This window comes from Lysobacter enzymogenes, assembly GCF_900106525.1.
Classification (GTDB): Bacteria; Pseudomonadota; Gammaproteobacteria; order Xanthomonadales; family Xanthomonadaceae; genus Lysobacter; species Lysobacter enzymogenes.
The window spans coordinates 535,563-593,233 of the sequence record NZ_FNOG01000002.1 but is presented as its reverse complement, the minus strand read 5'-3'; the positions used below and the strand labels follow the sequence as shown (position 1 = coordinate 593,233).

The 57,671-nt window shown below is 70.1% G+C and carries 35 protein-coding genes and 1 riboswitch (1 of these 36 only partly in view); of the genes, 18 read left to right on the top strand and 17 right to left on the bottom strand.

Going from position 1 to position 57,671, the window contains the following annotated elements:
* The 3 genes in view from BLU84_RS06785 to BLU84_RS06775 are tightly spaced (each overlapping or abutting the next) and all read left to right on the top strand, a layout consistent with a single transcriptional unit that may run on beyond the window.
* Positions 1-476, top strand: partial view of a type I polyketide synthase gene (locus BLU84_RS06785; protein ID WP_074864300.1) — the 3' portion only. 4,984 nt of this gene lie to the left of the window's left edge; only the last 476 of its 5,460 coding nucleotides appear in the window; its start codon lies beyond the left edge, outside the window; its stop codon occupies positions 474-476.
* The gene (locus BLU84_RS06780; RefSeq protein WP_074864297.1) at positions 473-14,452 is read left to right on the top strand and encodes a non-ribosomal peptide synthetase; all 13,980 of its coding nucleotides are present in this window, start codon (positions 473-475) and stop codon (positions 14,450-14,452) included. Before BLU84_RS06785 ends, BLU84_RS06780 begins: the two co-directional genes overlap by 4 nt.
* On the top strand, positions 14,449-15,180 hold the full coding sequence (locus BLU84_RS06775; protein WP_074864295.1) for a thioesterase II family protein: 732 nt from the start codon (positions 14,449-14,451) through the stop codon (positions 15,178-15,180). Before BLU84_RS06780 ends, BLU84_RS06775 begins: the two co-directional genes overlap by 4 nt.
* A 24-nt stretch (positions 15,181-15,204) precedes the next feature.
* Here the strand turns inward: BLU84_RS06775 and BLU84_RS06770 are convergent, their stop codons facing one another.
* From BLU84_RS06770 to BLU84_RS06755, 3 genes are all read right to left on the bottom strand, one after another.
* Positions 15,205-15,588 (bottom strand): hypothetical protein, encoded by a 384-nt coding sequence (locus BLU84_RS06770; RefSeq protein ID WP_074864294.1) that lies wholly within the window; start codon positions 15,586-15,588, stop codon positions 15,205-15,207.
* 171 nt (positions 15,589-15,759) lie between these two features.
* Positions 15,760-16,236: a hotdog fold domain-containing protein gene (locus tag BLU84_RS06765; RefSeq protein ID WP_074864292.1), complete on the bottom strand. Its 477-nt coding sequence runs from the start codon at positions 16,234-16,236 to the stop codon at positions 15,760-15,762.
* A gap of 261 nt (positions 16,237-16,497) precedes the next feature.
* Entirely contained in the window at positions 16,498-18,984 is a 2,487-nt protein-coding gene (locus tag BLU84_RS06755; RefSeq protein WP_074864290.1) for an acyl-CoA dehydrogenase, read from the bottom strand.
* Between the two features lie 385 nt (positions 18,985-19,369).
* On the opposite strand from BLU84_RS06755, the gene BLU84_RS06750 reads away from it, so the two are divergent.
* From BLU84_RS06750 to BLU84_RS06730, 5 genes are all read left to right on the top strand, one after another.
* Positions 19,370-20,026, top strand: a complete 657-nt coding sequence (locus tag BLU84_RS06750) for a TetR/AcrR family transcriptional regulator (protein WP_074864288.1) — start codon at positions 19,370-19,372, stop codon at positions 20,024-20,026.
* A gap of 36 nt (positions 20,027-20,062) precedes the next feature.
* A complete protein-coding gene (locus BLU84_RS06745; protein WP_233431087.1) occupies positions 20,063-21,868 on the top strand; it encodes a phosphoenolpyruvate carboxykinase (GTP) in 1,806 nt (601 codons plus the stop codon).
* Positions 21,869-22,244: 376 nt separating this feature from the next.
* Positions 22,245-22,832 carry an RNA polymerase sigma factor gene (locus BLU84_RS06740; protein WP_074864286.1) on the top strand — a complete coding sequence of 196 codons (588 nt, stop codon included), beginning with the start codon at positions 22,245-22,247 and terminating at the stop codon, positions 22,830-22,832.
* The gene (locus BLU84_RS06735) at positions 22,829-23,482 is read left to right on the top strand and encodes a hypothetical protein (protein ID WP_074864284.1); all 654 of its coding nucleotides are present in this window, start codon (positions 22,829-22,831) and stop codon (positions 23,480-23,482) included. Before BLU84_RS06740 ends, BLU84_RS06735 begins: the two co-directional genes overlap by 4 nt.
* Positions 23,483-23,500: 18 nt before the next feature.
* Positions 23,501-24,460, top strand: a complete 960-nt coding sequence (locus BLU84_RS06730; protein WP_083382374.1) for a DUF4097 family beta strand repeat-containing protein — start codon at positions 23,501-23,503, stop codon at positions 24,458-24,460.
* 810 nt (positions 24,461-25,270) lie between these two features.
* Here the strand turns inward: BLU84_RS06730 and BLU84_RS06725 are convergent.
* Together BLU84_RS06725 and BLU84_RS06720 are read right to left on the bottom strand one after the other, a co-directional pair.
* The gene (locus BLU84_RS06725) at positions 25,271-26,032 is read right to left on the bottom strand and encodes a LytR/AlgR family response regulator transcription factor (protein WP_074864283.1); all 762 of its coding nucleotides are present in this window, start codon (positions 26,030-26,032) and stop codon (positions 25,271-25,273) included.
* The gene (locus BLU84_RS06720) at positions 26,029-27,114 is read right to left on the bottom strand and encodes a sensor histidine kinase (RefSeq protein WP_139174726.1); all 1,086 of its coding nucleotides are present in this window, start codon (positions 27,112-27,114) and stop codon (positions 26,029-26,031) included. Before BLU84_RS06720 ends, BLU84_RS06725 begins: the two co-directional genes overlap by 4 nt.
* 140 nt (positions 27,115-27,254) lie before the next feature.
* On the opposite strand from BLU84_RS06720, the gene BLU84_RS06715 reads away from it, so the two are divergent.
* Positions 27,255-28,526, top strand: coding sequence for an aspartyl/asparaginyl beta-hydroxylase domain-containing protein (locus BLU84_RS06715; RefSeq protein WP_233431086.1), 1,272 nt, complete (start codon positions 27,255-27,257; stop codon positions 28,524-28,526).
* Positions 28,527-28,888: 362 nt separating this feature from the next.
* On the opposite strand, the gene BLU84_RS06710 is transcribed toward BLU84_RS06715, so the two are convergent.
* From BLU84_RS06710 to hslO, 4 genes are all read right to left on the bottom strand, one after another.
* On the bottom strand, positions 28,889-31,786 hold the full coding sequence (locus BLU84_RS06710; protein ID WP_074864276.1) for a TonB-dependent receptor domain-containing protein: 2,898 nt from the start codon (positions 31,784-31,786) through the stop codon (positions 28,889-28,891).
* A 255-nt stretch (positions 31,787-32,041) separates the two neighbouring features.
* Positions 32,042-35,017, bottom strand: coding sequence for a TonB-dependent receptor domain-containing protein (locus BLU84_RS06705; protein ID WP_074864274.1), 2,976 nt, complete (start codon positions 35,015-35,017; stop codon positions 32,042-32,044).
* A 660-nt stretch (positions 35,018-35,677) separates the two neighbouring features.
* Positions 35,678-36,520, bottom strand: coding sequence for an XOO1806 family protein (locus tag BLU84_RS06700; RefSeq protein WP_074864272.1), 843 nt, complete (start codon positions 36,518-36,520; stop codon positions 35,678-35,680).
* A 161-nt stretch (positions 36,521-36,681) separates the two neighbouring features.
* Positions 36,682-37,608, bottom strand: a complete 927-nt coding sequence (gene hslO / locus BLU84_RS06695; RefSeq protein ID WP_074864270.1) for an Hsp33 family molecular chaperone HslO — start codon at positions 37,606-37,608, stop codon at positions 36,682-36,684.
* 191 nt (positions 37,609-37,799) lie between these two features.
* On the opposite strand from hslO, the gene mtgA reads away from it, so the two are divergent.
* The 4 genes from mtgA (at position 37,800) to BLU84_RS06675 (ending at position 40,776) form a co-directional block, all read left to right on the top strand.
* Positions 37,800-38,543, top strand: coding sequence for a monofunctional biosynthetic peptidoglycan transglycosylase (gene mtgA / locus BLU84_RS06690; protein WP_074864268.1), 744 nt, complete (start codon positions 37,800-37,802; stop codon positions 38,541-38,543).
* Positions 38,544-38,592: 49 nt separating this feature from the next.
* Positions 38,593-39,636, top strand: a complete 1,044-nt coding sequence (locus BLU84_RS06685; RefSeq protein ID WP_074864265.1) for a glycosyltransferase family 2 protein — start codon at positions 38,593-38,595, stop codon at positions 39,634-39,636.
* Positions 39,596-40,024 (top strand): CBS domain-containing protein, encoded by a 429-nt coding sequence (locus BLU84_RS06680; protein WP_074864263.1) that lies wholly within the window; start codon positions 39,596-39,598, stop codon positions 40,022-40,024. The genes BLU84_RS06685 and BLU84_RS06680 overlap by 41 nt, the downstream gene beginning before the upstream one ends.
* Before the next feature lie 161 nt (positions 40,025-40,185).
* On the top strand, positions 40,186-40,776 hold the full coding sequence (locus tag BLU84_RS06675) for a hypothetical protein (protein WP_074864262.1): 591 nt from the start codon (positions 40,186-40,188) through the stop codon (positions 40,774-40,776).
* Positions 40,777-40,833: 57 nt separating this feature from the next.
* Here BLU84_RS06675 and BLU84_RS06670 read toward each other — a convergent pair whose 3' ends face one another.
* The 7 genes from BLU84_RS06670 to BLU84_RS06640 all read right to left on the bottom strand — a co-directional run bounded on the left by BLU84_RS06670 (position 40,834) and on the right by BLU84_RS06640 (position 48,625).
* Positions 40,834-42,810 carry an AsmA family protein gene (locus tag BLU84_RS06670; RefSeq protein ID WP_074864260.1) on the bottom strand — a complete coding sequence of 659 codons (1,977 nt, stop codon included), beginning with the start codon at positions 42,808-42,810 and terminating at the stop codon, positions 40,834-40,836.
* A 127-nt stretch (positions 42,811-42,937) separates the two neighbouring features.
* Positions 42,938-43,615 (bottom strand): PAQR family membrane homeostasis protein TrhA, encoded by a 678-nt coding sequence (gene trhA, locus BLU84_RS06665; protein ID WP_074864258.1) that lies wholly within the window; start codon positions 43,613-43,615, stop codon positions 42,938-42,940.
* 164 nt (positions 43,616-43,779) lie between these two features.
* A complete protein-coding gene (locus BLU84_RS06660; protein ID WP_074864256.1) occupies positions 43,780-44,055 on the bottom strand; it encodes a hypothetical protein in 276 nt (91 codons plus the stop codon).
* Between the two features lie 133 nt (positions 44,056-44,188).
* Complete coding sequence (locus BLU84_RS06655; protein ID WP_074864255.1) at positions 44,189-44,677, bottom strand: hypothetical protein; 489 nt, start codon at positions 44,675-44,677, stop codon at positions 44,189-44,191.
* Positions 44,678-44,682: 5 nt separating this feature from the next.
* Positions 44,683-46,287 (bottom strand): peptide chain release factor 3, encoded by a 1,605-nt coding sequence (locus BLU84_RS06650; protein WP_074864252.1) that lies wholly within the window; start codon positions 46,285-46,287, stop codon positions 44,683-44,685.
* A 190-nt stretch (positions 46,288-46,477) separates the two neighbouring features.
* Positions 46,478-47,437 carry a peptidoglycan DD-metalloendopeptidase family protein gene (locus BLU84_RS06645; RefSeq protein ID WP_074864249.1) on the bottom strand — a complete coding sequence of 320 codons (960 nt, stop codon included), beginning with the start codon at positions 47,435-47,437 and terminating at the stop codon, positions 46,478-46,480.
* Between the two features lie 87 nt (positions 47,438-47,524).
* Positions 47,525-48,625 carry an NHL repeat-containing protein gene (locus BLU84_RS06640; protein ID WP_074864247.1) on the bottom strand — a complete coding sequence of 367 codons (1,101 nt, stop codon included), beginning with the start codon at positions 48,623-48,625 and terminating at the stop codon, positions 47,525-47,527.
* Between the two features lie 140 nt (positions 48,626-48,765).
* Positions 48,766-48,901, top strand: a riboswitch (SAM riboswitch).
* A gap of 69 nt (positions 48,902-48,970) precedes the next feature.
* On the opposite strand from BLU84_RS06640, the gene metX reads away from it, so the two are divergent.
* The 5 genes from metX (at position 48,971) to BLU84_RS06615 (ending at position 54,387) form a co-directional block, all read left to right on the top strand.
* Positions 48,971-50,029 (top strand): homoserine O-succinyltransferase MetX, encoded by a 1,059-nt coding sequence (metX, locus tag BLU84_RS06635; RefSeq protein ID WP_083382372.1) that lies wholly within the window; start codon positions 48,971-48,973, stop codon positions 50,027-50,029.
* A gap of 26 nt (positions 50,030-50,055) precedes the next feature.
* The gene (locus BLU84_RS06630) at positions 50,056-51,267 is read left to right on the top strand and encodes an O-succinylhomoserine (thiol)-lyase (protein ID WP_074864245.1); all 1,212 of its coding nucleotides are present in this window, start codon (positions 50,056-50,058) and stop codon (positions 51,265-51,267) included.
* Positions 51,264-52,406: a homoserine dehydrogenase family protein gene (locus BLU84_RS06625; RefSeq protein WP_083382371.1), complete on the top strand. Its 1,143-nt coding sequence runs from the start codon at positions 51,264-51,266 to the stop codon at positions 52,404-52,406. The genes BLU84_RS06630 and BLU84_RS06625 overlap by 4 nt, the downstream gene beginning before the upstream one ends.
* Positions 52,407-52,624: 218 nt before the next feature.
* Complete coding sequence (locus BLU84_RS06620; RefSeq protein WP_074864242.1) at positions 52,625-53,833, top strand: DUF3089 domain-containing protein; 1,209 nt, start codon at positions 52,625-52,627, stop codon at positions 53,831-53,833.
* Between the two features lie 47 nt (positions 53,834-53,880).
* Positions 53,881-54,387: a hypothetical protein gene (locus BLU84_RS06615; RefSeq protein ID WP_074864239.1), complete on the top strand. Its 507-nt coding sequence runs from the start codon at positions 53,881-53,883 to the stop codon at positions 54,385-54,387.
* Between the two features lie 298 nt (positions 54,388-54,685).
* Here the strand turns inward: BLU84_RS06615 and BLU84_RS28005 are convergent, their stop codons facing one another.
* On the bottom strand, positions 54,686-56,698 hold the full coding sequence (locus BLU84_RS28005) for a glycosyl hydrolase family 18 protein (RefSeq protein WP_074864736.1): 2,013 nt from the start codon (positions 56,696-56,698) through the stop codon (positions 54,686-54,688).
* Positions 56,699-57,671 lie beyond the last annotated feature (973 nt).

Genomic DNA, 57,671 nt, shown 5'->3' with positions numbered 1-57,671 from the left:
GCATCGCCGCGCCGCACATCCAGGCGCTGGTCGAGGCCGAGCGCCAGGAAGATGCGCAGGCCGGCGCCGGATCCGGCGAAGACAAGGTCGATATCCACCTGCGTCTGGCCCAGTGCGAGGACGAGCCCGCGCTGGCGCGGACCCTGGCCGAGTACGTGCGCGAACTGGCGTGCCGGATTCTGCGCGCCGATCCGTCGGCGTTGGGTCTGGACGAAAGCCTGTCCCAGCTCGGCCTGGACTCGATGATGGCGATCGAGATGAAGAACCGGATCGAGCATTCGCTGCGGGTCGGCTTGTCGGTGCTGGAACTGCTCAAGGGCGCCAGCCCGAATCAGCTCGGCGCGTTGCTGGCCGCGCAGATCCAGGCCGACCGGCTGGCCGCGCAGGACGCGGCGGTGGCCGAAGTGCTGGCGCAGATGAGCGAGCTCAGCGACGACCAACTGGAAAGTCTGCTCGCGGGCGGAGACGAGGCATGAGCGATCTGGAATCGAAACTGCGCGCGCTCACGCCCGCGCAGCGCGAGCTGCTGCAACGCACCCTGGCGCGCAAGCGCGGCGCGGCCGAACCGGCCGCCGACGCGCAGGCGCCGCTGACCGACACCGAGGACCAGTGGTTCGCGCTGTCGAGCGAGCAGCTGGCGCGCTGGGCCCAGTACCGCTTGCGTCCGCACGAACAGGGTTCGCACAACAACGTGTTCGCCGCGCGCGTGCACGGCGCGATCGACCCGCAACGCCTGTCCGCCGCGTTGGCGGCGCTGCTGCGCCGCCATCCGATGCTGCGCGCGCGCATCGGCGAGCACGAGGGCGAGCCGGCGCAACGCATCCAGGCGCAGGTCGGCGATGCGCTGCGCATCGTCGATGCGAGCGGGCTGTCGGAAACGCAACTGCGCGAGCGGGTCACCGAAGACGCGCTGCGCGCCTTCGACCTCGACCGCCCGCCGCTGCTGCGCGCCTGCGTTTACCAAGCCGGCGCGGACGCGGCGGTGCTGATGATCGCGTTCGACCACATCGCCGGCGACGGCTGGTCGTACTGGCGGCTGTTGCAGGAGCTCGGCGAGTTGCTAGACGCCGCCGCCCCCGACGCGGCGCAGGCGCCGCCGGCCGGCGGTTATTCGCAGCGCGTGCGCCAGCAGCGCGAGTGGCTGCAAGGCGCCGATGCGCAGCGCCAGCACGAGTACTGGTCCGCGCAACTGGCCGGCGACCTGCAGGCGCTGCCGTTGCCGGCCGATGCGCCGCGCCCGGCACGCGGCGGCGGACGCCGCCACCTGGCGCGGCGGCAGTTGCCGCAACCGCTGGCGCAGCGGCTGACCGAACTGGCGCGCGCGCACGACAGCACCCTGTTCAGCGTGCTGCTGGCCGGCTACAAGATCGTCCTGCACCGCTACACCGCGCAGGACGACATCGTGGTCGGATCGCCGGTGCCCGGGCGCGGCGACCCGCGCTGGAGCGAGGTGACCGGCGATTTCGTCAACGTGCTGGCGCTGCGCGACAGCGTGCACGGCGACGAGCGCGTGGCCGCGCTGCTCGCGCGCGTGCGCGACACCGTCTACGCCGGCATGAACCATCAGGATTATCCGTTCGGCGCCTTGCTCGAACGCCTGCCGCTGCGCCGCGGCGGCGACGACAATCCGGTGTTCCAGACCCTGTTCGTGCTGCAGAAGGCGCGCCACGGCGCGGCCCTGGCCGGACTGTGGCGCGAACCGGACGAGGCTGAGCCGGTCGCTTGGGGCGGGCTGTCGCTGCGGCCGTACCCGCTGCCGCTGAGCAGCGGCGGGCACGGCGGCGTCGGGCTGATGTTCGAGGCGCTGGAATGGGACGACGGCATCGGCCTGGTGCTGTCCTGCGACGCCGACCGCTACCGCGCCGACACCGCCGAACGCATCGCCGATGCGTGCGTGGCGGTGCTGGAAGGCATGGCCGCCGATCCGGACGCGCGCGTGGATGGGCTGCCGATCCTCGGCGCGCACGAGCGCCAGCGCCTGCTGGAGACCTTCAACGACACCGCCGCGCCGTTCCCCGACGCGCACTGCCTGCACCAACAGTTCCAGGCCCGCGTCGCTGCTGCGCCGGAAGCGATCGCCGTGGTCGGCGAGGGCGAGCGCTGGAGCTACGCCGAACTCGACGCGCGCGCCAATCGCCTGGCTCATCGTCTGATCCAGGCCGGCGTCGGCCCGGAACAGCGGGTCGCGGTGTGCATGCAGCGCTCGCCGGCGATGGTGGTCGCGCTGTTGGCCACGTTGAAGGCCGGCGGCGCTTACGTGCCGCTGGATCCGGGCTACCCGCCGCAACGCTTGGAGGAATTGCTGGCCGACTGCGCGCCGCAGGCGCTGCTGGCCGACGCGACCGGACGCGCGGCGCTCGGCGCGGCGGCGCAGGCCGCGCTCGATCCGAACGATGTCGGCGACGGCCCGGACCATGCGCCGCAGGTCGAAGGCCTGGGCGCGCGCAACCTCGCCTATGTGATCTACACCTCCGGTTCGACCGGCCGGCCCAAGGGCGTGATGGTCGAGCACCGCTCGGTCGTCAACCGTCTTGCCTGGATGCAATCGGCCTATGGCTTGCAGCCCGGCGAGCCGGTGCTGCTGAAGACGCCGTTTTCGTTCGACGTGTCGGTGTGGGAATTCTTCTGGCCGCTGCTGTACGGCGCCACCGTGGTGGTCGCCGCGCCCGAGGCGCACAAGGATCCGGCCGCGCTGGCCGCGACCATCGTCGAACACGGCGTGACCACCGTGCACTTCGTGCCGTCGATGCTCGGCGCGTTCCTGCGTTCGCCGCATGCGGCCGGCTGCACGTCGCTGCGCCGCGCGGTGTGCAGCGGCGAGGCGCTGCCGGCGCCGCTGGTGCGGCGCTGGCGCGAGCTGCTGCCGTGGGCGGCGCTGCACAATCTCTATGGCCCGACCGAGGCCACGGTCGACGTCACTGCGTGGACCTGTCCCGACGATTTCGACGCCGACACGGTGCCGATCGGCAAGCCGATCGACAATATCCGCGCCTACGTGCTCGACGGCCGCGGCGAACCGGCGGCGTTGGGCGCGATCGGCGAGCTGTACCTGGGCGGCGTCGGCGTCGCGCGCGGCTATCTCAACCGGCCGGAACTGAGCGCCGAACGCTTCGTCCACGATCCCTTCCACGGCGACGCGGACGCGCGCATGTACCGCACCGGCGATCTGGCGCGCTGGTCGCCGGACGGCGAGCTGCTGTACCTCGGGCGCAACGACCATCAGGTCAAGATCCGCGGCTTCCGCATCGAACTGGGCGAAATCGAAGCGCGCCTGTGCGCCTGCGTGGCGGTGCGCGAGGCGGTGGTGCTGGCGCAGGGCGAAGGCGAGGCCGCGCGGTTGGTGGCCTACGTGCTGGCCGAGCACGACCCAGGGCTGGCGGCGGAACTGCGCGAGCGCCTGCTGTCGAGCCTGCCCGAGCACATGGTGCCGTCGGCGTTCGTGCGCATGGACGCGTGGCCGCTGACGCCGAACGGCAAGCTCGACCGCCGCGCGCTGCCGGCGCCCGACGCCGCGGCGCTGGCGCAGCGGGCCGAGTACGCGCCGCCGCAGGGCGAGGCCGAGATCGCGATCGCCGCGGTCTGGCGCGAACTGCTGGAACTGGAGCGGATCGGCCGCGACGACAATTTCTTCGCCTTGGGCGGGCATTCGCTCAAGGCCATCGGCATGGCCGAGCGCCTGCGCCGGCAGGGCTGGGCGGTCGAGGCCGGCGCGGTGTTCGCCGCGCCGACGGTGCGCGCGCTGGCGGCCCAGGCCAGCGCTGCGAGTGCGACGGTGCAGGCCGCCGAAACGGCGCCGCCGAACCTGATCGAGGCGGGCAGCGCAGCGATCGACCCGTCGATGCTGCCGCTGGCCGAGCTGACCCAGGCCGAGATCGACCGCATCGTCGCCGCGACCCCGGGCGGCGCGGCCAATATCGAAGACATCTACGCGCTGTCGCCGTTGCAGCAGGGCCTGCTGTTCCATCACTTGCTCGGCCACGACGCCGGCGACACCTACGTGCAGCGCTGGCTGCTGGAATTCGCCTCGCGCGCGGACCTGCAGCGGTTCCTCGACGCGGCGCAAGTGGCGGTGGACCGGCATGCGGCGCTGCGCACTGCGCTGCACTGGCAGGAGCTGGCGCAGCCGGTGCAGGTGGTGCTGCGGCGCGCATCGGTGCCGGTGGAAGAACTCGCGGTGCAGGGCGACGCGCTGGAAACGCTGCGGCGCCACAGCGACCCGCGCCGGCAGCGTCTGGATCTGCGCCAGGCACCGCTGCTGCGCGCCTGCGTCGCGCAGGCGAGCGACGGCACGTGCTACCTGGCCTTGCTCGGCCACCACGCCATCGTCGACGGCGCGACCTTGCAGCTGCTGCTGGACGAGTTGAGCGAAATCTCCGCCGGCCGCGCCGCCGCGCTGCCGCCGCCGTGGCCGTACCGCAACTTCATCGCCGCCGCGCGCCGCCAGCCGGCGCAGGCGCACGAGGCGTATTTCCGCGCGCGTCTGCACGATGTGGACGAGCCGACCGCGCCGTACGGCGCGCTCGACGTGCACGGCGGCGCCGACCTGCTGGAGGCGCAGACCGCGCTGCCGGCGTCGCTGTCGGCGCAGTTGCGCGAGGGCTGCCGGCGCGCCGGCGCCACCCCGGCCGCGCTGTTCCACCTGGCCTGGGCGTTGGTGGTCGCGCGCGCCAGCGGGCGCGAGACGGTGGTGTTCGGCACCGTGTTGTCGGGCCGGCAACGCGCCGGCGAAGGCGCGCAGCGCGCGCTCGGCCTGTTCGCCAACACCTTGCCGCTGCGGGTCGACCTGGCCGGCACCGCCGCGCTGCAGGGCCTGGAGCGGATCCAGGCGCACCTGGCCGAACTGCTCGACCGCGAACAGGCGCCGCTGGCGCTGGCGCAGCGCTGCAGCGCGGTGGACGCCTCGCTGCCGCTGTTCACCAGCGTGTTCAACTACCAGCGCCGGCGCGATATCGACGGCGACGGTGCGATGCGCCTGTGGGACGGCGCGCGCGTGCTCGGCGGCGAACAGCGCAGCAACTATCCCTTGTCGCTGAACCTCGACGACGACGGCCGCGGTTTCCGCGTCGGCGTGCAGTGCTGCGCGCCGATGGACCCGCAGCGGATCGTCGCGGCGATGCTGACGGCGGTGGAAGGCCTGGTGCAGGCGCTGGCGCAGCGTCCGCAGCGCCTGCTGGCGCAGATCGACACCTTGCCGGCCGGCGAGCGCGCGCTGTTGCTGCACGACTTCGGCGTCGGCCATGCCGCCGATGCCGACGAACCTGCGCCCGAGCCAGTGCACGCCCGGATCGAAGCCTGGGCCCGCGCCACCCCGCACGCGCCGGCGGTGCTGCACGCCGACGGCGAGCTGAGCTACGCCGAACTCAATGCGCGCGCCAACCGGCTCGCGCACCGGCTGATCGCGCTGGGCGCCGGGCCGGAACAGCGTATCGCGCTGTGCCTGGAGCGTTCGCCGCAAATGGTGGTGGCGGTGTTGGCGGTGCTGAAGTCCGGCGCCGCGTACGTGCCGCTGGACCCGGACTACCCGGCGCAGCGGCTGGCCGACAGCCTGGCCGACACCGCGCCGCTGGCGATCCTGGCCGATGCGGCCGGGCGCGCCGCGCTGGCGGGCGCGCAGGCGCGCGCGCCGCTGCTCGATCCGGCCGCGGACGACGCGGACGAGGGCACGGCGCAGGACAGCGCCGATCCGTGCGTGCCCGGGTTGGGCCCGGATTCGCTGGCCTATGTCATCTACACCTCCGGCTCCACCGGCAGGCCCAAGGGCGTGATGATCGAACACGGCCAGCTGGCCGCGTCCACGCGCGTGCGCAACGCCTGTTACGGCGATACCCCGCAACTGCGCTTCCTGCTGCTGTCGCCGCTGGCCTTCGACAGTTCCGTCGCCGGCCTGTTCGGCACCCTGTGCGCCGGCGGCGCGCTGTGCCTGCCGGCGCGCGATGCGGCGCTGTCGCCGCCCGCGCTGGCTCGCGCCATCGCCGCGCACCGGATCACCCGCCTGCTGTGCGTGCCGTCGCTGGCGCGGCTGCTGCTGCCGGAACTGCGCGACGACGCGCACGCCAGCCTGGCCGAGCTCATCGTCGCCGGCGAAGCCTGCCCGCCGGCGCTGGCGGCCGAAACCGCCGCGCTGCGCGGCGACGGCGCGGCGCCGATCGCGCTGTACAACGAATACGGACCGACCGAAGCCACGGTCTGGGCCAGCGTGCACCGTTGCGTCGAGGAGACCGGCGCGACCGTGCCGATCGGCCGGCCGATCGGCGGCGCGCGCATCTATCTGCTCGATCCGCACGGCGAACCGGTGCCGGTCGGCGTGCCCGGCGAGTTGTTCGTCGGCGGCCGCGGCGTCGCGCGCGGTTATTTGAACCGCCCTGAGCTGAGCGCCGAGCGCTTCGTGCGCGACCCCTTCGTCGCCGCCGCCGGCGCGCGCATGTACCGCACCGGCGATCTGGCGCGCTGGCGCGCCGATGGGGCGCTGGAATACCTCGGGCGCAACGACGCCCAGGTCAAGATCCGCGGCTTCCGCATCGAGCCGGGCGAAATCGAAGCGGCGCTGCTGCGCTGCGACGGCGTCGCCGAGGCTGCGGTGATCGCGCGCGAGGACGCACCGGGCGACAAGCGCCTGGTCGCCTACGCGGTGGCGCGGCCCGGCGTCGCGCTGGACGCGGCCGCGTTGCGCGAGCAACTGGCGCTCGGTCTGGCCGAGCACATGCTGCCGTCGGCCTACGTGCAACTGCCGGCGCTGCCGCTGAGCCCCAACGGAAAACTGGACCGGCGCGCATTGCCGGCGCCCGACGCCGGCGCGCTGGCGGTGCGCGGCTACGAGCCGCCACAGGGCGCGACCGAGCAAGCCATCGCCGAGGTGTGGCAGGAGTCGCTGGGCGTCGAGCGGGTCGGACGCCACGACAATTTCTTCGCCCTCGGCGGCCATTCGCTCAAGGCCATCGGCATGGTCGAGCGGCTGCGCCAGCGCGGCCTGAACCTGGACGCCGGCGCGGTGTTCGCCGCGCCGACGCCGCAGGCGCTGGCCGCGCGTTTGTCTGCGAGCGCTAGAGCCGCGGCTGAGCCGGAAACGCCGCCGAACCTGATCGCGGCCGACGCCACGGCGATCGAGCCGTCGATGCTGCCGCTGGTGGAGCTGAGCCAGGACCAGATCGACCGCATCGTCGCCGCCACGCCCGGCGGCGCGGCCAATATCGAAGACATCTACGGCCTGTCGCCGCTGCAGGAGGGCATGCTGTTCCACCACCTGCTCGCCGACGCCGGCGGCGACGCCTACGTGCAGCGCTGGGTGCTGGCGTTCGATTCGCGCGCGCGGCTGGACGAGTTCCTGGCCGCGGCGCGGCAGGTGTCGGCGCGCCACGGCGCGCTGCGCACCGCGCTGCACTGGCAGGGCCTGCCGCAACCGGTGCAGGTGGTGCAACGCCGCGCCGACATCCCGCTCGAAGAGCTGCCCGCGCAGGCCGACGCGCTGGACGCGCTGCTGCGCCACAGCGACCCGCGCCGGCAGCGCCTGGACCTGGGCCAGGCGCCGCTGCTGCGCGCCTGCATGATCGAATCCGACGACGGCGCCTGCCATCTGGCCCTGCTCGGCCATCACCTGATCATCGATCACGTCAGCCTGGAACTGCTGCTGGAGGAAATGCAGGCGATCGTCGCCGGCCGCGCCGAGGCCTTGCCGGCGCCGTGGCCCTACCGCGATTTCATCGCCGCCGTGCAACGCGCGCCGGCGGCGGACTTCGACGATTACTTCCGCGCCCGCCTGGGCGATATCGACGAACCGACCGCGCCGTTCGGCGCGCTGGAAGTGCGCGGCAGCGGCCAGGACATCCACGAGGCCGAGGTGGCGCTGCCGGCGGAGCTGTCGGCGCAGGTGCGCGACCTCGCCCAGCGCCACGGCGCCACGCCGGCGGCGTTGCTGCATCTGGCCTGGGCCTTGGTGGCCGCGCGCGCCAGCGGGCGCGAGAGCGTGGTGTTCGGCACCGTGCTGTCCGGCCGTCAGCGCGGCGGCGAAGGCGCGGCGCGCGCGCTGGGGCTGTTCGTCAACACCTTGCCGTTGCGGGTGGACCTGGGCGCAACGCCGGTGGTCGAGGCGCTGGCTGCGATGCAGGCCAACCTCGCCGATCTGGTCGCGCACGAATACGCCTCGCTGGCCCAGGCGCAGCGCTGCAGCGGCGTGGACGCGGCGCGGCCGCTGTTCACCAGCGTGTTCAACTACCGCCACAACCGCACCACCCGCGCCGGCGCGCAGACGCCGCTGTGGGACGGCGCGCGGGTGATCGACAGCCAGGAACGCAGCAACTATCCGCTGCTGCTCAACCTCAACGACGACGGCGAGGGCTTCTCGCTCGGCGTGCAGTGCTGCGAGCCGATGGACCCGCAACGCATCGGCGCCAACATGCGCATGGCGGTGGCGGGGCTGGTCGAGGCGTTGGCGCAGGAGCCGCAGCGCGCCCTGGCCCAAATCGAAGTGCTGCCGGCCGAAGAGCGCGCGCTGCTGCTGCAACAGCGCAACGCCACCGAGGCGGCGTATCCGCACGAGAGCTGCCTGCACGAGCTGTTCCGCGCCCAGGCCGACGCCACCCCCGACGCCATCGCGGTGATCGGCGATGGCCGGCGCTGGAGCTACGCCGAACTCGACGCGCGCGCCAACCGCCTGGCCCATCGCCTGGTGCAGGCCGGCGTCGGGCCGGACCGGCACGTGGCGGTGTGCATGCAGCGCTCGCCGGCGATGGTGGTCGCGCTGCTGGCCACGCTCAAGGCCGGCGGCGCCTACGTGCCGCTGGACCCGAGCTATCCGGCGCAGCGGCTGGCCGAGCTGATCGAAGACGCCGCGCCGATGCTGCTGCTGGCCGACGCGGTCGGCCGCGCTGCGCTGGACGGACACACGCTGGAGACGATCGATCCCAACGAGGATGTCGACGGCCCTGGCCACGATCCGCACGTCGAGGGCATGCATTCGCGCCGGCTGGCGTATGTGATGTACACCTCCGGCTCCACCGGCCGGCCCAAGGGCGTGATGATCGAGCACCGCTCGGTGGTCAACCGCCTGGCCTGGATGCAGACCGCGTTCGGGCTGCAGCCCGAAGAGCGCGTGTTGCAGAAAACGCCGTTCACCTTCGACCTGTCGGTGTGGGAGTTCTTCTGGACCCTGCTGTGGGGCGGCACCCTGGTGGTGGCCGCGCCCGACGCGCACAAGGACCCGGCCGCGCTGGCCGCGACCATCGTCGAGCACGAGGTGACCACCGCGCATTTCGTGCCCTCGATGCTGGGCGTGTTCCTGCAGGCGCCGGAAGCCTCGCACTGCGTTTCGCTGCGGCGCACGATCTGCGGCGGCGAAGCGCTGCCGGCGGCGATGGTGCGCAAGTGGTATTCGCGCCTGCCGTGGGCGCGGCTGCACAATCTCTACGGCCCCACCGAGGCGACGCTGGACGTGACCGCCTGGGCCTGTCCGCCCGATTTCGACGGCGATGCGGTGCCGATCGGCCGGCCGATCGACAACAATCAGGTCTACGTGCTCGACGGCCGCGGCCAGCCGGTGCCCACCGGCGCGATCGGCGAGCTGTACCTGGGCGGCGTCGGCATCGCGCGCGGCTATCTCAACCGCGCCGAACTGACCGCCGAGCGCTTCGTCCACGATCCCTTCCACGGCGATGCGGATGCGCGCATGTACCGCACCGGCGACCTGACCCGGTGGTCGCCGGACGGCGAACTGCTGTACCTGGGCCGCAACGACCACCAGATCAAGATCCGCGGTTTCCGGGTCGAGCTGGGCGAGATCGAGGCGCACTTGTGCGAATGCGAGGAGGTGCGCGAAGCGGTGGTGGTGGCGCACGGCAGCGGCGAGTCGACCCAGTTGCTGGCCTATGTGCTGGCGGCGCCGGACCCGCAACTGGCGGCGTCGCTGCGCGCGCAATTGCTCGCGCGCCTGCCCGAGCACATGGTGCCGGCCGCGTTCGTGCGCCTGGACGAATGGCCGGTGATGCCCAATGGCAAGCTGGACCGGCGCGCCTTGCCGGCGCCCGACGCCGGCGCGCTGGCGGTGCGCGGCTACGAGCCGCCGCAGGGCGAGACCGAGCAAGCCATCGCCGAAGTGTGGCAGCAATCGCTGGGCGTCGAGCGGGTCGGACGCCACGACAATTTCTTCGCGCTTGGCGGGCATTCGCTCAAGGCCATCGGCATGGTCGAGCGGCTGCGCCAGCGCGGCCTGAACCTGGACGCCGGCGCGGTGTTCGCCGCGCCGACGCCGCAGGCGCTGGCCTCGCGCCTGGCCGCTAATGCGAGCGCGGCCGCAGCCGAAGTGGACGCGCCGCCGAACCTGATCGCGGCCGATGCCACGGCGATCGAGCCGTCGATGCTGCCGCTGGCGGAACTGAGCCAGGACGAGATCGACCGCATCGTCGCCGCCACCCCCGACGGCGCGGCCAACATCGAGGACATCTACGGCCTGTCGCCGCTGCAGGAGGGCATGCTGTTCCATCACTTGCTCGTCGGCGAGGAAGGCGGCGCCTACGTGCAGCGCTGGATGCTCGGGTTCGACTCGCGCGCGAGCCTGCAGCGGTTCCTGGCGGCGATGACGGTCGCGGTGGCGCGCCACGGCGTGCTGCGCACCGCGCTGCATTGGCAGGGGCTGTCGCAGCCGGTGCAGGTGGTGCAACGGCAGGCGGCGCTGCGGATCGACGAACTGCTGGTGCAGGACGAGGCGCTGGCCGAGCTGCGGCGCCATACCGATCCGCGCCGGCAACGCCTAGAGCTGGACCGCGCGCCGTTGCTGCGCGCCTACATCGCCGAAGCCGGCGACGGCGCCTGCTATCTGGCCTTGCTCGGGCACCACGCCATGGTCGATCACCTGACCCTGGAGCTGTTGCTGGAAGAACTGCGCGAAATCGCCACCGGCGGCGCCGAGGACTTGCCGGCGCCCAAGCCTTATCGCGATTTCATCGCCGCGGTGCGACGCGCGCCGGCGGCGGATTTCGACGACTACTTCCGCGCCCGCCTGGGCGATATCGACGAACCGACCGCGCCGTTCGGCGCGATCCAGGTCCACGGCAGCGGCCGCGACCTGCGCGAAGCGACGCTGGCGCTGCCGGCGCAGCTGTCGGCGCGGGTGCGCGCGGCGGCGCAGCAGCGCGGCGCTACGCCGGCGGCGTTGCTGCATCTGGCCTGGGCCTTGGTGGTGGCGCGCAGCAGCGGGCGCGAGAGCGTGGTGTTCGGCACCGTGCTGTCCGGCCGCCAGCGCGGCGACGGCGCCGCACGCGCGCTCGGCATCTTCGTCAACACCTTGCCGTTGCGCGTGGATCTGGCCGACGCCGACGCCAGCGCCGCGCTCGCTGCGATCCAGTCCGACCTAGCCGAGCTGATGCAGCGCGAGCATGCGTCGCTGGCACAGGCCCAGCGCTGCAGCGGGGTCGACCCGGCTGCACCGCTGTTCACCAGCGTCTTCAACTACCGCCACAGCCGCGAGGCGCTCGACGGCGCCGCCGCCGAGCTGTGGGACGGTGTGCGCGTGCTCGGCGGCGAAGGCCGCAGCAACTATCCGTTGGCGCTGAACCTCAACGACGACGGCGAGGGTTTCTCGCTAGGCGTGCAATGCGCCGCGCCGATGGATCCGCAGCGTATCGGCGCCAACCTGCGCGCCGCGGTCGAGGGATTGCTCGACGCGCTGGCCAGTCCGGAGCGCGGCGCGCTGGCCGCCATCGATGTGCTGCCGACCGAAGAGCGCACGTTGCTGCTGCAGCGGTTCGCGCTAGCTGACGGCGCGAGCGCGACGATCGATGCCGACGAGGGAATCGACGCCAACGCGCTCGCATCCGCCGATGCGGTCACAGCCGAAACGATCCACGCGCGCTTCCGCGCGCAGGCGCAAGCCACGCCTGCCGCCATCGCGATCAGCTGCGGCGAACGCCAGCTCAGCTATGCCGAGGTCGAAGCCGATTCCAACCGCTTGGCCCAGCACCTGATCGCGCTCGGCCTGGACGCCGAATCGCGCATCGCCGTGTGCCTGCCGCGCGGCCCCGAGTTCGTGGTCGGCCTGCTCGCCGTGCTCAAGGCCGGTTGCGCCTACGTGCCGCTGGACCCGGCCTATCCGCTCGAACGCCAGCGTTACCTGCTGGCCGACAGCGGTGCGCGCGCGGTGCTGACCGAAAATGCGCAATGGCAGCGGTTGCTGCCTGCTTGCGACGCAGCGTCGCCGCCGGTTGCCGTGTTGCTCGACGACGCAGCCACCGTCGCCGTCATCGCAGCGCAATCGCCGCGCGCCGAGGACGTGGCCGCGCCGGCGACGGCCGCGCGCTCGCTGGCGCATGTGATCTACACCTCCGGCTCCACCGGCCAACCCAAGGGCGCGATGCTCGAACATGCCGGCGTGGTCGAACTGATGACCGGCAACGGCCGCATCGGATTCCAGCCCGACGACTGCTTCGCGCACTGCTCCAGCCAGGCCTTCGACATGACCACCTGGGAGGTCTGGGGCGCGCTGTTGAACGGCGCCCGCCTGCACGTGGTGCCGCGCGAGGCCTTGCTCGATGCGGGCCGGCTCAACGCCGAACTGCTGGCCTGCGGCGCGACCCAGATGATGCTGCCGACCGGGTTGTTCAACGAGCATGCCGAAGCCTTGCAGCCGGCGTTCGCGCACCTGCGCGATCTGTTGGTTGGCGGCGACGTGCTCGACCCGGCGCGCATCGCCGCGACCCTGCGCGGCCCGGCGCCGCCGCAGCGGCTGTGGAACGTGTACGGGCCGACCGAAACCACGGTGATCGCGACCGCGCACCGCATCCTCGCCGGCGATTGCGGCGGCGCCGTTCCGCTCGGCCGCCCGATCGCCGGGGCGCGCCTGTACCTGCTCGATGCGCGCGGCCGGCCGGTGCCGGTGGGCGCAGTCGGCGAACTGCACATCGGCGGCCGCGGCGTCGGCCGCGGCTATCTCGGCCGCGATGCGCTCACCGCCGAGCGCTTCCTGCCCGATCCGTTCGCGGAGTCGCCCGATGCGCGCATGTACAAGACCGGCGACCAGGCGCGCTGGCGCGCCGACGGCACGCTCGAGTTCCTCGGCCGCAACGATTTCCAGGTCAAGATCCGCGGCTATCGGGTCGAGCCGGGCGAAATCGAAGCGGCGCTGGCGCAGTGCGAGGGTGTGCGCGAAGCGGTGGTGATCGCGCGCGGCGAGTCCGCCGCCGACAAGCATCTGGTCGCCTACGTCGTGGCGCGGCCGGGCAGTACGCTGGAGCCGGCGCAGTTGCGCGAACAACTCGCGCAGACCTTGGCCGACTACATGCTGCCCGCGGCCTATGTGCTGCTGGATGGGCTGCCGCTGACGCCGAACGGCAAGCTCGACCGGCGCGCCTTGCCGGCGCCGGACGCCGCCGCGCTGGCGGCGCGCGGCTACGCGCCGCCGCAGGGGCCCATCGAGCGCGCCATCGCCGCGGAGTGGCAAGAACTCCTGGGCGTCGAACGCATCGGCCGCTACGACGATTTCTTCGCCCTGGGCGGCCATTCGCTCAATGCGATGCGTTCGCTCGCGCGCCTGCAACAGGCCCTGGGGCGCGAGGTGCCGCTGGCCGCGCTGTTGGCCCGGCCGAGCGTGGCCGAACTGGCCGCGGCGTTGGAGCGCGACCTGCATGGGCTGCTGGCGGTGCCGCTGCGCCGCGCCGCCGCCGGCGTGCCGACGTTCTGCCTGCACCTGATCGACGGCAGCGTGACGCCGTACCTCGCCCTGGCCCAGACCCTGGGCGAAGCCGGGCCGGTGTACGGCTTGCAGGCGCCGGACCCGGACGAGCTCGCGGCGCGTTTCGACGATCTCGAAGGTCTGGCCGAGGCCTACGCCGACGAGATCGAACGGATCCATGGCGAAGGCGGCTGCCGCCTGGTCGGCTGGTCGGCCGGCGGCGTGTTCGCGACCGCGGTGGCGCAGAGCCTGGAGCGGCGCGGGCGCCGGGTCGATTCGCTGACCCTGCTGGACTGCCGTCCGATCGAACCGCAGTCGGCGCAGGACGAATGGACCTACGCGATGGCCCTGGCCATCGGTTCGATGCGCGGCCGCTTCCTCGATGCGGACGAGCACGCAGCCTTGGACGCGCAACTGCGCGCGGCCGAACTGCAACCCGAGCCGTTCCTGGCGCCGCAAGCGCAGGCGCAGGCGCTGAGCTTCCTGCAAGCGTGGACCGGAACGCCGATTCCGCCGCAGCAGCTCGCGCACCTGCGCAGCCGCATGCGCACGATGCTGGCCTGCTTCGGCTTGCTGCGCGGCTATCGGCCGCCGTCGCTGCGGGTTCGCCCGCAGCGGCTGTGGGTCGGCGAACCCGGCGCGCAGGCCTGGCCGTTGCATCCGCACAGCGAGCGCGACGGCGAGATCCACGGCCGCGCCGAGGGCGACCACGAAAGCATGATGCAGCCGCCTAACGCCGCCGGCCTGGGCCGCGCCATCGTGGACGAGTGGCGTCGGCAGGCGGCTGCGCAGGCATGAGCGCAGGGTCGTGGATCGTCGGCCGGCCACCGCCGGCCGGCCGCCTGAGCCTGTATTGCTTCCCCTACGCCGGCGGCAATCCGGTCGCGTTCCTGCCCTGGCAGGAACGCCTGCCGGCGTGGATCCGGGTGCGCGCCGTACAACTGCCCGGGCGAGCGCAACGTTTGGCCGAAGCGCCGATGCACGAGTGGCCGCCGCTGATCCAGGCGTTGGCCGATGCGGTCGCCGCCGAACGCGCGCCGGCGTTCGCGTTCTTCGGCCACAGCCTCGGCGCGTTGATGGCGTTCGAAACCGCGCGCGCCTGCGCCGACCGCGGCCTGCCGCTGCCCGAGCGGCTGATCGTGTCCGGCTGCGCCGCGCCGAGCCTGCGCGAACCGGAAATCGGCCTGCACCAACTGCCCGAGCCGGCGCTGATCGCGCGCTTGCGCCAGTACCAAGGCACGCCCGATGCGGTGCTGGCCAACGCCGAACTCATGCGTGTGCTGTTGCCGACGATCCGCGCCGACCTGCGCTTGAGCGAGGACTACGTGCGCGCGCCGAGCCCGTCATGGCGCCTGCCGATCGACGCGTTGTACGGCCGCGGCGACGAACTGGTCGGCGAACACATGAGCGGCTGGAGCGAGGAAACCCAGGGCGACACGTCGATGCACGGATTCGACGGCGGGCATTTTTTCCTCGAAACCCGGCGCGACGAAGTCATCGCGACGGTCGCCCGTCTGTTGGCTTAGCGACGCGCGCCCGCGGCGGCGGCCTCAGGCCGACGTCGCCAGCGGTATGGCGAACAGCACTGCTCCCAGCACGAACAACGCCGTCAACACATGCACCATCGGCCGGTTGATGCGCAGGAACACGAACTGCTCGATGGTGCGGCCGACCCAGAACAGCGACATGCCCAGCAGCACCGCGCGACCCAGCGCGGTGCTGTGCAGTTCTTCGGCGAAGAGAAAGCACAGCGCAGCGACGCCGGCGGCGACGTAGATCAGGCGCAGGTTGAGGATCTGGATGATCGCGCGATCGGCCACGGTCGCGGTGCGCAGGGTCTCGCGCCAGCGGAAGATCCGCCAGAAGGCCATGTGGAAGACGGCGAAGCCGAGGCTGTGCAGGCCGGCGAGGTAGATCCACTGGGTGGCGGTCATGGCGGGGCCGATGCGGGGTAGAGGGCGATTGTGGCAGCGGGGATGGCGCCGTTGGTGCGGATGTTTCGTTTGCGACTGTAGGAGCGGCGCGAGCCGCGACCGCGACATCGCGCTTACGCCGCAAGCCGGATGTCGCGGTCGCGGCTTGCGCCGCTCCTACAGGGGCTTCGGTCAGTCGCGCTTGGGCTTGGGCGAAACGCGCATGGCGATGCGGGCGCGGAACACGGGTTCGCCGGCGGGGTTGCTGATTTCGACGTTCACCGGCAGGTCGTAGGGCGCGTCGGATTCGACGAGGGGCGCGGCGGGCGTGGCCACCGCGCGCAGGGTGCCGACGGCTTTTTTGAGGTATTCGACCTGCATGCCGATGGGGATCCAGCGCATCGACTTGGGAATGCTGACGTCGGTCATCACGCCGCCGGTGAGTTCAGCGAGGTTGCACATGGCGATGGCGTGGACGGTGCCGAGGTGATTGGTGACGGCGCGGCGGTGCTTGATCGTCGCGCTGCAGCGGCCGGGTTCGAGCGATTCGAAGCGCGGCTTGATGCTGCCGAAGTAGGGCGCTTTCATGCACACCGCGCGCGAGAACAGCCAGTGGCCGGCGGGGTAGCGGGTGAGTTTTTTGTACAGGGCGAGGACGTTGGCGCTCATGGTGGTGGCGGGTCTTCGTTGAATGGTTGAGTTCGCGCCGTTCCTGCCTATCCGTCATTCCCGCGAAGGCGGGAATCCAGAGACTTCAGAGTCATGCCTCGGTGAAGCCCTGGATTCCCGCCTTCGCGGGAATGACGGTAGGTAGGGGCGTCGCGGTTGATGGGTCGTGCTTGCGCCGGTTGAACGCCGCATACCAAAACGGCGGACCCGAAGGCCCGCCGTTCCAGTCATGCATCGCCTCGCATGCGCGAGTCCGCAGGCTTACGCCGCCGCGCGCGCGTCGCCGCGACCGGCGTCTTCCTGCGCATACGGCCTGTAGCCGGCCGAACGCAGTTCGGCGGCGTCGAAGTCGTCCACGCTGATCGCGTCGATGGTCATCTCGCGCAGCTCTTCAAGCTGCTTGCGCTCCTCCATGGTGATCCAGCCTTCGCGCACGCCCTCGTCGAGCTGGCCGGCGAAGTCCAGCGCCTGGATGTCGCTGTTCTTCAGCGCCTTGAGGAACTTGCGCTCGACCGGCTCGGCCAGGATCACCTTCTGCAGGTAGCTGTTGATGCGCCCGGCCGGGTTGTTCGCGCACGGAGTGAGGAACACGCCGTCGGCGAGGCGGTCGCGGGCGTCGTTGGGCGACATCAGCAGCGCCGCGGCGCGGTGGCCCAGGCGGTCGCTCGGCGCCTGCGCGCGGCGGCCCCAGGGGAAGATCAGCGCCCACAGCAGGTAGCCGACCGGACGGATCGGGAAGTTGCGCAGCGCGCCCGACAGCGCCAGTTCGATCTTGTGCACGGCGTCGTGGAAGGCCCAGGCCAGCAGCGGCTGGTCGCCGACCGGACGGCCTTCGTCCTCGTAACGCTTGAGCATCGAGCTTGCGATGTACAGCTGGCTGAGCACGTCGCCCAGGCGCCCGGACAGCGATTCCTTGAACTTGAGCTTGCCGCCGAGCAGCAGCATCGAGGTGTCGGCCATCAGCGCCAGCGTGGCCGAGTAACGGTTGAGCTTGCGGTAGTAGCGGCGGGTGTAGGTGTCGCCCGGCGCGGCGCCGATGCGCGAGGCGGTCAGGCCGTACCACAGGCTGCGCACGGCGTTGGAGATGGCGAAGCCGATGTGGCCGAACAGGTTCTTGTCGAACTCGCGCAGCGCTTCGGCCTTGTCGGGCAGCATCGCCGCCTTCATTTCCTTCAGCACCCACGGATGGCACAGGATCGCGCCCTGGCCGAAGATCATCAGCGAGCGCGTCATGATGTTCGCGCCTTCCACCGTGATCATGATCGGCACCGCCTGCCAGTTGCGGCCGGCGTAGTTCTTCGGGCCGAGGATGATGCCCTTGCCGCCGTGGATGTCCATCACGTCCTTGGCCACGTCGCGGGCCATGTCGGTGCAGTGGTACTTGGCGATGGTCGAGGGCACGGCCGGGTTTTCGCCGCGCGCCACGGCCGCGGCGGTGGCCTGCGACAGCGCGCTGACCGCATAAGCATGGCCGGCGATGCGCGCCAGCGCTTCTTCCACGCCTTCGAAGCGGCCGACCGACAGGCCGAACTGCTTGCGGATGCGCGCATAGGCGCCGGTGACCACCGCGCCGAGCTTGGAGCCGCCGCTGCCGGAGGAGGGCAGGGTGATCGAGCGGCCGATCGACAGGCACTCGACCAGCATCTGCCAGCCCTTGCCGGCGTAGGCTTCGCCGCCGATCAGCTGGCTCAGCGGAATGAACACTTCCTTGCCGTGGATCGGGCCGTTCTGGAAGGTGCAGTTGAGCGGGAAGTGGCGGCGGCCGACTTCGACGCCGGCGGTGTCGCGCGGCACCAGCGCCAGGGTGATGCCGATGTCGCGCTTGTCGCCGATCAGGCCGTCCGGGTCGTACATGCGGAAGGCCAGGCCGATCAGGGTGGCGACCGGGGCCAGCGTGATGTAGCGCTTGTCGAAGGTGAGCTTGACGCCGACCACGCGCGCGCCGTTCCACTCGCCCATGGTCACGATGCCGTAGTCGGGAATCGAGGTCGCGTCGGAACCCGCCCACGGGCCGGTGAGGCCGAAGCAGGGCACTTCGCGGCCGTCGGCCAGACGCGGCAGGTAGTGGTCTTTCTGTTCCGCGGTGCCGTAGTGCATCAGCAACTCGGCCGGGCCCAGCGAGTTGGGCACGCCGACCGTGGAGCTGACCACGCTGGAGATCGACGACAGCTTCTGGATGACCTTGTGGTTGGCCAGCGCGGTGAAGCCCAGGCCGCCGTATTCCTTGGGAATGTTGAGGCCGAAGAACTTGTTCTTCTTGATGTAGTCCCACAGCTGCGGCGACAGATCGGCGTCGACGTGAGTGATCTGCCAATCGTTGGTCATCTTGCACAGCTCTTCGGTCGGGCCGTCGAGGAAGGCTTGCTCCTCGGCGGTCAGCACCGGCTTGGGCTGGCTCAGCAGTTGCTGCCAGTCGGGCTTGCCCGAGAACAGCTCGCCTTCGAAGCCGACCGTGCCGGCCTCCAGCGCGGTGCGCTCGGTTTCCGACAGCGGCGGCAGGATCTTGGTGTAGAAGCCCAGCAGCGGCTTGGTGATCAGCGGCAGGCGGATCGCCGGAATCAGCAGCGGCAGGGCGATCAGCGCGACCAGCACCGCGGCGACGATGGTCGCGGTCGGATTGGCGCCGAGCAGCCAGCAGGCGACCAGCGCGGTCGCGGTCAGCGCGGCCCACACCGGCAATCGCAGGCGGTGGTAGGCGGCGATCGCGCCGATAAGCAGGAAGGCGAGGAAGGGGATCGCGATACTCATGACGGCGCTCCAGAGAGGTGCGGCTGGACCAGGCTAGTGAGGGCAGCTAGTAAGGACGGTGGCCGGGCCGGGCTGTTTTTGGGAGCCAGGCCCTGTTTACGGCGGGTCGGGTCGTTCGCATGTGATGTCCGGCATTCAAACGCTGGCATCAAACGCATAACATACGGTCGAGTATGGGTGCGCGCTCGGAGTGCTGTCAACCGACCGGCGCGCTTTTTCGCGCAACGCTGCGTCCGCACCGCGCGCGCCGCGGAAAAGCGCGCACAAGCGGCGTTTTCGACGGAGTTCGTGTTGCGATGCAGCATTATCTTCCTGAGCCGATTCGGAACGGTTTGCTGCACTGCGTACTGTTCCCGACCAAGGCGTATGGATAAACTTGGCAGCCATGAACCAGCCCGCCCCGAACAAGTCCGAGCCCTCGCTCGACACCGCGTCCGCCGACGCCAAGCCCTCCAGCAAGGCGGAGGCCAGCAAGCCCGAGCGCAGCGGACGCCTCAGCGCCGACGATTGGGCGCAGGCCGCGCTCGATCTGATCGCCGAGCAAGGCGTGGCCGCCGTTGCGGTTGAACCGCTGGCGCGACGCCTCGGCGTAACCAAGGGCAGCTTCTACTGGCACTTCCCTTCGCGCGATGCGTTGCTGGTCGCGGCGCTGGAGCGCTGGGAGAAAGTCGAACAGGAAACCGTGTTCGGCCAGCTCGAGCCGATCCCCGATCCGCGCCAGCGCCTGCGCTCGCTGTTCCACCTCGTCGCCCACGAGGTCAAGTCGCACATCATCTATTCCGAACTGCTCAAGGCGCTGGACCATCCCGCCGTGCAGCCGGTGATCGGCCGCGTTTCCGAACGCCGCCTGGATTACCTCACCGCATCGTTCCGCCAGGCCGGCCTGAGCCGCACCGACGCGCAGCACCGCGCGCGGCTGCTCTACGCCGCCTATGTGGGCTTCCTGCAGTTGAACCTGCAACTGCACCAGACCCGCATGCAACACGACGAGTTCGAGGCCTATGTCGAACACATGATGGCCACGCTGATTCCCTCGTCGTAAACCGCTTCCTTTTCCGATCCCCCGGAGAGCACTGCCGTGAATGCCAATTTGAAAGATCCCGCCCCCGCGACTGCCGCGCCGGGGAGCGCGGGCAGTTCGTTGCCGGCGCTCAACCAGTGGGTGGCGCAGGTGGCCGCGCTGACCCGTCCCGACGCGATCGTGTGGTGCGACGGCAGCGACGCCGAGTACCAGGCGCTGCTGCAGCGCATGCTGGCCGACGGCACACTGGAGACCTTGAACCAGGACACCCATCCGGGCAGCTACCTGCACCGCTCGCATCCGGACGATGTGGCGCGCGTGGAGCACCTGACCTTCGTGTGCACCCAGCAGCCCGAAGACGCCGGCCCGAACAACCACTGGATGGCGCCGCGCGACGCGCACGCGAAGATGGACGCGTTGTTCGAAGGCTGCATGAAGGGACGCACGATGTACGTGATCCCTTACTGCATGGGCCCGATCGAATCAAAGCTGGCGCGTTGCGGCGTGGAGATCACCGATTCGCCGTACGTGGTCGCCAACATGCGCACGATGACGCGCATGGGCGCGGCCGCGCTCAAGCGCATCGAAGGCGGCGACTCGTTCGTGCGCGGCCTGCATTCGATCGGCGAGCTCGATCCCGAGCGCCGCTTCATCATGCATTTCCCGGACGAGCTGACCATCAAGTCGTTCGGCTCGGGCTACGGCGGCAACGCCCTGCTCGGCAAGAAGTGCCACGCGCTGCGCATCGCCTCGCACCAGGCCCGCAACGAAGGCTGGCTGGCCGAGCACATGCTGATCGTCGGCATCGAGAACCCGCAGGGCGAAACCCATTACGTCGCCGCGGCGTTCCCGTCGGCCTGCGGCAAGACCAACCTGGCCATGCTGATTCCGCCGGAAGGCTATCGCCAGGCCGGGTGGAAGGTGTGGACGGTCGGCGACGACATCTGCTGGATGCGTCCGGGCGCCGACGGCCGCCTGTACGCGATCAATCCCGAGGCCGGCTACTTCGGCGTCGCGCCGGGCACCTCGGCCAAGTCGAACCCGAACGCGCTGGCCTCGATCCAGACCAACACCATCTTCACCAACGTCGGCGTCACCGCCGACGCGCAGCCGTGGTGGGAAGGCCTGGACAACGGCCTCGCCCCGGTCACCGACTGGCGCGGCAACGGCTTCGACGCCGCCAAGGGCCCGGCCGCGCATCCCAACGCGCGCTTCACCGTTTCGGCCAAGCAGTGCCCGAGCTATTCGCCGGAAGCGGAAAACCCCGCCGGCGTGCCGATCTCGGCGATCGTGTTCGGCGGCCGCCGCGCCTCGCTGGTGCCGCTGGTGTTCGAAGCGCGCGACTGGACCCACGGCGTGCTGGTCGGCGCGGCGATGGGCTCGGAAACCACCGCCGCCGCGACCGGCGCGGTCGGCGTGATGCGCCGCGACCCGATGGCGATGAAGCCGTTCTGCGGCTACAACTTCGCCGATTACTTCGGCCACTGGCTGTCGTTTGACCAAGCCGGCGCGAAGCTGCCGAAGGTCTTCCACGTCAACTGGTTCCGCAAGGGCGACGACGGCAAGTTCCTGTGGCCGGGCTTCGGCGACAACCTGCGCGTGCTGGAGTGGATGATCGGCCGGGTCAAGGGCGAGGCCGGTGCGGCGGAAACGCCGATCGGGCATCTGCCGCAGGCGAGCGACCTCAACCTCGACGGCGTCGCGCTGAGCGAGGAGGCCCACGCCAAGCTGTTTGGCTTCGACCACGCCGGCTGGAGCGCCGAGTTCGACAGCATCGGCGAGTACCTGCGCGAGTACGGCCCGCGCATGCCGCAGGCGCTGCACGACGAGCAAAAGCGCATCGCTGCGGCGTTGAAGGGCTGATCGCGCCGTTCCTTCTCCCGCTTGCGGGAGAAGGTGGCCCGCAGAGCCTGCCCCTGCGTAGGCAGGGGGCCGGATGAGGGCACGCGGCTGCGGCCCCTCACCCCAACCCCTCTCCCGCAGGCGGGAGAGGGGCTTCGGTGGTCCCGCCTGCCGGGCATTCCGGCCGGGCGCGTTTTCCGTCGTTACGCCTCTTCCAAGCCGTCATCCCCGCGAAGGCGGGGATCCAGGGCTTCACCGAGGCATAGCGCTGAAGTCTCTGGATCCCCGCCTGCGCGGGGATGACGACCTTGAGCAGACGCGGCCCTTGGCTCTTCGCCGCCCGCGGCCCGCCTCCAACGCCTTAAACCCTGAGCCCCGACCCCGCATCGGACTCAGTATGCTGACCGCCGTGAACGACACCATGCCCGACGCCGCCCCCGCGCTCGATGCCGACGCCGACCAGGCCCTGGTCGCGCAGGCCGCCGCCGGCGGCGTGGCCGCCTTCGAGGCGCTGTACCGCCGCCATGCCAGCCGCGTCCACGGCGTCATTGCGCGCCTGGTCGGCTACCACGGCGCCCGCGCCGAGGATCTGACCCAGGAAGCCTTCGTCCGCGCCTGGCAGGCGCTGCCGAACTTCCGCTTCGAATCGGCGTTCGGCACCTGGCTGCACCGGCTCGCGGTCAACACCGCGCTGATGGAATTGCGCGGCCGTCGCAGCCGTCCGTTCGAGGACAGCGACGAGGAAACCTTCGACACGCTCGGCAGCGCCGATTCGGCCGGCCACGTCACCGCGCTGTCGATGGACCTGGAGCGCGCCGTCGCCAGCCTGCCGCCGCGCGCCCGCGCCGTGTTGGTGCTGTACGACGTGGAAGGCTGGAAGCACGAAGAGATCGCCGCCGAACTGGGCATGGCGGTCGGCAGTTCCAAGGCGCAATTGCACCGCGCGCGCAGCCTGCTGCGCGCCCGGCTCGGAGAACAGGCATGAACGACAACGAACTCCATCCGCGCGGCCCGGACCGCGCCGGCGAGGGCGAACTGCCCGACGCGCTGCGCTGGCAACTGCGCGCGCTGCGCCGCGACCAGCCGCCGTCGCGCGACCTGTGGTCCGGCATCGCCGCACGCCTGGGCGAGCAGGCCCCGGCCGGCGAACAGGCGAAGCCGACCGAACCCGCCGTACGCGTCGCCAATGAGTCCGCCGCGGTGGTCGCCCTGCCGCGCCGCAACGCCCCCTCCCGCGGCTGGATGGCGCCGCTGGCCCTGGCCGCGAGCGTGGCCGCGCTCGCGGTCGGTCTGGGCGCGCATTTCCGCGGCGCCCAGGATCCGTCCGCGCCGGCCGGCGGCTACGCGGCCGTCCAGCCCACCGCTTCGTCGGCGGCCCGGCCCGGCGCCGCGCCGAGCCTGCTCCAGCGCGAGGCCCAGGGCATGACCTTGCAGTACCAGGCCGCGCTGCGCGAAGTCGAACCGGTCTCGGCCGCTTCGGTGGCGATGAAGCCGGCCTTCGACGACCTCGACCGCAACGCCGCGCTGATCCTCGATGCGCTTTCGCACAACCCCGATTCGCGGATGCTGCTGGAACAGCTGCGCCGCACCTACGCACGCCGCCTCGCGCTCGCGCAGCGCCTGGCCTACACCTGATCCGAGGAGAACGCTCCGATGATTCCCGCCGCCTTCCGCAACCGCAGCGTTCCACGCGCCGTCGCTCCCGGCCTGCCGGCCCTGACCTTGACCGTGGCCCTGGCCGCGGCGCTGCCGGCCTTCGCCGCCACGCCGATCAACGAAACCCGCGCGCTCGATCCGCTCGGCAGCGTCGAGATCGACAACGTCAAAGGCTCGATCCAGGTCCGGGTCTGGGACCGCCCCGAGGTCAAGATCGAAGGCTCGCTCGGCGACGGCGTCGAGAAGCTGGCGATCGAAGGCGACAAGCAGCAGCTGTCGATCAAGGTGCGCTATCCCAACCGCGGCAGCGGCATCGGCTTCCTCGCCGGCGGCGACAAGGGCGAGCCGAGCGATCTCAAGATCACCGTGCCGCTGCGCGCCAAGCTCGACATCGATGCGGTGTCGGCCAGCGTCGACGTCAACGGCGTGGCCTCGCGCGAGCTCAAGATCGAAAGCGTCAGCGGCGATGTGATCGTCGCCGGCGCGCCGCGCGAGGCCCAGATCGAGAGCGTCAGCGGCGACCTCAACCTGACCCTTAACAGCCCCAAGGTTTCGGCGCAGACGGTCAGCGGCGACCTGAACCTGCGCGGCCGCCTCAGCGGCGAGGCCTCGGTGGAAACCGTGTCCGGCTCGGTCGACATGGCCGCGCACGAATCGAGCTTGAACAAGATCTCCGGCGAGTCGGTGTCCGGCGATCTGCGCATCGCCGCGGCGCTCGCCGCCGGCGGCGAGATCGGTCTGAAGACGGTCAGCGGCGATGTGCGCCTGCGCCTGCCGCGCAACCTGTCGGCGGTGGTGCGCGGGGAGAGCTTCAGCGGCGACCTGCGCGCACCCGACGCGCAGATCCAGCGGCCGAAGCACGGCCCGGGTTCGAGCTTCGAACAGCGCTACGGCGGCGGCAACGGCCGGGTCCGCCTGGAGACGTTCTCCGGCGATGCGGTGCTGGATCTGAACTGATCGGCCGATGCAGGAAGGCGCGCTGCGACAGGCGCGCTTCGGGCCGCCGGCGATGCTGCGGCGGCCGCGACGGGACATTTCGCGAATCGTGGGTTTCCGCGTCGTCGAATTGGCGGGATCGAGCGGCGGTAGTTTCGCCGCGTTGCATCGTAAGGATGGCGCTTGTCGGCGGCTTGCACCGCGCGCCATCGCCGCGACCGGCGCGATGCGCAGGCGCGGTCGGTTTTCCATCGACACTCCGGGAGTCGCGCCCCTCGGCCGGTTCCTTCCGGCCGCGAGGCGCGACGGTCCCGCATCATCCCTTGCTGCCGAAGGCCGCGGTGCCAAGCGCATCCGTGCGCGCGTCCCGCAGCCCCCGGTCCGATGCGCATCCTTGCGCATGTCCCCGATCCGCCGGCGCGATACGCATCCTTGCGCACCTGCCGACCTTCCCGCTTCCCCGCGCGTCCTTGCGCGATCGGGCCCTCCTTGGCCGCGAAGCCGGAGCAGACACCGCGCACAGGCGACAGGCGGCGGAACCTGGGAACCGCCCATCGACCCCGAACCGCACCGGAACAGTCCGCAGCGACGATGCCGCCAGCCCAAGCGGCAAGGCCTTCCTTGGCGCTGCATCGCGCGTCCCATGCGTGTGTCTACAAAAACGATGCTACGCAGGCGCAACGGCGGTGGTAAGCGCTGTGGGACGAAGCGCACGGCCGCGACGACGAACTGCACGCGGACGTCGTTACGGCGCGGCGTTCGCGCCGATGCGCTGCGTTTTCGCAGCGTTCGCCGGCCGTCGATGGCCGTTGCGCGATGGCCGCGAACGGCTCAGCGTGGCTGCAGCAGCGCGCGCACCGCTTCGCGGTAGTTGCGTCCGCTGCGCACCTGCTTGCCGCTGTGCAGGGTCAGGCGGAAGCGCGCCGATTCCAGCGGCCGGATCTCGCGCACCGCGCCGGCGCGCACCAGCAGCGAGCGGTGCACCTGGACGAAGCGGCGCGGATCGAGCTCGGCCGCGAACGCGGCCAGCGGCTGGCGCAGCACGAAGCTGCGCTCGGCGGTCTGCACTTCCAGGTAATTGCGTTGCGCGATCACCAGTTCGATGTCCTCGACCGGCACCAGCACGCGGCGCTGGCCGAGCGGCAGCGGCAACCGTTCCGGGTAGACGCGCGGCGCCGCCGGCTCGGGCGACGCGATCGCGGCCGCGGGTTCGTGCGCTGCCATCGCACACGTTTGCACCAGCCGCGCGAGGGTTTCGCTCAAGCGCCGGGCCGAGACCGGTTTGAGCAGGTAGTCGGTCGCGCGCACTTCGAACGCGCGCACCGCGTGCTGCTTGTAGCCGGTGACGAACACGATCGCCGGGTGCGGCGGCGGCAGCCGCGCCAGCGCGGCGAAGCCGTCGGCCTCGGGCATCTGGATGTCGAGAAACACCGCGTCCACCGGCGTGCGCGCCAGCGCCGCGGCCAGGTCGGCGCCGTCGCTGCATTCCACCGCGACCTCGACCCGCGCGCCGTCGCTGCGTTCGAGCAGGCGGCGCAGGCGCGCGCGCGCCAGCGGCTCGTCGTCGACGATGGCCACACGCAACGCGTTCATGGCGCCGGCGCCGGGTCGGCGGCGTTGGCGGGCCGGGTGAGCGGCAGGCCGACCCGGACCAGATGGCGGCCGTCGGGCGTCGGGCCGTGCTCCAGCGTGGCGGCCTCGGCGTACAGCCAGCGCAGGCGCTCGCGCGTCGTCCCCAGGCCCAGGCCGCTGCCGGGCGCGGAGCCGCCGGCGGCGAGCGGATTGGCCACTTCGATGATCAGCCGCCCGTTTTCGCGCGTCGCCCGCACCGACAGCAGGCCGGGTTCGCGCCGGCGCGCGATCGCGTGGACGATCGCGTTCTCCACCAGCGGCAACAGCAGCAGCGTGGGCACCGGCAGGTCGAGCGCGTCGTCGTCCAGCGCCCACTGGGTCTGCAAGCGCTCGCCCAGGCGCAGTTGTTCGATGCCCAGGTAGGTGCGGATCAGTTCGGCCTCCGCGCGCAGCGGCCGCAGCGGCGCCTGGTCGGCGTCGAGGCTGTCGTGCAGCAGCTCGGCCAGGCCGACCAGCACGTCCTCGGCCACGTCGGGGTCGCTGTGCACCAGTTCGGCGATCGAGTTGAGGGTGTTGAACAGGAAGTGCGGGTGCAGCTTCGCGCTCAACGCCTCCAGCCGCGAGCGCGCCAGATGCGCCTCGACCTGCAGCAGCCGGCGCTCGCGCTCGCGCATGCGCTCGGACAGCACCACCGCGTGCGCGGCGGCGACGATCATCCAGGCCATCATCACGTTGTTGCGCAGGCTCATCAACGCAACGGTGGCGAAGTCCGGCAGCACTTCGAACCAGACGTGGATCGAGTTGGTGAAGTACATGTGCGCCGCGCGCAGCAGCACCGCGGCGAGCACCGCCAGCGACTGGATCGCCAAGGCGCGACCGATCCGGCCCGGCTCGATCGGCCAGCGCCGCACCACCCACACCAGGCCCAGGGTGATCGGCACCCAGGTCAGCCAGATCGACAGGCTGTCGACCAGGATCTTGGCGAACGGCTCGGGATGGCCGCTGGCCTCGCTCATGCTCAGTACCTGCCCGGCGTAGACCACCGCATAGGCGATCCACCACAGCAGGACCAGGAGCCACAGCGGGGGCAGGCGCAGGCGCATCGCGAAACGGTAGCGAGCGCCGACGATGCCCACAATCCCCGCCACGCGACGGCGCGACGCCGAAGCCGGCTGGCCGGCACCGGCGGCCGTGCTTATGCTGGAGGCTGCGCCGGCGCCGCCGGCGGCCGCGGGGGCGGGTCTTGAACGAGCAAGTCAATCAACTGGTCCAGTCCGCCGGCCTGGCCTCGCGCGCGGGCCGCTGGCAGGACGCCGAGCGGCTGTGGCAGCAGGTGCGCGCGCTGGCGCCGCAGCATCCGCAGGCGCTGTACAGCCTGGGCATCCACGCCCTGCAGCGCGGCGACACCGCCGGCGCGCAGGAGCTGCTGCAGGCCGCGCACAACGCCGCGCCGCAGGATCCGATGATCCTGCTGTCGATCGGGGTGGTCGAGCGCGAGCGCGGCAACGTCCAGGGCGAGTGGGACGCGATCCAGGCCGCGCTGGCGCGCGATGCGTATTTCCTCGCCGGTCTGTTGGCCAAGGCGGCGTGGCTGGAACGCCAGGGCCAGGCGCGCGCGGCCGCGCAGGCCTGGCGCAACGCGCTGACCGTGGCGCCGCCGCCGCCGCACTGGCCCGAGGCGCTGCGGCCGCAGCTGGAACACGCCCAGCGCAAGCTCGAGGAATACCGCGACGAATTCACCGCCTTCCTCGAGCACCGCATCGGCGGCCCGCGCGAGGCGCTGGCGTTCGGCGCGCGCGGACGCTGGCAGGAGGCGGCGTCGATCCTGGTCGGGCGCAGCAAGCCGTATCTGTCGGACTGCAACCAGCTGTGCGTGCCGCGCCTGCCGGCGATCCCGTTCTTCGAGCGCGAGCAGTTCGCCTGGGTGCCGGAGCTGGAAAGCCGCACCTACGACATCGTGCGCGAGATGCGTCAGGCGCTGCGCGACGAGCAGGCCGAGTTCACGCCCTACATCGAGTACCAGCCCGGCGATCCGGTCAACCAGTGGCGCGAGCTCAACCATTCGCGGCGCTGGAGCACCTACAAGCTGTGGAGCTATTCGCAGCCGGTCGACGCCCATCTGGCGCGCTGCCCGGCCACGCGCGCGGCGCTGGAGGCGGTGGACATGGCCGACATCGCCGACGTCTGCCCGAACGCGATGTTCTCGGCGCTGGCCCCGCACACCCACATCCCGCCGCACCACGGCGAGACCAACGCGCGGCTGGTCGCGCACCTGCCGCTGATCGTGCCGGAGCAGTGCAGCTATCGGGTCGGCTTCGAGCGGCGCGAGTGGAAGGTCGGCGAGACGCTGATCTTCGACGATTCGATCGAGCACGAAGCGCGCAACGACAGCGACGACCTGCGCGTGGTGCTGATCTTCGACGTATGGAACCCGGCGCTGTCGCTGGCCGAGCGGGCGATGGTCGATGCGATGATGAAGGCGCATCGCGAGTTTTTGGCCGGGGCGGAGCGTTGAGGCGGGCGCAGGTGCAAGGGCAAGCGCAGCCGTTTTCTTGCGGGATGGCGTCAGACGCGATGCATCCGCCGCTTTGCCAGCAACCGACATAACTCCCAGCCCGTCATCCCCGCGAAGGCGGGGATCCAGAGACTTCAGAGCCATGCCGCGGTGAAGCCCTGGATCCCCGCCTTCGCGGGGATGACAGCGTGTGGGCGACGCGGCATTCGGCATCCTGCATCCGGCACCTCGCTTCCGGCATCCGGCATCCGGCACTCCGAATTTCGCATCCGGCATCCCGCATCGCCAATGCCGAACTCCGAACAAAAAAAGAGGCGGGCCGAAGCCCGCCTCCAACGACTCGGATTACGCCGTTTTTGTTATCAGAACCGCATCGTGATGCCCATGGTGTAGTAACGGCCCAGGGTGTCGTAGAACTGCGGGAAGGTGTTGCCGCTGTTGAAGCCGGTGCTGCCGATGTTGCTGCCCACGACCGGCGGCTTCTTGTCGGCGATGTTGTTGACGGTGAAGTTGATGCGCGCGTTCCACGGCAGCTCGTAGGCCATGGTCAGATCGAAGTAGTCGTAGGAATCGATCGAGGTGTAGGCCGGGAACCACTCGATCGGGCCTTCTTCGACGTCCACCGCGCTCAGGTGGCGCCAGTTGACGCCCAGCTCGAAGTCCTTGATCGACCACACCGCGCGGAAGTTCGACTTGTAGTCGTACACGATGCCGGCGATGACGTTGCACGAGACGCCGTAGACGCCGACGCAGTCGTGCTTGCCCACGGCCGGGTCGCCCTGGTAGTCGTACTTGTCGGTCTTGGTCAGGTCCAGCGAGAAGTCCAGGCGGCCCCACTCGTTGGCCAGCGGGATGCCGTAGCGAACGCCCAGATCCCAGCCGCTGGTGGTGATGCGGCCCTTGTTCGAGAGCTTCAGGAACGGACCGCGCGCTTCGCCGTTGAGCGAGCCGTCCTGCGCTTCGCGCGAGCCGATCATCAGCTGGCACATCGGGTTGCTGATGCTGAGGGTCGGGTTGAACCGCTGGTCGTAGCAACCGAACAGCGCATCGCCGAGCACCGGACGGGTGATCGCGTCCTTGATGTCGATCTTCCAGTAGTCCAGGGTGATCGACAGGTCTTCGACCGGCTGCCACACCAGGCCGAGGGTCTGGGTGTCGGCTTTTTCCGGGCCCAGGATCGGATTGCCGCCGATGAAGGCGTTGGCTTGGCCGGCGCTCGGCTCTTCCACGCCGCCCTGGCCGGTGAGGATCGCCTGCGGCACGCCGGTGGCGACGCACAACTGGCCGACCGGGCCGTTGATGCCGCCGTGCTTGGCCAGCTCGGACGCCTGGCAGGGGTCGACCGCGGTGTTGTCCAGGCTGGTGATGACCGGCTGGAACAGCTCGTTGACGTTCGGGGCGCGGGTCGCGCGCTGGAACATGCCGCGGAAGCGCAGCGATTCGATCGGCGCCCACTCCAGGCCGTACTTGTAGCTGCCGTAGTCGGTGTCGGTCTGGCCCGACTTGAACTGGCTGTGGCGGTAGCCGGCTTCGAAGTTCAGGCTCTGCGCGCCGGTCTTGCCGCTGATCAGCGGAACGATGGTTTCGACGTAGGCCTCACGCAGGGTGAAGCTGCCTCGCACGTCGGGGTTGGCGGCGCCGGCACCCTGCACCTCGACCGGATCGCGCGAGGCCGCGTCGGCCTGGTTGCGCGCGTCGAGCTTGCGGCCTTCCAGGCCGAACGCCAGGCCGATCGGGTAATCGGCCCACGGGCTCTTGAAGTTGTCGCCCAGATCGCCGTTGACCGAACCCGACCAGACTTCCTGTTCGACGCGCTGGGTGGCGAAGGTCAGCACTTCCAGGAACTTCTTCGAGTCCTGGCTGATCGTGCCTTCCGGGCCCCACAGGTTCAGCGGCACGCAGCCGCCGGTCGGATTCACGCAGTTCTTGCCGTCGACCGAGAGCAGCGCCTGCTGGGTGCGCGACTTGGACAGGAAGCCGGCCGACACGGTCAGCTGATCGGCTTCGCCGTGCGACCAGTACGCGTCGTAGCGCCAGTTGTCGGTGATGTCGCCGCGAACGCCGATGGTCGCCTGGAAGACCTTGTTCTGGAAGTCGGTCGAGCGGGTGCCCAGTTCGGTGGTGCGGCGGTTGAGCGTGGTGCTGACGGTGTCGGTGCTGCCGACGGCGCAGTTGATGCCCGGCGCGCCGAACGCGGCGCACAGCTGCTGGCGGGCCGGTTCCGGAATCAGCGGGTTGCCGATGCCCAGATTGAAGCGGCCGCCGAACAGGCCGCCCGGAGCGATCTGCGAGAACACGTTGGAACGCGTGTACAGCAGCTGGGTGTAGGCCTCGGCGTGCTTGTTGATCTCGTAGCGGCCCAGCGCGGTGGCCTGCCAGCGGTCCAGCGCGGTCTGGTTGAAGTTGTACGGGTTGTAGTTGAACGGCGTGGAGATGCCGTCGAAACGGCCGGTGGCCGGATTGATCTGGCCGAGGGTGCCGGCCCGGGTCGGGATCGAGGTGCCCGAGCCGCCGGCTTCGCCGCTGGTCGAGTCGAGGTTGAACTCGGAGAAGCCGCGCGAACCCTGCAGCAGCGGGTCGTTGTCGGTCTTGCCCAGGCTCAGCACGAAGTTGCCGCGGCCCTCGTCGAGGTTCATGCCCATCGTGACGGTGGTGTTGCGGCGGTCGGCGTCCTGCTTGCTGGACTGGCCGTAGCTCGAGTTGACTTCGATGCCTTCGAAGTTGCGCTTGAGCACGAAGTTGACCACGCCGGCGACCGCGTCGGCGCCGTACACGGCCGAGGCGCCGCCGGTGACCAGGTCGACGCTGTCGATCAGCGCGACCGGAATGACGTTGGTGTCGACCACGCCGAACAGGTTGAACGGAACCACGCGGCGGCCGTCCATCAGCACGACCGTGCGGTTGTCGCCGAGGCCGCGCAGGTTCACGGTGGCGCCGCCGTTGGCGCCGTTGTTGGTGCCCGGGCCGATCGAGGGCACCGCGCCCGGAACGATCTTGAGGAAGTCTTCCGCCGCCACCGGCTGGCTGCGGGCGATTTCTTCCTTGCTGACGGTCATGACCGGGCTGTTGGTGGTCAGGCCGGGGATCGAAATGCGCGAGCCGGTGACCTGGATGCGATCCAGGGTGGTCGCGTCTTGTGCCGCCGGTGCAGCCGGGGCTGCGTCTTGGGCGGCAGCCAGACCGGTACCGGCGAGGCTGGTTACACCCACGCACAGCGCGAAGGTGATCGCGTCGCGCAGCTTGTTGGTCTTCAGGGTCATCTCTCTCTCCAAGTCTGTACCTGAAAGAATGGGATTCGTGCACATAGCTGAGCCAGTCGGCGCAAAAGGGAAGGCCTAAGTTGGCAAAGCGTGCCCGATGTTAGACGGCCCCGAGGAATAATTAAAGTGTTGTTAAAGCCCGGCTGTCGTCGCATTACGATCTGAGACGGCCGTCGGCACATAAAAAAACAAGGCTCCCCGAGGGGAGCCTTGTTCGTTTGTTGCGGTGCAGCAGGATCGATCGGACGCGATCGATCAGAAGCGCTGCTGGTACTTCATGTACACGAAGCGGCCGATGTCGAACTGGCCCTGGTACGAGACGTTGGCGCTCGGCTGGCTGTACAGCGTCGGGCCGACGTGGTCGAACACGTTGTTCGCACCGACCGCGACGGTCGCATTCCACGGCGTAGCGACGCGGAACTCGAGGTCGTGGAAGGTGTTGGAACCCAGCTTGTTGATCGGACGCGTCTGCGCGGAGTTCTCGGCGCGGAAGGTCGGGTTGTCGCACTCGCTCGGGAACAGAGCGAGCGACAAGCAGGTTTCCTTCTGCGAGGAGTAGTAGCGCGCGCCCCAGGTGGCGCTGAACGGACCCTTCTCCCAGCTCAGCGAAGCGTTGGAGCGGATACGGAACGTGCCGGTGAAGCCCGGCGACATCGCGTAGCCGACCAGCTGCTGCGGCAGGCCGGTCTTGCTGGTGTCGGTCTTGATCTCGTCCTTGGCGGTGTACGTGGTCTGCCAGTTCAGAGCGAAGTTACCGATGCTGGTGGGCAGGCGGTAGTTCACTTCCAGGTCGTAGCCTTCGGCTTCGCGATAACCCGCGTTGATGGTGCTGAAGGTCAGGCTGTTGACGAAGCCGGTGAGCGGGTTGAGCGGGTCGACCGCGCCGCGGGTGAAGCCGGCGCAGCGGCTCGCATCGCCCGAGATGTAGCAGTCGTTGAGCATCTGCGTCGGCGTGTCGGCGACGATGGTGTCTTCGATCTTGATCTTCCACCAGTCGAGGCTGGCGTTCAGGCCTTCGACGAAGCCCGGGCTCCACACCACGCCCAAGGTGCGCGACTTGGAGGTTTCCGGAATCAGGTTCGGGTTGGAGCCGGAGAAGAAGGCCACCGGGGTCTGAGAGTTCGGACCCAGAGCCGCGTTGCCGCCCTGCGCCACCTGACGGTAGCCCGGCGGGGTGACCGCACTACAAGCGGCCGAGCCACGCGCCGCACCGAAGGTGCTGTCGCACGGGTCGGTGAAGAACGAGAAGGTCTGCGAGCCGCCGCCGTACAGGTCGTTGATCGTCGGCGCGCGGAAGCCCTCGGCATAGGTGCCGCGGAACAGCAGCGAGTCGATCGGCTTCCACTTGAAGCCGAACTTGTTGTTGACCGTGTCGCCGAAGGTGCTGTAGTCGGAGTAACGGCTGGCGACCGAGAAGCTCAGCTCCTTGGCGCCCGGCAGATCGGCCAGCAGCGGGATCGCCAGCTCGACGAAGAACTCGTCGACGCTGTAGGTGCCGTTGGTCGGGCCGCCGGCCAGGGTGGTCGAGTTGCCGGTGACCGCCTGCGCGTCCGGAATGAAGCGACCCTTCTCCTTGCGGTGTTCATAACCGACCGCGAAGCCGAAGTCGCCGCCCTGCAGGGCGAACAGCGAACCCGACAGGTTGGCGCTGTAGACGTTGGTTTCGGTTTCGCCGCTGGAGTTCAGGCGCTGGAACAGGAAGTCCTGCAGGGCCTGGTTGCCGGTCAGACCGCCGTCGCCGGTACGGCCGAACGGGATGAACGGATTCCACGGCACGCACTGGGTCAGCGGGATCGGGTTGGTCGGGGTGCCGCACTGGACCACACCGGTGGTGGGGTTCAGGAACGACGGACCGACCGCCTGCTTGGTGCGCTCGATGTTGAGGTTGCCGTAGTTTTCCTGGGTCACCTTGTTGTTGTTGTACAGGTAACCCACGTCCCAATCGAAGTTGCGCTCGCCGACTTCGAAGCTGCCTTCCAGGCCGGCGGCGAAGCGCCAGGTGGTGGAGGTCGGCTTATCGACGCGCGGGATTTCCCAGGTACGGCGCCAGAAGTTCACGTCCTGGGCGGTAACGCCGTTGCCCGGGCCCCACTGGGTGCCGGCCGGGTTGTAGTAGCTGTCCTTCGACATGCGGAAGCCGCCCGGGATCGGGCCGGCCGACGCGCTCTGGAACGGATAGCCGGCGACCTGGCGCTCGGCGTCGCGCTGCGAGTACAGGATGTCGCTGCGGAAGCGCACCTTGTCGGTGATGTCGAACACGCCGTTGACGAACAGCGAGCGGCTCTCCAGCGGAGTGCGCAGGTGCGTCTGCAGGTTGGTGTTGCTCTTGTCGACGGTCGAACCGTTCGGATCGGCCGCGGTGGCGCCGGTGTTGGTGTTGAGCGCGTGGTAGTTCGACAGACGGCGCCAGTCGCCGCCCTGATTGAGCACGCGGTTGCCGCCGTTGGCGGTCGGCAGGTTGATCACGCCCCACTGGCTCACCGTGGTCCAGTTGCGGGTCGGGTGCATCGGACCCTGCGGATACGCGGAGAACTCGCGGTCGCCGGAGAACACCGCTTCTTCCTTGCGGTATTCGACGGCGGCGGTCAGCGAGCCGCGGTCGCCGGTGAAGCCCAGCACGAAGTCGGCGCGGGTGGTGGCGCCGTCGCCCTGGCTGTACTGGCCGTAGTAGGCGTTGGCGGTCGCACCTTCGAAGTTGGTGCGGGTGATGATGTTGACCACGCCGGCGATGGCGTCGGAGCCGTAGATCGACGAGGCGCCGTCCTTCAGCACTTCGATGCGCTCGACCGCGGCGGTCGGGATCAGCGAGACGTCCTGCAAGCCGCTGGTGCTGATGCCCAGGCGCTTGCCGTTGACCAGGATCAGGGTGCGGGTGGCACCCAGGTTGCGCATGCTGATGAACTGGCCGCCGACGTTCTCACCGGCCGACAGCGGCTGCGCGCGGCTGATCGCCGGGGCGCCGGTGGCGGAGATGTTCTGCAGGATGTCGGCGACCGACTGGAAGCCTTGCTTTTCGATATCGGCGCGGGTGATCGCCAGCACCGGCTGGGCGGTCTCCAGGTCGACCTGACGGATGCGCGAACCGGTCACTTCGATGCGGTCGAGCGTGGTGGCCTTTTGCTGCGCCGGCGCGGTCGCTTCCTGCGCAACGGCGGCACCTGCGATGGCCGTCGAGCCCACAGCGAGCGCGAAAGTGATCGCGTCACGGAGCTTGGTGGTCTTGAAAGTCATTCTCTCTCTCCGAAATCGGTCTTGATGAATCCCGTGAAATCCAAGCCGGAAGCGTCAAATGAAACGCCAAGATCCGGCAAGGTTCGCCGATGCTAACCGTGGCCTCGGAAAAATTAAAGTGTCGTTAAGTGTCGGGATGTGACGCGTCGGGAGCCGTGCGCCAGCCATACTTTTGCGTACACGGCCTGACAAAGCGCGCTCGGGAATTTGACCGAATCGGCGAAATTTATAGGCCTAATCCGCATTCAGGTGGTGTTTTCGAGGTCGCCGTTCGACCATTTCAGGCACCTGAAGCGGCCTGCGCGCTGTGCGCCGTTCCCGGGCTCGCACAAATACACACAATTTTTACGAGGGCGCCGGATGGCGCGGATCCGCTGATTTGGGATCGGAAACGGGGCCAATCGCGGGGCGATGCGAGGGCGCGGCCGACGACGGCGGTCGGCGGAAGACGGCGGGGGATGGGGGGCGCGAGGCGGCAGGGACCAAGCCGCGATGCTGGCTTGCGCAGCAGGGCAGGGCGGAGGCGCGATCAAACCGTGCCGCGACCAAACGAAACGCAATCAGACGCAGCGCAAACGCACACCCGTGGCCGAAGGGCCAAGTGCCGCAGTACTAGGGAATCGACGGCCGAAGCCGGCGCACGCGCGCAGCGCAGCGGAATTACAGGTCTTGTTCGTAGCGGACGTAAGGCACGGTGCCTTCGTCCTTCTCGCCGTTGCCCGGCGCGAACGGGTTCTTGCCGCGGGTGACCACGTTTTCGGCGCCGACGGTGAGCTGGCCGCTCCACGGCGTGCGCCAGGTCAGGCCGACGCCGAGGCCTTCCCACTGGCCCGGCTGGCCGGGCGTGTCGACCACGCGGCCGACGATGTTGGCGCCGAAATTGCCGTAGGCGGCGCCGAGGGTGATGCTCTTGCTGTTCCAGTGGTCGGCCAGATTGGGCATTTCGCCGGCCGGAATCAGCTTGGCGCGGGCCCAGGTGCCGCCGATGGAGACCATCGCCTCGCGGCCGATGTTCTTCTGGCCGTAGACGGTGAGGGTGTTTTGGTCGACCCGGCTGGTGCGGCCGTTCGGGCTCATCCACGACGGCAGGGTGTCGCGGCCGTTGCCGAGGGTCACGCCGACCCGGCCGCCCGGGCGGCTCAGGCTGGCGCCGGCGGAGAACTGGCGGTTGTCGTTGCGGTCGTCGTCGTCGAGCGCGGCCAGCAGGCAGTGGTTGGCGAGGTTGCCGATCGCCCCGGCCAGGCCGGATTTACGGTCGCAGACCAAGCCCAAACCATCGCCGCTGTCCAGGCCGAGGGTGGCGTCGAAGGTGTTGGCGCCGCTCTTCCAGCGCACCCCGGCGCGATCGGCCGGCTCGAGCTGCAGCAGATACTCCAGCTTGCCGTTGTTCTGGTTCCACACCGGCAGGTAGGTGGTGTCGCGCTTGGCCTGCGCGTGCGCACCCGCCGCCACGCCTAGGGCGAGCGTCAGTGCGAGCGGCAAATGGCGCAAGAGCTTGAGCATCGTGAAGATTCAGTGGTGGCGCGGACCGTCGTTAAGACCGAATGAAGCCGGCCGAGTTCCCCGGAATTACGGATCGACTATAGAGGGTTTATGTTTATTTAACAATCGGAAAACGGTCTCATATCGCTCCGAAACGGCCCGTGCGACGACCGCCGGTCGGGTCATTGGACCCGTTGCGGGGCCTCCAGCTCGGCCGCAGCCGCGGCGAACAGGCCGGCGACCTCGTCGCCGTTGAAGCGGTAGGTCTGGCCGCAGAACTCGCAGCGCACCTGGGCCTGGCCGTCGGCGGCCTCGACCGCCGCTTCGGCTTCCTCGCGGCCCAGCGAGACCAGCATCGCCTCGACCCGCTCGCGCGAGCACGAGCAGGCGAAGGCCAGCGGCCTGCCGCCGAGCAGCTGCACGCCGTCCTCGTGGAACAGCCGCAGCAGCAGGTCGTCGGCCGGCAGGTCCAGCAGTTCGGCGCTGCCCAGGGTGTCGAACAGGGCGCCGACCCGGGTCCAGCCGTCCTCGTCGCCGCCGTCGCCGGGCAGTTTCTGCAGCATCAGGCCGGCGGCGCGGTCGCCGTCGGCGGCCAGCAGCAGCCGGGTCGGCAGCTGCTCGGACTGGCGGAAATAGCCCTCGAAGGCGCCGGCCAGCGAATCCGATTCCAGCGCCACCAGGCCCTGGTAGCGGATCGGGTCGCGGCCGCCGACGCTGGGGTTTTCGATGGTGATCGCCAGCACCGCCTGGTCGCCGAGCTCGCGCAGGTCGCGCGAGACTTCGCCGGCGTCCTCGGCCAGTTGGACGATGCCGCGCAGGGTGCCGGCGGCGGTGCATTCGGCGAACAGGGTGCGCAGGGCGCCGGCGCCGCGCAACTGCACCGACAGGCGGCCGTCGACCTTGGCGTGGCCGGTGAACAAGGCCGCGGCGGCGGCGGCTTCGCCGAGCAGTTCGGCGGCCGCGGGCGGGTACTCGGCGCGCTCGCGGATCTGGCGCCAGGTCTCGTCCAGGCGCACATGCACGCCGCGCACGCCGGCGGCTTCGATCAGGAAACGGGCCAGACGGTCGCGGCCTTCGGAGGCGGGCGGGGCGTGGTCGGCGGTGGTCATCGGGTCGGTACTCTCATGAGGCGGCGCGCACTGTAGATGCCGCGGCGACGGCGGCTTGGCGGATAATGCGCACGTTCGCGTGAACTAAGGGGATGCAAGGCGATGCGGTTGCGAGCGGTGCGAGCAAAGCCGACACGGCGGGCGAACCGTCCTGCGGCAAGAGTGGGGACGCAGGTGGGCCAGTGCAAGGTTTGAACCCCGCCGCGCCGGCCGCTGCCGCCGCGCCGCCGCCGCGCCGCGCCCGGCGCTGGCTGCGCTGGCTGATCGCGCTGCCGTTCCTGTTCGCGCTGGCCTCGACCCTGCAGGTGGCGACGCTGCGTTTCCTCGACCCGCCGTTCTCGGCGTTCATGCTGATTCGCCAGTTCGAGGCCTGGGGCGAGGGCGATTTCGGCTTCCGCTTGGCCCACGACTGGCGCGACCTGGACGAGATCTCCGCCGACCTGCCGGTGGCGCTGGTGGCCTCGGAGGACCAGAAGTTCGCCGATCACTACGGCTTCGACCTGGCCGCGATCGAGAAGGCGCGCAAGAACAACGAGCGCGGGCGCAAGGTCCGCGGCGGCAGCACGATCAGCCAGCAGACCGCCAAGAACCTGTTCCTGTGGGGCGGGCGCAGTTGGGCGCGCAAGGGCCTGGAGGCCTGGTACACGCTGCTGATCGAGACCTTGTGGCCCAAGCACCGGATCATGGAGGTCTACGCCAACATCGCCGAGTTCGGCGATGGCGTGTACGGCGCGCAGGCCGCCGCGCGCACGTATTTCGGCAAGGACGCCAGCCGCCTCGGCCCCGGCGAGGCCGCGCGCATGGCCGCGGTGCTGCCCAATCCCAAGCGCTACAGCATCGCCAAGCCGGGGCCGTACGTGCAGCGGCGCGCGGCGGCGATCCAGCGGCAGATGCGCAACATCGGCGGCGACGGCTATCTCAAGCAGATCGAGTGAGGCCGCCGCGGCCGTGCCCGCGACGGCCGCCGCCGCTACTATTCGCGGCATGGACCGCGAACGCGTCACCGTCGTTTTGGCCGCCTTCGACGAGGCGCAGAGCCTGCCGCTGCTGCAGCCGCGCATCGCCGCGGCGCTGGACGCGCTGGCCGCCGACGGCGTCGACGGCCAGGTGCTGTACGTCGACGACGGCAGCGGCGACGCCACCTGGAGCATCCTGCAGTCCTTCGCCGCGGCCGACCCGCGGGTGGGGCTGCTGCGGCTGTCGCGCAATTTCGGCAAGGAGGCGGCGCTGACCGCCGGGCTGGATCTGGTCGAGACCGGCGCGGCGCTGATCCTCGATGCCGACGGCCAGGACCCGCCGGAGCTGATCCCGCAGTTCGTGGCCAAGTGGCGCGAAGGCTTCGACGACGTCTACGGCACCCGCCTGGAGCGCGAGGGCGAGGGCTGGCTCAAGCGCTCCACCGCGCACGCCTTCTACCGTGTGATCGGGCGGCTCTCGCGCACGCCGATCCCGGCCGACACCGGCGACTTCCGCCTGCTCTCGCCGCGCGCGCTGGCCGCGCTGCGGCAGCTGCGCGAGCGCCACCGGTTCATGAAGGGCCTGTTCGGCTGGGTCGGCTATAACCGCGTCGCGCTGCCCTATCACCGCGGCGCGCGGGTGGCCGGGCGCAGCAAGTTCAACTTCTGGCGGCTGTGGAACCTGGCCCTGGAGGGCATCACCAGCTTCTCGACCGCGCCGCTGCGGCTGGCGACCTATCTGGGCCTGGTCACCGCGGCGCTGGCGTTCGCCTTCGCGCTCAAGGTGGTGCTCAAGGCGCTGCTGTTCGGCGACCCGGTGCAGGGCTGGCCGACGATGATGGCGGTGATCCTGTTCCTGGGCGGGGTGCAGCTGATCGCGCTGGGCCTGATCGGCGAATACCTGGGCCGGTTGTACGAGGAGTCCAAGCGGCGGCCTTTATATCTCGTCGACACCTGGCAGCCGGCGGCGGGAGTATCCTCGGGCCGGAAAGCGATCTCTACGTTCCCCACGTTCGCGGAAGGAGACGGTCGTGCGCACAGTCAGACAGTTGTTGGAGGCGAAGACCGCTGAGGTCTTCGCGATCGGCCCCGACGCGCCGGTGATCGACGCGATCCGGCTGATGGCGGAAAAACGCATCGGCGCGGTGTTGGTGATGGAAGGCGCGCGCCTGGCCGGGATCCTGTCCGAGCGCGATTACGCGCGCAAGATCGTCCTGCAGGGGCGTTCGTCGGCCGACACGCCGGTGCGCGACATCATGACCGCGCAGGTGATCAGCGTAAGTCTGGGCGACTCCGCCGAACACTGCATGCAACTGGTCACCGACCGGCGCATCCGCCACCTGCCGGTGCTGGAAGGCGGGCAGGTGGTCGGCGTGGTGTCGATCGGCGATCTGGTCAAGGCGGTGATCGAGGATCAGCGGGTCGAGCTGGACCAGTTGCAGCGGTATATCGCCAGCTGATCGTTCGTCCTATCGCGTAGTGCGCGCCGGCCTTGGCCGGGTTCGCGCCGATACCCCGCATGGACTCGCGCGCGCTGGCGGCGCCTGCGCGCGGCGTGGTCACTGCCGCCGCGCGGCTGCTATGGTCGGGCCTCTTCTGCTACGGATAGGCATCGTCCGCAATGAATGGATTCCGCCCGCTCGGCCCGATTCGCCCGTATTTCGCCGTTCTCGCGCTCGCGCTGTCGCTCGCCGCCTGCGAACGCGCCGCGCCGTCCGCCGCCGCACCGGTCGAGCCGGCCGCGCCGCCGGATCTGGCCCAGGGGCCGGTCGCGGCCACGCTTTCGGCCGACGGCCGCACGCTCGCGGTCGGCGTCGCCGAGCGCAGCCTCGAGGAAGGCGCGGCCGAGTTCTTCAACCAGCGCGCGGAGAAATTCGACAAGGTCGCGATCCTCGCCCAGGGCAAGCGCGACGACGTCTACCAGGCGCTGGTGCGCGCCGAAGCGGCGAGCGATCCCAAGCGCGACGGCGGCCGTTGCCGCGACGGTCGCGAGGTGGTGCTGCGGCACCTGGAGTTCGATCTGGCTTCGATGTCGATGACCTCCAACCAGGACCTCGAATCCTGCCTGCGCCGGATCCGCGTGGTCGCGCAGCGGCGCTCGGCCGACGGCGGATTCGAGTACGACCTGGAAAAGACCGACGACGACGGCAGCACCAGCCCGATCTACCTGCGTTACGACGGCAAGGACTACGTGCGCGCAGCCGCGCACTGAGCCCGGCTTCGCGCGTCGCGCGCGTCGCGCGCGTCGCGCCGTGAACCGCTGCGCCGCTCAGTTCACTACATGCCCGGCGCAGCCGGTGTCCTTGCCCGGCCCCAGTTCCAGCGTCGCCAGCAACGCCGCCGGCGGCGCGATCGCGGCCAGCGCCAGCGCCGCGGCGCCGCGCAGGCCCAGGCGCTTGTAGTCGGGACGCGCGTTGGGGTTCTTGAAGGTGCCGGTCACCAGCAGCGGGGTGCGCAGCGCCAGCAGGCTGCGGTCCTTGGGGCGCGGGCGGATGGTCAGGTCGAGCTTTTCCTGGTTCAGATCGATCGTGCCGCTGCCGATCAGCACGGTGTCGCTGGTGTCGAAGGCCAGCGCCTTGGCCGTCATCACGCCGTCGCGCACCGCGAAATCGCCGAAGCCGCAGCGGATCGGGATCTTGTGGTCGCCGACCAGCTTGAACTTGAGGATCTCGGCCACGTCGATGCCGGTGAATTCCATCAGCAGGTTGCTGATCTGGCCCTGGCCCATGCCGACGGCGACGCTGCCGTCGCTGCCGGCCAGCATCGCGGCGATGGAGTTGCCGCTGCCGCTGAGCGCGATGCGGCCGCCGACCTTGCCGATCGCGTCCTGGCCCAGCTTCACCGTCGGCATCAGCTCGGCCAGGGTCAGGCGCTGGGCGCGGATGTCGGCGCGGGTGCGTAGGGTTGCGGCGCGCGCGTCCATGGCGATGGTGGCGCGGATGTCGCCGTCGGCGACGCCGAAGTTCAGCGGATCGAGCTTGAGCAGGCCGTCTTCGAGCAGCAGCCGCGCCTGCATGTCGTCCAGCGGCCAGCCCGGCGCTTCGATGCGCGCGGCCTTGAGCTTCACGTCGGCGTCCATCGAGCGCAGCTTGTCCAAGTGGTAAGGCGTGTCCGGCAGCAGCCGCGCGCGGGCGTCCTGGCGCGCGTGCTGCGCGGCCAGTTCGGGGTTGGTGCTTTCGCCGCGGCCCTGCTCGGGTGCGGCGCCGACGAAGCCGGCGAGGTCGTCGAAGTCCAGGCGCTTGGAAACCAGGTCGGCGCGCAGGTACGGCCGCTTGCCGGCGACATCGACGCTGGCATTGCCGGCCAGATCGCTGTCGCCGACCTTGCCGGTGAAGCCGTCGTAGCGCCACAGCGCGTTGTCGCGGCGCAGGCGGCCGTCGAGCGCGTACGGCGGCGTCGGCGGAATCGCCACGCCGATCAGCGGATACAGGTCGGCGAGGTTCTTGCCGCTGAGCGCGAACTGCAGATCGAAATTGCGCAGATGGAACGGATCGACCAGCTCGCCGCGCGCGTGGGCGCGGGTGGCGCCGGCGCTCGCCCGCAGGTTCAGCCGGTAGGGATTGCGGGTATCGCGCAGTTCCAGCGGCGATTCGGCGCGGCCTTGCAGGGTGAAGGCGTTGTTCTTCCAGCGGCCCTTGCCGGCGACTTCGACCGGCGGCGCGGCGTCTTCGCGCTTGGGTTCGCGGCTGGCGATGTCCAGGCGGATGTCGGTCTTGTCGGCCGGGTCGAGGAATTCCAGGCGGCCGTCGTCGATCCAGATGCGCCGGAACGTCGGCAGCTCGCCGCCGCCGTCGTTGCCGAACACCCAGTTGCCGCCGTGCTCGCGGTCGCTTTGCAGGTACACGCGCGGCTGGCTCAGGCGGATGTCGGGGATGCGTATGTCGCCCTTGAGCAGCGGCCACAGTTCGATCGCCAGCTCCAGCCGCTGCGCGCTGGCCATCAGCGGTTGCTGGGCCCAGGGCGCGTTGGCGAAGCTCAGCGCGTCGGCGCGGATCACCGGCACCCGACCGAGGTCGACGTCGAGATTGCCGCCGATCTGCAGCTTGCGCCCGGTGCGCGCTTCGACCTGGCGCTCGATCGGGCCCTTGAACCAGTTCCAGTCCCACAGCGCGATCAGCGCCGCCAATGCCAGCGCCAACAAGGCCAGCGCGGTCAGCCAGGGATGCCGGCGCGGCCATGCGCGCGCCGGCGCGGCGGCGACGGAGTCTGGGACGGCAGATTCTGGGATGGCGGAAGCGGAGTTCATCGCGAGAGCGCGCGGACGGCCGCATCAAAGGCCGGCCCGCGCAGGGGCCTGGTCGCTACGGTGGCCCCACCATCGCCAGGGCCCGGTAAAGCGTGGGTGAACGCGCGGTGGACGCCGCGTGCGGCGTTCAGGCCGTCATCGCCTCGGGCGTGGGCACCACTTGCGACAGCACCGAGACGTAATGGCAGACGCTGCCGGCGATCACGAACAGATGCCAGATCGCGTGCGAGTACTTCAGCGAGGGGCGGTGATAGAACACCGTGCCCAGGGTGTAGCACAGGCCGCCGGCGAGCAGCCAGCCGAGCGTCCAGGCGTCGAGCGCGGCCAGCAGCGGCTTGGCCGCCACGATCACCAGCCAGCCCATGGCGATGTAGATGGCGGTGGACAGCAGCTTGAAGCGGCCGGTGTAGAACAGCTTGAACACGATGCCGGCCGCGGCCAGCGCCCAGATCGCCGCGAACAGGCCCCAACCCCACGGCCCGCGCAGGCCGATCAGGGTGAACGGGGTGTAGGTGCCGGCGATCAGCAGGTAGATCGCGCAATGGTCGAACACCTTCAGCCGGCCCTTGGCGATGGGGTGCTGGATCGCGTGATAGAGCGTGGAGGCGATATACAGCAGCAGCAGGCTGACGCCGAACACGATCGCGCTGCCCAATTGCCAGGCGTCGCCGTGCAGCGCGGCCAGGGTGATCATCACCGACCCGCCGGCCAGCGCGGCGGTGGCGCCGAGACCGTGGGTGAGGGCGTTGGCGATTTCCTCGCGGATCGAGTGGTCGCCGTGTGCGGGGGCGTGGGCGGCGGTCATGGTTCCAGCATCCTAGCGCGACTGGGGGAGAATGCTCGCGGCCGCGGCGAACGGACTGTTGGGGTTAAGTGCGCGGCGTCGCGGATTGGCGAGGGCGGTGGCGGTTTTACGCCGGCGCCGCGAGGGGCGCCGGCGCGAACTTCAGCCGGTTCAGCCATGGCCCCTTAATAGCCGGCTGGAACGGAGGCCGTGGGCGGGCCGTAGTTCGGCAGCATCACGGCGCCGACGATCACCAGCGCGAGGCCGCCCAAGTTGATCAGGAACGGTACCTTGGCTTTGTTCCAATGCAGGATCACGAACACCAGCATGACCGGCGAAAGCAGCAGCGAGCCCAAGCCCCACCAAACGCTTTCCTGGAACGCCAACACCAGCAGCCACAGTCCAGCGCCAAAGCAGATCAGGCCGCCCACGATCATCAGGCCCATCAACAACGCACTCATACCCTTCCCCCTTAGAAAACCGGCTCCTTGCCGGCATCGACATGCTAGCCCAACGCACGCAGACATCGCGCGCCGAACGGCGGCGGCCATCGGGACGAATGGTTCGGCGCGCGCAGATCGGCGCCGGTCGCGTTTACTCCAGCGCGTTGAGCCGGCGGATCCGGCGCAGCCGGCGCTGGATCTTGTGCGGCTTGGCGAAGCGGTATTCCTCCACTTCCACCTGCAGCGCGCAGTCCTCGCCGAAGGCCTCGCGCATCGCGTAGAGCCGGCCGTTGCCTTCGAAGGCGAGCCAGCGCGCGCCGTCGGCGACGACCTTGATCTGCGAGACCGAGGGGATGATCTCGCTCAGCGCGGCCAGGTCGAGCGTGCCGCGCGCGAGCAGTTCGTCGCGGCGCGCGGCCAGCGCCTGCGCCCGCGCGCGGGTGGCCTGCAGCGCCGATTCGCGGTCGATGCGGTGGATCGGCTGCAGCGCGCTCAGCGGCACCAGCGCCTGCGCCTTGTCGCTGCGCAGGCGGTGGATGTCCATGATCACCTTGCCCATGTAGGCGTCCTTGTAGTCGAGCGCGGCGACTTCGCTGCGCTTGCTCATCAGGTACAGCCACCATTGGCGCAGGCGCGACATCGGCCTCAGTCCAGCGCGACGGCGTGGGCGTGTTCGCGCGTGGCCAGGAACTGCACGCCCGGCGAGCGTTCCTGCGCCAGCTGCAGGTTGACCCGGGTCGGCGCCAGGTAGACCAGCTCGCCGGCCGCGTCCACGGCCAGGTTCAGCGCGTTCTTCTCGCGGAACTCTTCGAGCTTCTTGGCATCGGAGCAGCGGATCCAGCGCGCGGTGGCGACGCTGACCTGCTCGAAGCTCGCGTCCACGCCGTACTCGTCCTTCAGGCGATAGGCGACCACGTCGAACTGCAGCACGCCGACCGCGCCGAGGATCAGATCGTTGCTCATCAGCGGGCGGAAGAACTGGGTCGCGCCTTCTTCCGACAGCTGCGCCAGGCCCTTCTGCAACTGCTTGAGCTTGAGCGGATCGCGCAGGCGCGCGCGGCGGAACAGTTCCGGGGCGAAGTTGGGGATGCCGGTGAAGGACAGGTTCTCGCCTTCGCTGAAGCTGTCGCCGATGGAGATGGTGCCGTGGTTGTGGATGCCGATGACGTCGCCGGGATAGGCGCTCTCGGCGATCTCGCGGTCGCTGGCCATGAAGGTCAGCGCGTTGGCCAGCTTGATCTCCTTGCCGGTGCGCGCGTGGAAGGCTTTCATGCCGGCGCTGAACTTGCCCGAGCAGATGCGCATGAAGGCCACGCGGTCGCGGTGCTGCGGGTCCATGTTGGCCTGGATCTTGAACACGAAGCCGGTGAGCTTGTCCTCGGTCGGCTGAATCTCGCGGCCGGTGGTCTCGCGCGGCTTGGGCGAGGGCGCGTGCTCGACGAAGAAGTCCAGCAGCAGCTGCACGCCGAAGTTGTTGACCGCCGAGCCGAAGAACACCGGGGTCTGTTCGCCGGCCAGGTACCTGGCCTTGTCGAACGGATGCGAGGCGCCTTCGACCAGTTCGAGCTCTTCGCGCAGTTCGGCCAGCATGTTCTCGCCGATGCGCGCGGCCAGGGCCGGGTCGTCGATCGAGGCGAAGATGGTCGAGTCCTGGCGGGTGAAGTTGCGGCCCTGTTCGTACAGGTGCACCTCGCCGGTCAGCAGGTGGACCACGCCCTTGAGGCGCTGGCCCATGCCGATCGGCCAGGTGATCGGCGCGCACTGGATGCCGAGCACGCTCTCGACTTCGTCGAGCAGGTCGATCGGGTTCTTGCCTTCGCGGTCGAGCTTGTTGATGAAGGTCATGATCGGGGTGTCGCGCAGGCGGCACACCTCCATCAGCTTGATCGTGCGCTCCTCCACGCCCTTGGCCACGTCGATCACCATCAGCGCCGAGTCCACCGCGGTCAGCACGCGGTAGGTGTCCTCGCCGAAGTCGGCGTGGCCGGGGGTGTCGAGCAGGTTGACGATGCAGTCCTCGTAGGGGAACTGCATCACCGAGGAGGTCACCGAGATGCCGCGCTCCTTTTCCAGCGCCATCCAGTCGGACGTAGCGTGGCGCGCGGCCTTGCGGCCCTTGACCGAGCCGGCCATCTGGATCGCGCCGCCGAACAGCAGCAGCTTTTCGGTCAGGGTGGTCTTGCCGGCGTCGGGGTGCGAAACGATCGCGAAGGTGCGGCGGCGCAGGGCTTGCTGGGTGACTTCGGACATGGGAACGGCGCGCCCGGGGCGCGTCGGCAGGCAAGGGGAGGGCGGGGATTATACCTGCGGCCCGGGGCGATGCCGGGGGCGGCCTTTTGTAGGAGCGGCGCGAGCCGCGACCGCGACCTCCGGCGGCCGGCGCGAGATTGAAGCCCCGCGGTCTCGACTCGCGTCGCTCCTACAGGGGGCTTCGTGCGGCTTAGCGGCCGCCGCCGGACAGGCGCAGGGGGCCTTGCGGGCCGGTCATGCGGACCGGGATCGATTCCAGGCGCATGCCGCGGTTGACCTGCACGGTGAAGTGCAGATGCGGGCCGGTGCTGAAGCCGGTGTTGCCCGACAGGCCGATCTGCTGGCCGGCGCGCACGCGCTGGCCGACCCGCACCATCACCCCGTCGTCGCCCTTGAGGTGGGCGTACAGGGCCATCGTGCCGTCGTCGTGCAGGATGCGCACGAAGTTGGCGCGATCGCCGAACTTCTCCAGGTTGAGCCCGGCCTTGTCGAAGTCGGACTCGACCTGCATCACCGTGCCGTCGCGCGCGGCCAGCACCGGGGTGCCGATGTCGGCGGCGAAATCCAGGGCGTAGCGGTGTTCGGGCTCGCTGTGGCTGAAATGGCCGCCGTAGCCCTGGTCGATGCGGAACTGCTGCTGGCGCAGCGGCAGCAGGTATTCGACGTTCTGCGGCCGCGCGCGCGGGTCGCCCGGCACCGAGCGCATGCTCAGTTCGAAATCGCCGCCGCGGCCGGGGTCTTGCGCGCTGAGCACGCTGATCACCGCGCTGCCGCGCGGGTCCAGGGTGGCGCTGGCCGGCAGCAGCGGGCTGCCGATGATGTTGTTGCTGTGGTTGAAGTCCAGCCGCACCTCGATCGGCCCGGCCAGGGTGTTGTCGGCCCAGGCCAGGTAGCGGTCGCCGTCCTGCTGCACGCGCAGGCGCGCGATCGAGCTGGGCTCGGAGCGGAACGGGATCACCTTGACCTCGGCGGCGCCCGCGGCGGCTGCGGCCGTTTGGCTGGGCGCGCGGTCGCCGTAGTGGGTCACACCGTTGCGGTCGGTCCAGCGATAAAGCTTGCCGGCCTGCGCGCCGGCAGCGGCGAGCGCGAGCGCGGCGGCGAGGGCGGTAGCGACGGCGGGGCGGAGGTGGGATGGGGTCGGGCGCGGCATGGGTCGGCGGAAGGCGGGGGCCAATCGGGGGCATCCTAGCCGGGACGGTCCGGATCGAGGCGGCGGTTATCCAGGGGGGCCGACGTTCTAGTCGAGACAGTCCGCCTGCAGTTGCAGGGCGCGGGCCACATCGCCCAGGTCGAAGGCGGTCACCGCGCGGTCGTCGTCCACCGCGTACAGCGCGCCGTAGGGAAAGGCGCGGGTGGCAGCGGCGTGCACGGCGATGCCGTCGGTGTGCGCGGTCGCCTCGCCGCGGAAGCTGCCGACCCGGCGCAGGCTGTCGCGTTCGAACACATGGAACACGGTCTGCGGGTCGAGCTGGTCGACCGCGATCCAGTACCCGGCGCCGTGCGCGCAGTTCCACAGCGCCACGCCCTCGGCCTGGGCCTGGAAGCTGCCCGCCGGCACCGCGCGACCGGTGTAGCGGCCGGCCAGGGTGTATTCGCGCAGGGTCGAGGCGCGGCTGAGGTCTTCGTCGGCGATCAGCAGGCGGTCGCCGGCGGCGTCGCCGGCGATGGACTCGACGATGCGCAGCGCGGCCGCGTCGCTGGTGTCGCCGAACGCGCCCAGGTATTCGCTGCTGAGGCGGTCGGCCTCGTCGAAGCGCAGGCGGTAGCGGCGCACGCGCTGGTCGAGTTCGTTCAGCGCCGGCACCTGGTCGAAGCGGGCGCCGTACATGAAGTTGTCGGTGACGTAGACCTCCAGCTCGCCCGGCGCGGTTTCGTTGAGCCACAGGCCGTAGGGGCTGCGCAGTTGCGCTTCGCCGAAGCTGCCCAGCGGCGTCAGCTCGGGCAGGCGCAGCACCTGCACGCGGTGGTTGTCGCGCTCGGCCACGAACAGGTAGTCGCCGAACACCGCCAGGCCGTTGGGGCGCTTGAACTGGCCCAGCGCCTCGCCCTTGCCACCGGATTCGCGCAGGCGCTTGCCGCTGTCGGCGTCGTACACGGCCAGGCGGTGGGTCGATTTGGCGCTGGCGATCAGCCAGGTCGAGCCGTCGGCGGCGGGCCAGGTGGCCAGCGAATCCAGCTCGTCCTGCGGGCTGGGCGCGGACACGAAACGTTCGGGCAGGGTCAGCGTCCCGGCCGGCGGCGCGAGCACGCGGCGCGCTTCGGGCGCGCGCGGCGGCGCCGAGGCGCAGGCGCTGAGCAGGGCGCTGGCGAGGAAAACGGCGGCGAGGCGGCTGTTCATCGGCGCAAGTGTATGCGGCGCCGACGACAAGCGCGCGGCAAGCGGGGGCCGGCGGCCGCGTCCGGGCGGGCGCTAAATAATAAATCGCTATATGCGGATGAAGCGATTGACACGCCTCCATACGCTCGGCAGACTGTGCCCATCCATCGAGACCGGCTGAGGGACAGGCCCTTAGAAGCCGGGGCAACCCAACGCAGCGCAAGCTGCGTGAAGGTGCCAATTCCTGCGGCCCGCCCGCGCCTTTCAGGCGTCGAGGCGACGGTCGGAAGATGGTTGCGAACACGCGCCCCGCAGCGCGTGCGCGACTTGCAGCTCGGTGGCCCGTTCACTTCACGGATGCCCGCCATGAGCTTCGCCCCCAACACCGCCGTCACCGAACGCCACGATTCCTACGCCGCCTATGCCGCGTCCGCCGCCGCGTTCGAACGCGCGCCGTCCGTGCGTCCCGGCGCCGTGCGCGGCGAGATCGCGGTCGAACTCGACCTGCGCCACGCCGGCCGCCGCGCGCTGCGCCTGCGCTACGAGATCCAGGGCGAGCGCTCGCTGCCGGCGCTGTTCGTCGCCGGCGGCATCTCCGCGCACCGCCATCTGGCGCCGAGCCGCGAATTCGGCGAAGGCGGCTGGTGGGAAAGCCAGGTCGGCGCCGGCCGCTCGCTGGATCCGTCGCGTCACTGCCTGGTCTCGTTCGACTGGATCGGCGCCGACGGCACGCTCGACGTCGCCATCGACCCGGCCGACCAGGCCGATGCGGTCGCCGCGCTGCTCGACGCGCTGCGGATCGAACGCCTGCAGGCCTTCGTCGGCTATTCCTACGGCGCGATGGTCGGCCTGCAGTTCGCCGCGCGCCATCCGCAGCGGCTCGACGCGCTGGTCTCGATCAGCGGCACCCACCGCGCCCATCCCTACGCCGCCGCCTGGCGCGCGCTGCAGCGCCGCGCGGTCGCGCTGGGCGCGCTGCAGTGCGACGAGGCCCAGGGCCTGGCGCTGGCGCGCGAACTGGCGGTGCTGAGCTACCGCACCCCGGAAGAATTCGCCGAGCGCTTCGGGGCCGCGCAAGTGGTCGACGGCCGCGTGCGCGTCGACGCCGAGGACTATCTCGACCACTGCGGCAACAAGTACGTCGCCCGCACCTCGCCGACCGCGTTCCTGCGCCTGTCCGAATCGATCGACCTGCAGCAGCTCGACCCGGCTGCGATCCGCGTGCCGGTCACCGTGGTCGCGGTCAGCGAAGACCGCCTGATCCCGCTGGGCGAGTCCTACGACCTGGTCGAGCGCCTGCGCGGCGAAACCCGCCTGCGCGTGCTGCGCTCGATCTACGGCCACGACGCCTGCCTGAAAGAACAGTCCCAGATCGACACCATTCTTCGCGAAGCGTTGGCCGACTGTACGTCGGCGGCCGCCTGAGCATTCACCCCTACGGAGCGGCCCGCATGACCATCGAATCGACCCCTGAGCTCGTCCGCAATCCCTGTACCGCCGCCGTGCGCGCCGGCATCGACCGCGACGCCGCCTACGGCGCGGTGACCCCGCCGATCGTGCTGTCGTCGAACTTCAGCTTCGCCGGCTTCAACGACAAGCGCCAATACGACTACACCCGCAGCGGCAACCCGACCCGCGACCTGCTCGGCGAAGCGCTGGCCGAACTCGAAGGCGGCGCCGGCGGCGTGATCACTTCCACCGGCATGTCCGCCATCACCCTGGTGCTGCACGCCTTCCTCAAGCCCGGCGACCGCATCGTGGTGCCGCACGACGGCTACGGCGGCAGCTGGCGCCTGTTCAACGCGCTGGCCGCCAAGGGCGCGTTCGAGCTGATCACCGCCGACCTGACCGACCCGCGCTCGCTGACCGAAGCGCTGGCGACCGACCCGGCCGTGGTCTGGATCGAAACCCCGTCCAACCCGCTGCTGCGCATCACCGACCTGCGCTTCGTGATCGAGGCCGCGCAGGCCAAGGGCGCGCTGACCGTGGTCGACAACACCTTCCTGTCGCCGGCGCTGCAGCGGCCGATCGCCTTCGGCGCCGACCTGGTCGTGCATTCGACCACCAAGTACATCAACGGCCACAGCGACGTGGTCGGCGGCGCGGTGGTGGCCAAGACCGCCGAGCATCACCAGCAGCTGATCTGGTGGGCCAACGCGCTCGGCCTGACCGGCTCGCCGTTCGACGCCTTCCTGACCCTGCGCGGCCTGCGCACGCTCGACGCGCGCCTGCGCGTGCACCAGGAAAACACCCAGGCCATCGCCGAACTGCTCGACGCCCATTCGGCGGTGCGCGTGGTGCATTACCCAGGCCTGGCCTCGCATCCGGGCCATGCGTTGGCCGCGCGCCAGCAGAAGGGCTTCGGCGCGATGCTCAGCGTCGAAATCGACGGCGGCGTCGACGCCGTGCGCGCGTTCGTCGAGGGCCTGACCTGCTTCACCCTGGCCGAATCGCTCGGCGGCGTGGAGAGCCTGGTCGCGCATCCGGCCACCATGACCCATGCGGCGATGTCGGCCGAAGCGCGCGCCGCCGCCGGCATCGGCGACGGCCTGCTGCGCCTGTCGGTGGGCATCGAACACGTCGACGATCTGGTCGCCGACCTCAAGGCCGCCCTCGACCGCGCCAGCGCGGCGGTGGCGACGGCGGCGCGCGCGAAACGATGAGCGCCGTCGCCAGCGCCTTGCACGAGCACGAGGCCGTCGCGCAGGCGCCGGCGCTGCGTCCCTCCCCAACGGTCGGCGCGGCGCCTGCGCGGGTGGCCTTGCTCGGCACCGGCACGGTCGGCGGCGCGGTGCTGGCGCGGCTGGGCGGCTGGCGCGGCGGTCCGCTCGGCGAACGCTTGCGGCTGGTGCACGTGGCCAACTCGCGCCGCGCCGCGGCCGATGCGGACGGGATCGTGCCCGAGCACGCGGCCAGCGCGCTGGCCGCGGCCGATCGCAGCAGTTCGCTCGATGCGGTGGCCGAGGCGTTGGCCGGCGGTTTCGGCGCGCGCGTGGTGATCGACGCCACCGCCAGCGAAGCGGTGGCCGAGCGCCATGCGCAGTGGTTGGCGCAGGGCATCCACGTGGTCACCGCGTGCAAGATCGGCCAGGGCACCACGCTGGCGCGCTGGCGCGCGATCCGCGAAGCCTGCGCGGCCGGCGGCGCGGGCTACGGCGACAGCGCCACGGTCGGCGCGGGCCTGCCGCTGCTGCGTTCGCTGCGCGAACTGCAGGCCGGCGGCGACCGCATCCACGCCATCGCCGGCGTGCTGTCGGGTTCGCTGGCCTGGCTGTTCAACCATTACGACGGCATGCGTCCGTTCTCGGCGCTGGTGCGGCAGGCGCGCGACGCCGGCTACACCGAGCCGGACCCGCGCGACGATCTGTCCGGCGAAGACGTGCGGCGCAAGCTGCTGATCCTGGCGCGCGCGGCCGGCGTGGCGCTGGACGCGAGCGAGGTCGAGGTCGCTTCGCTGGTGCCGCCGGAACTGGCGATCCTCAGCCGCGAAGGCGTCGACGCCGCGTTGCCCGCGCTCGATGCGCCGCTGCGCGAGCGCTACGCGCAGGCCTACAAGAACGGCGAGAAGCTGCGCTTCATCGCCCGCCTGGAGCGCGGCGCGGACGGCCGCATCGCCGCCCAGGTCGGCCTGCAGTCGCTGCCCGGCGATCATCCGCTGGCCGCCGGCGCCGGCACCGACAACAAGGTCGCGATCTGGTCCGACCGTTACCGCGCCCAGCCGCTGGCGATCCAGGGCCCCGGCGCCGGCGCCGAGGTCACCGCCGCAGGCCTGCTCGACGACGTGTTGCGCTTGGTGGGTTGAGCCCGGCGAAACCGCGTCCTGCCACGGCGCACGCTGCCGATCCGCACTTGGTCACCCTTTGTTACAAACTGCGAATCCCCACGACGCAGCGGCTACATGTCGGCACCACATAATCGGTGGAAACCGGCCGACAGAAGCGGCGCGCTCGGCCTAGAATGCCGCGCGGGCCGGCCGGAATCGTTCCGGCCGCACCGGCACTCCGACACGGGCAGGTGGGCATGAAGAGCGGCGCAGGTTGGCTGGTGATGGTCGCATTGGCGTGCGCCGCGGGCTGCAGCCCGATGCAGCACGTGGTCGCACCGGTGAAGCGGATGGTGCTGGACCCCAAGCGCGAATTCGACCGCACCCCCGAACCGGCCGCGCCGGACTATCGCGACGCGCGCTACTGGGCCTCGCTGCCGGACAAGCGCGACGGCGCCGACGCCACCCCGATCGGCATGCGCAACCGCCAGGCCGATGCCTCGGTGGACGTGTTCTACATTCACCCCACCACCTATTTCACCCGCGCCGGCTGGAACCAGCCGCTCGACGACGAAGACGCCAACCGCGGCACCGAGTTCACCCTGCGCGCGCAGGCCAGCGCGTTCAACGACGTCGGCCGGATCTACGCGCCGCAATACCGGCAGATGACGCTCAACGGCTACCTGTCGGCATCCGACGGCGACCGCGACAAGGCGCTGGACTTGGCCTACCGCGACGTGCGCGCGGCGTTCGAGGTGTTCCTGAAGCAGTGGTCGCACGGCCGGCCCTTCATCATCGCCGCGCACAGCCAGGGCAGCGGCCACGGCCTGCGCCTGATCTCCGAGCTGATGTCGGACGTCGGCTCGGACCCGGCCCTGCGCAAGCGCCTGGTCGCCGCCTACCTGATCGGCGCGCCGGTGCCGCGCGACGCGCTGACGGAAACCGTGCCCGGCGTGCCGCTGTGCGCGAGCCCGGAGCAGACCGGCTGCGCAGTGTTCTACAACGCGATCGAGGCCGGCGCGTTCGAACCGGGCGAGCGGCCCAAGCGTTTCGAACGGGTGCGGGCGTGGTATCCCGGCGGTTTCCGGAACGTCGAGCGGCCGCCGCTGCTGTGCGTGAACCCGGTGACCTGGCGCGCCGACCAGGAGTCCAGCCCGCTGTCCGCGCACCTGGGCGCGCTGCACGCCGAGCGCAACCGGCCGCTGCCGGAGCCGCAGCCGCGGCGGGTGAGCGCGCGCTGCGACGGCGACGGCCTGCTGCAGACCACGCTGCCCGACGGCGAGTGGCGGCAGTGGTGGTTCGGCGGCGACCAGCACGTCAACGATTACCAGTTGTTCTACATGGACATCCGCGCCAACGCCGCGCAGCGCGTCGCCGCCTTCGGCCATCGCGCCGTCGCCGCGCCGGCCGCGGCCGCTGCGGACGCGCCCAAGGCCAAGCCGAGGAAGCCGGCGCGCCCGCGCTGAGCGCGCTTGCGCGGCGAGGGGCCGCGGACGCAAGGAACGTTGCTGCGATGGATCTCGACGCCGATATCGTCCCCGGCCGCAGCCTCGGCGGCTTCGCCCTGGGCGAGCCCGCACTGACGCGCGTGGTCGAGCTGGAACAGCGCCACAAGGTGCGCCAATGGCCTGCGCTGGATCCGCGCTACACCTGCGTGCGCATCGACGATGCGCTGCTGCTGATCGTCGACAATCGCGACTTCGTCGTGGTCAATCTGGCTGCGCTGGCCGGCTATCGCGGCCGCTTGTTCGGATACATCGGCCCCGGCCTGAGCGTGCGCGAACTGATCGCCGGCGCGCCCAGCGCCTTGCTCGCGGCGATGTCGCTGGACGACGAGTACCTGTACCTGGATCGCGAGCGCAGCGTCGGGTTCGAGCTGCCGGTGGAGTACCAGGACGCGGTCGACCGGATCGAGAACCTGCCCGCGACCCTGGTGCTGGAGGCGCTGTACGTGATGCCGGCGCTGATGCAGCGCGTGCCCGGACGCGGCGGCAAGTTGGTGTGGCGGCCGGTGGAGTGAGCTGCGCCGCGTTCGGCGCTGCTCGCCGCGTATCGGCGCGAGCGTCCTCATTCGATCTTCTTCGCGCATCGGCGCGAAAGCGCACCCGCAAAAACGAAATCGGAGCGCCGATCGGGGGGATGACCGGCGCTCCGCTGCAGATCGCTCCGGCGTATCGCTCGCCGAGGCTTTGCAAAACTTGGACTTCGAAACGCTGCTGAAGCGTTTCAGATGAACGGTGCGGGACAGGGCATGGCGACCCTCGCCCCGACCCCTCTCCCGCATGCGGGAGAGGGGCTGCTGCAGGACTAGCGACGGATCACTTCAGGCCGTCGTCGATCGCGGTGGCCAGGCTGCCGGTCGCGTCGTCGCCGCTGAACTCCCAGAAGAACGCGCCGCCGAGGTTCTGCGCCTTGACGTACTGCATCTTCTCGTTGATCAGCTGCGGCGAGTCGTAGCTCCAGAAGGTGCTGCCGTCGTACTTCCAGGTGGCGCGGGCGGTGGCGTCGGTGTAGATCGTGCCCGGCTTGTTCTTGAGGACCTTGTAGTCCTCGATGCCGGCCTCGTAGGTGCCCTGCGCCGCGGTGCCGTTCTGGTACAGGCCGTTGGCGACGTTCTGCACGCCGGTCCAGCCGCGGCCGTAGAAGCCGATGCCCAGGTTGAGCTTGGACGCCGGCACGCCGCGGGTGATGAAGGCCTGGATCGCGTCGTTGGAGTTGTACAACTTCTGATCGCCGGTGGACGGATCGTTCGGCGAGGCGTACAGCGCCGAATGATGGCCGGTCTTGGGATCCCACGCGCCGTGGAAGTCGTAGGTCATCACGTTGATGAAATCCAGGTACTGGTGGTACGCGCCCGGATCGGTCACGCGGATCTTGTCGACGCCGGCGCCGACCGCGACCGTGAGCAGCAGCCCCGGACGCACCGCGTTGAGCTGGCGGCGGAACTCGGCCAGCAGTGCGGTGAAGTTGGCGTTGTCTTCCGGCTTGCCGCACTCGATGCCGCAGGCCACCGGGTATTCCCAGTCGATGTCGATGCCGTCGAACACGCCCGCCGCCGCGCCGACGCCGCCGGCGCCGTCGGTGACCGGGATGTTGCCCTTGATGTAGGCGTCGACGCACGAGGCGACGAAGGCCTGGCGGTTTTCAGGACGCGCCGCGCTGGAGAAGCCGCGCGACCAGGTCCAGCCGCCCAGCGAGATCAGCACCTTCAGGCCCGGGTACTTGGCCTTGAGCTGCTTGAGCTGGTTCCAGTTGCCGCGCAGCGGCTGATCCCAGGTGTCGGACGCGCCGCTGACGCTCTCGCCGGCCTGGAAGGCCTTGGAGTAATCGGCGAACGCGTCGCCGCCGGCGCCGGTGTTCGGATCGGACGGAATGGTCACGCCGACTTCGCAACGGTTGTTGCGCACGTTGCCGAAGGCGTAGTTGATGTGGGTGATCTTCGCCGCCGAACCGGAGGTGTCGATGTTCTTGACCCGGTAGTTGCGGCCGTAGATGCCCCACTGGGCGAAGTAGCCGATCTTGTGCTTGTTGCCGCCGGTGCCGCCCGGCTTGGTGGTGGCGCTGACCGACGCGCTCTGCGCCGAGGCGTTGCCGGCGTTGTCGCGCGCGCGCACGGTGAAGCTGTAGCTGGTGCTCGGGCTCAGGCCGGACACGGTGTAGGTGGTCGTGGTCGGCGAGCCGGCGAGGCTGCCGTTGCGGTACACGTCGTAGCCGGCGACGCCGCTGCCGCCGGCGTTGTCGGTGGAGGCGTTCCAGCTCAGCGCCACGCTGTTGGAGGTCTGCGACGGCGAGGCCAGGCCGCCCGGCACGCTCGGCGGAGTGGTGTCGCTGGAGCCGCCGTTGACGGTGATGCTGACCGCGGAAGACGTCGTGGTCGCGTTCTGGTTGTCCTTGGCCACGGCGGTGAAGCTGTGGCTGCCGGCGCTGGCGTTGTTCCAGGTCACGCCATACGGCGCGGTGGTGTCGACGCCAAGCGAGGTCGTGCCGCGGAAGAATTCGACGCTGGCGACAGAACCGTCGCTGTCGGCGGCGTTGGCGCTGACGGCGATGTTGGCGCCGGCGTTGTAGCTGGCGCCGTTGCTCGGCGCGGTCAGGCTCACCGTCGGCGGCTGGTTGACCGGGCCGGTGCTGCACGCGCCCAGGTCGGCGTAGTAATTGCAGCTCGGGCAATGCGTCGGCGGCGTGTTCCAGATCGGCCCGTTGGCTTGGTACAGGCGGTTCTGGTAGGTCAGCTTGTCGCCGGCGGCGTAGATGGTGGAGGCGTTCCAGGCGGGAACGCCGGTGCAGGCGGCTTGCGCCCACGCCGTCGACATCGACGACGCGGCGAGCATGCCGGTCAGCAACAGCAGGTTGGCGGACCGTGCGTGTCTCATGGTGCTTCCTCTCTCCCGATGCATAGTCAAGACTTCGCCGGCCGCGCGCGGCCGGCGGCGATTTCCCGCCCGTGTCGAAGGAAGGTCGTCGAACCTTCCAATTGCATGGGAGGCTCGGGCCTCCTCGTCGATCGGCGTCGTCGCGCCGTCGTGGGGTAGTGCGGCGTTGCGGCGCACCGCCGCCCGAAGCGGCCGGACCGGTGCGATAGGCCGGCCGTGCGCGAGAGTTCTTGGGTTGTCAGCGAATGCCTTCAGCGAGTGCGGCCAGGCCGCGGTGGCTTGCGGTGTTGCGCGTGCGATCCCTCCGGCGGCCGTGCCGGCGAACCGATCGGCGCGCCGTTCGGATGGGGAAACTGGCCGCGCGTGACAACGTTGTCAACCAACTGTCCGAGTCTTTGCGCGCTGGTTCACAGAACCTCGTGACAACGTTTGCGCGAAATGGCGCGATTTGCTGCGGCGCAGCGAGTTGCGGCGCGAGATGATGTTGAAAAACAGTGACTTGAATCGATGTCCAATGGACAGTGGGGTCGGCTTGCGAGTCAAAACCGCGTCACGGATGGGGTGGGGGCGATGGGCCGGGGAGATGGGCCGGGTCGATGGCGCGGGGCAATGGGGCGAATGCTGCCGTCGGGAAGCGGTGGGCTCGATGCGCTGGGCGCAGTCGCTGCGCCGCTCCATGTCGTCATCCCGGCGAAGGCGGGGATCCAGAGACTTCAGAGTCATGCCTTGATAAAGCCCTGGATGCCCGCCTTCGCGGGCATGACGGTAGGTTGATTTCGCGGTCAGTCGGTTTCGCCACGCCTCTCCAAGTCGTCATCCCCGCGAAGGCGGGTATCCAGAGACTTCAGAGTCCTGTAGCGATAAAGCCCTGGATGCTCGCGTTCGCGGGTAGGACGGTAGGTGTATTTCGCGGCAAGTCGGTTTCGCCGCG

Excerpts from the sequence above, each read along its gene's own strand:
- BLU84_RS06675 (WP_074864262.1), top strand. The coding sequence starts at position 40,186 with ATGAATGGATTCCGCCCGCTCGGCCCGATTCGCCCGTATTTCGCCGTT.
- BLU84_RS06630 (WP_074864245.1), top strand. The coding sequence starts at position 50,056 with ATGACCATCGAATCGACCCCTGAGCTCGTCCGCAATCCCTGTACCGCC.
- BLU84_RS06660 (WP_074864256.1), bottom strand. The coding sequence starts at position 44,055 with ATGAGTGCGTTGTTGATGGGCCTGATGATCGTGGGCGGCCTGATCTGC.
- BLU84_RS06670 (WP_074864260.1), bottom strand. The coding sequence starts at position 42,810 with ATGAACTCCGCTTCCGCCATCCCAGAATCTGCCGTCCCAGACTCCGTC.
- BLU84_RS06655 (WP_074864255.1), bottom strand. The coding sequence starts at position 44,677 with ATGTCGCGCCTGCGCCAATGGTGGCTGTACCTGATGAGCAAGCGCAGC.
- BLU84_RS06700 (WP_074864272.1), bottom strand. The coding sequence starts at position 36,520 with ATGCTCAAGCTCTTGCGCCATTTGCCGCTCGCACTGACGCTCGCCCTA.
- BLU84_RS06730 (WP_083382374.1), top strand. The coding sequence starts at position 23,501 with ATGATTCCCGCCGCCTTCCGCAACCGCAGCGTTCCACGCGCCGTCGCT.
- BLU84_RS06740 (WP_074864286.1), top strand. The coding sequence starts at position 22,245 with ATGCTGACCGCCGTGAACGACACCATGCCCGACGCCGCCCCCGCGCTC.
- BLU84_RS06770 (WP_074864294.1), bottom strand. The coding sequence starts at position 15,588 with ATGACCGCCACCCAGTGGATCTACCTCGCCGGCCTGCACAGCCTCGGC.
- trhA (WP_074864258.1), bottom strand. The coding sequence starts at position 43,615 with ATGACCGCCGCCCACGCCCCCGCACACGGCGACCACTCGATCCGCGAG.
- BLU84_RS06750 (WP_074864288.1), top strand. The coding sequence starts at position 19,370 with ATGAACCAGCCCGCCCCGAACAAGTCCGAGCCCTCGCTCGACACCGCG.
- metX (WP_083382372.1), top strand. The coding sequence starts at position 48,971 with ATGAGCTTCGCCCCCAACACCGCCGTCACCGAACGCCACGATTCCTAC.
- BLU84_RS06725 (WP_074864283.1), bottom strand. The coding sequence starts at position 26,032 with ATGAACGCGTTGCGTGTGGCCATCGTCGACGACGAGCCGCTGGCGCGC.
- BLU84_RS06645 (WP_074864249.1), bottom strand. The coding sequence starts at position 47,437 with ATGCCGCGCCCGACCCCATCCCACCTCCGCCCCGCCGTCGCTACCGCC.
- BLU84_RS06650 (WP_074864252.1), bottom strand. The coding sequence starts at position 46,287 with ATGTCCGAAGTCACCCAGCAAGCCCTGCGCCGCCGCACCTTCGCGATC.
- BLU84_RS06710 (WP_074864276.1), bottom strand. The coding sequence starts at position 31,786 with ATGACCCTGAAGACCAACAAGCTGCGCGACGCGATCACCTTCGCGCTG.
- BLU84_RS06780 (WP_074864297.1), top strand. The coding sequence starts at position 473 with ATGAGCGATCTGGAATCGAAACTGCGCGCGCTCACGCCCGCGCAGCGC.
- BLU84_RS06735 (WP_074864284.1), top strand. The coding sequence starts at position 22,829 with ATGAACGACAACGAACTCCATCCGCGCGGCCCGGACCGCGCCGGCGAG.
- BLU84_RS28005 (WP_074864736.1), bottom strand. The coding sequence starts at position 56,698 with ATGCTCGCCGCGTCGTCGATGTCGACGGCGTGGGCGCAAGCCGCCTGC.
- BLU84_RS06720 (WP_139174726.1), bottom strand. The coding sequence starts at position 27,114 with ATGCGCCTGCGCCTGCCCCCGCTGTGGCTCCTGGTCCTGCTGTGGTGG.
- BLU84_RS06640 (WP_074864247.1), bottom strand. The coding sequence starts at position 48,625 with ATGAACAGCCGCCTCGCCGCCGTTTTCCTCGCCAGCGCCCTGCTCAGC.
- BLU84_RS06775 (WP_074864295.1), top strand. The coding sequence starts at position 14,449 with ATGAGCGCAGGGTCGTGGATCGTCGGCCGGCCACCGCCGGCCGGCCGC.
- BLU84_RS06615 (WP_074864239.1), top strand. The coding sequence starts at position 53,881 with ATGGATCTCGACGCCGATATCGTCCCCGGCCGCAGCCTCGGCGGCTTC.
- BLU84_RS06705 (WP_074864274.1), bottom strand. The coding sequence starts at position 35,017 with ATGACTTTCAAGACCACCAAGCTCCGTGACGCGATCACTTTCGCGCTC.
- BLU84_RS06620 (WP_074864242.1), top strand. The coding sequence starts at position 52,625 with ATGAAGAGCGGCGCAGGTTGGCTGGTGATGGTCGCATTGGCGTGCGCC.
- hslO (WP_074864270.1), bottom strand. The coding sequence starts at position 37,608 with ATGACCACCGCCGACCACGCCCCGCCCGCCTCCGAAGGCCGCGACCGT.
- BLU84_RS06765 (WP_074864292.1), bottom strand. The coding sequence starts at position 16,236 with ATGAGCGCCAACGTCCTCGCCCTGTACAAAAAACTCACCCGCTACCCC.
- BLU84_RS06755 (WP_074864290.1), bottom strand. The coding sequence starts at position 18,984 with ATGAGTATCGCGATCCCCTTCCTCGCCTTCCTGCTTATCGGCGCGATC.
- BLU84_RS06685 (WP_074864265.1), top strand. The coding sequence starts at position 38,593 with ATGGACCGCGAACGCGTCACCGTCGTTTTGGCCGCCTTCGACGAGGCG.
- BLU84_RS06625 (WP_083382371.1), top strand. The coding sequence starts at position 51,264 with ATGAGCGCCGTCGCCAGCGCCTTGCACGAGCACGAGGCCGTCGCGCAG.